This is a genomic window from Afipia sp. GW822-FHT03D08 (assembly GCF_058801645.1).
This window is the reverse complement of the sequence record NZ_JBXANK010000002.1, coordinates 288358-346028: the sequence shown is the minus strand read 5'-3', so window position 1 is coordinate 346028 and position 57671 is coordinate 288358. Positions and strand designations below refer to the sequence as shown.

The window sequence follows — 57671 nt, the reverse complement described above, 5'->3', positions numbered from 1 at the left end:
AGTGGCAGCGTGTCGTCGAGCATGGTGTTCAGTACATCCACAAACGGGACTTCGGCGACGATGCCCGCGAACAGTTCGCCCGAACGGTTCGCGACCGCACCCATCAGCATGCCGCCGGCGCTGCCGCCGTGGCCGACGATCTTTTTCGCCGAGGTGTATTTCGCGTCGATCAGCGCGCGGGCTGCGGCGGCGAAATCGTCGAAGGTGTTGGTCTTCTTCTCGCGCTTGCCGTCGAGATACCAGCCCCAGCCCTTGTCCGCGCCGCCGCGGATATGCGCGATGGCGTACACAAAGCCGCGGTCGACCAATGACAGCCGGTTGGCCGAGAACGATGCCGGCATCGCGCTGCCGTAGGAGCCGTAGCCATACAGCAGCAGCGGCGCACTGCCGTCGCGCTTGAGGTCCTTGCGATGAACGATCGAGACCGGCACCTGCGCGCCATCATGGGACGTCGCCGTGATGCGGGTGGTGACGTAGTCGGCAGGATTGTGGCCGGAGGGAATTTCCTGGCGCTTGCGCAGGGTGCGCGCGCGGCTGACCATATCGTAGTCGAACACTTCCGACGGCGTGGTCATCGACGAATAGGAAAACCGGATCTGCGTGGTGTCGAACTCGTAGCCGCCGATAGTGCCGAGCGAATAGGCTGCCTCGTCAAAAGCGATGGCATGTTCCTGCAAGGTCGCGAGATCCCGGATGACGATGGAGGGCAGCGCATTGGTTCGCTCCATCCGCACCAGATGACCGGAATAAAGTTCGATGTCGATGATGTAGGTGCCGGGCCGATGCGGGATCAGGTCGCGCCAGTTCTTGCGCGCGGGCGATGCCAGCGGCGCGGTGACGATCTTGAAGTCGATGGCCTCATCCGCATTGGTCAGGATGAAGAGCTGATCGCCGCGGTCGGCAATCGAATACTGCACGCCTTCCTCGCGCTTCGCGATCAGGCGCGGCGGGGCCTCGGGTGCGCTCAGATCGATCAGCCGCTGTTCTGACGTTTCATGATCGCCGCCCGCGATCACGCAGAAACGGCCGCTGGCGCTTTCATGGATATGCGTGAACCAGCCGGAATCCTGTTCCTCATAGACCAGGGTGTCCTCCGCCTGCGAGGTGCCGAGAACATGACGATAGACCTGCATCGGGCGGTGGTTGTCGTCGAGCTTGACATAGAAGAACGACTTCGAATCCGCCGCCCAGACCATGCCGCCGTCGGTTTCCTCGACAACGTCGGCGGAATCCGTGGCCGTTTCCCAGTCGCGCACGCGGATAGTGAAATATTCCGAGCCGCGAACGTCCGCGCTCCATGCTTCCAGCTTGTGATCGGGCGAGTGACGCGCGCCGCCGAACCGGAAATATTCGGTCTGCTTGGCGAGTTCATCGCCGTCGATGATGAAACGGGCTTCGCCGCTGCCATCGCGCGCGGTTCGGCCGATCTGCTCGTGTTGACCGCCTTCATTATACTTCTGGAAGTAGGCGAACGGCCCGTCGGGCGAGGGAACGCTGGAATCGTCTTCCTTGATGCGGCCGCGCATTTCCGCGACCAGCTTCTTCTGCAACGGTTCGGTGTGGCCCATCACTGTGTCGGCGTAGGCATTCTCGGCTTCGAGATAGGCGCGGATGTCCGGCTTGAGCGCCGACGGGTCGCGCAGGACTTCCTGCCAGTTGTCGTCCTTCAGCCACGCATAGTCGTCGGTCACGGTGATGCCGTGATGCGTGAAACTGTGGGGGCGGCGCGGCGCGACGGGAGGAGTGGCAACTTTTGAAGTCATGCGGTGCGGGCTTTCAATCGACGGAAAATTCCGGGTCGTCCCCGCGAAAGCGAGGACCCATACTCCCTGTCGCGGAATATTATGCGGGATGTATGACGTGTCTTCTTGAGGGTCTAGGGGTTATGGGTCCCCGCTTTCGCGGGGACGACGATAAATCGTGCAATGTGACGCATTATCAGGAGTCTGCCCTCGACTCCGTCGCAACGCCTGCCAGCAAGAGCACCGTATGCAGCAGCACGTTTGCGCCCGCGGTGCAGTCGGCCTGCGTCGCATCCTCCAGTTCGTTGTGGCTGACACCGTCCTTGCAGGGCACGAAGATCATCGCTGCCGGAACCACGGCTGCGAGGTTGCAGGCGTCGTGTCCCGCGCCGGACGTGATGCGGCGGTGGCTGTAGCCCATCTCTTTGGTTGCGGTTTCGACAGCATCGACCAGTTTTGTGTCGAACACCGTCGGCTCCTTGCGCCAGATCTGCTCGACCGTGATCTTGACGTTGCGGCGTGCGATGATTTCCGCGACGGCGCGTTGCAGCGCGTCGTGCAACTTGTCCAGCGTGGCTGACTCTGAACTGCGAATATCCACGGTGAAGGTGAGGTCGCCGGGGATGACGTTGCGCGAGGGATTGTCGATCCTGATTTCGCCGACGGTGCCGACCGCATTCGGACCGAGATCGCGCGCGATCCTTTCCACCGCAAGCACGACTTCGGATAACGCTGCAAGTGCATCCTTGCGCAGCGGCATCGGGGTGGTCCCGGCGTGGCTGGCGAAACCGGCGATCGAGCCGTTGTACCACATGATGCCCTGGCCGCGATCGACCACGCCGATGGTCTTGTTCTCGGCTTCCAGCAGCGGGCCCTGCTCGATGTGCAGTTCGACGAAGGCGCTGAACTTCTGCTTTCCGACAGCATCTGCGCCGCGATAGCCGATGGTGTCGAGTGCTTCCGCGACCGTGATGCCGTCGGCGTCCTTGCGGCCCAGAATATCGTCGGTGGTGTAGTCGCCGGCGTAAGCCGCGGACGCCATCATCGCCGGTGCGTAGCGCGAGCCTTCTTCGTTGGTCCAGTTGCACACGCAGACGGGATACTCGGTTTCGATCCCGGCGTCGTTCATGGCGCGGACGACTTCGAGCGCGGCGAGGGTGCCGAGGATGCCGTCGTACTTCCCGCCGGTGGGCTGAGTGTCGAGATGGGAGCCGATGCCGATCGGCGGCTTCGACATGTCGCGGCCGGGCCGGATCGCGAACATGGTGCCGAGTGCATCGACACTGACTTCGCAGCCGGCGGCTTCGCAGGCGGTGCGGAACCAGTCGCGTACCTGCTTGTCCTCGGGCCCGAGCGTCAGCCGCTTGACGCCGCCCTTGGGCGTTGCGCCGAATTTCGCGGTTTCGTGAATGTCGCCCCAGAGGCGCGCGGAATCGATCTGAAGATTGGATCTGGCTTTTGTCATGATGGACCGATACCGCAGGTTCGCGCCGGAAACATCTCCGGAAAAGGAGGGTCAGGTGTGCCGATGGACGTGCTTTTTGCGCGCGCCCGAAGTCTTGGCGCCGGCTTCGGTGGGGATCATCACCACGCGGCCGTAGCGCACGCCGCGCTCGGCGATGACATGGTCCGCCAGATGCTGCACATCTGCTGTCCGGCCCTTGAGCGCGGTGATCTCCATGCAGTTATCGTTGTCCAGATGCACGTGAAGCGTCGCCAGCGACAGGTCGTGATGGTCATGGAAATTGTTGACAAGGCGGCTGGAGAGATCGCGCGCGGCATGATCGTAGACATAGACCAGCGCGGCGACGCAATCGCCGCCGCTTTTTCCGGCATCCTGCGCCGCCTGCTGCATGCCGGCGCGGGCGAAATCCCGGATCGCCTCGGAGCGGTTCTGGTAGCCGTGCTCCTCGATCATGCGATCCAGTTCGGCCATGAGATCGTCGTCGAGGGTGATGGTCACGCGCTGCATTGAGAGGGCTCCGTTCCGGCCGCGGCTGATGGTTCCCTGAGCATAACCGATCCATCCAGACTGTTGGGCTGATTTGATGCGTTCAAAACCGGCAGATTTCCCGATGGGTAAGGGCAGGGCTTGTTCATTCACAACTCGCCGTTTCGCAGGGCGAACGCAAGGCCGCCGTGAGACGGGAATATTTGGGACCTAATGACGCATCTGCCGGATGCGTCGCAATAACTGCGTCCCGCACGCGTCTCCTTGCTTTTCTTTCGCGCTGATTTCGGGGATCATCGTGTCATAAAAATAGAACAAGACAGGTTCGGACATCGTCACGAACCGCCAAGGGAGAGATGTTCAATGGCCTATCGATCCGGATTCAAAAGCGTTTTCGCGGCGGCTGCGCTGGCCGTGCTGTCCAGTGTTGCAGTGGCGCAGGATTATCCCACCAAACCGATCACGCTGATCGTGCCGTGGCCTGCAGGCGGCTCGACCGATATCTCGATGCGCGCGATCGCCGAAAGCGCGTCCAAGGTGCTCGGCCAGCCCATTGTAGTGGATAACAAGGCGGGCGGCGGCGGCACCGTCGGGCCGGCAACCATGGCGGCGACGGCGAAGCCCGACGGCTACACGATTTCGCAGATACCGATCACGGTGTTTCGTCTGCCGCTGATGCAGGACGTGTCCTGGAACGCCGACAAGGATTTCACCTACATTGTACACCTGACGGGGTACACCTTCGGCGTGACCACGAACGCGGACTCGCGGTTCAAGACCTGGAAGGACGTGGTCGACTTCGCCAAGGCAAATCCCGGCAAGGTGACCTATGCGACGCCGGGCGCGGGCACCTCGCTGCATATCGGCATGGAGCAGATCGCTGCCAAGGCGGGCATCAAGCTCACGCAGGTGCCGTTCAAGGGCGGCGCCGAAACCAATGCGGCCGTGCTCGGCAATCACACCATGCTTCAGGCGGACTCCACCGGATGGCGGCCGCTGGTCGATGCCGGCAAGCTGCGCCTGCTGATGGTGTGGACCTCGAAGCGCTCGCCGAACTTCCCGGACGCGCCGACCCTCAACGAACTCGGCTATTCGATGGTGTATGACTCGCCGTTTGGCATCGCCGGCCCGAAAGGCATGGACCCCAAGATCGTTGCCAAACTTCACGACGCCTTCAAGAAGGCGATCGAGGACCCGGCGGTGATCGCGACGCTGGCGAAGTTCGACATGGTGGCGAACTACAAGAACACCGAGGACTACAAGAAATTCGTCGCCGAGGTCACCGAGTCCGAGCGCAAGGTCATCGATACGCTGGGGCTGGCGAAGAAAACCAACTGAGTGGGCTTTTCGCAAAGAACGTCATCCTGAGGTGCGAGCCGCGTTTGCGGCGAGCCTCGAAGGATGAGTGCGATATCCGCTGTCGTCCTTCGAGGGCTACGCTTCGCTCCGCCACCTCAGGGTGACGGCGGGATCACATCAGGGACATGAAAGAACAGTCCATGGGCAATGATGCTAGCGAGAAATTCAGACTGGGCAATTCCGAGCTGTGGGGCGGGCTCGTCGGCCTTGCCCTCGGCGTCTTCGTGATCTGGGCCGGCCAGAAGCTCAAGATCGGTAGCATCAACGATCCGGGTTCAGGCTTCGTGCTGTTCTACACGGGCATCCTGATGTGCCTGTTCGCAGGCACGATCCTCCTCGCGGCGATCACTGAAGGCGGCCCGAGTGTTGCGTCGCTGTGGGCCGGAACGCGCTGGACCAAGCCGGTGGTCGTCATTGCGTGCCTCGCGGGATTTTCCTTCCTGCTTCAGCCGCTCGGCTTTCTGCTGGCGTCGATTCCGCTGCTGTTGCTGCTGCTGCGGGTGATCGATCCGGTGCGCTGGACGCTGGCGATCCCGCTTGCGGTGCTGGCGCCGATCGGCGTCTGGTGGGTGCTGAAACGTGCGCTGCTCATCCAGTTGCCTGCGGGCATGTTCAACATCGGCTGATCGGGCAGGCTCATGGATGTTCTCGTCAACGTCTCGCACGGTCTCGGCGTCGCTCTTCAGCCGGTCAACCTGCTGTACTGTTTCATCGGCGTGTTCATCGGCACGCTGGTCGGCGTGCTGCCGGGCATCGGCCCGATCTCGGCGATGTCGCTGCTGCTGCCGGTGACACTGTCGGGCACCCCGGAGTCCGGCATCATCATGATGGCGGGTATCTACTACGGATCGATGTATGGCGGCTCGACCACGTCGATCCTTGTCAACATTCCGGGCGAGGCGGCATCGGTCGTCACCTGTCTCGACGGGCATCAGATGGCGAAGCAGGGGCGCGCAGGACCTGCGCTCGGCATCTCCGCCCTCGGTTCGTTCATTGCAGGCACCTTCTCGCTGATCGCGCTGATGCTGATAGCTCCGTCGCTGGCGAACGTGGCGGTTGCGTTCGGGCCGGCGGAATATTTCAGCCTGATGGTGCTCGGCCTCGTGGTGCTGACGTTCCTGACCCAGGGCTCGATGGCAAAGGCGCTGCTGATGGCCTGCATCGGCGTCGTGCTCGGACTGATCGGCCTCGACAGCATCACCGCGCAGCCGCGGCTGACATTCGGCCGTCTCGAACTGATCGACGGCATCGGCCTGGTGCCGGTGGTGATGGGCCTGTTTGGCGTCGCCGAAGTGCTCATCAACATCGAGCAGGTGATCAAGCGGGATGTGATCGAAGCCAAGATCACGCAGCTTCTGCCCAACAAGGAAGACTGGAAGGCCAGCGCCGGCCCTGTCGGACGCGGCACCTTGCTCGGATTCTTTCTCGGCATTCTGCCGGGCGGCGGCGCGGTGGTGGCGTCCTTTGCGTCCTATGCATTGGAGAAGCGGCTGTCGAAGACGCCGGAACGTTTCGGCAAGGGCGCCATCGAAGGTGTCGCGGGGCCGGAAGCGGCCAACAACGCAGCCGCGGGCGGTGCCTTCATTCCGCTGATGACTCTCGGCATTCCGCCGAATGTCGTGATGGCGCTGCTGCTCGGTGCGTTCGTCATTCACGGCCTTCAGCCGGGCCCGCTGATGATCACGCAGAATCCCGGATTGTTCTGGGGCATCATCGCCAGCATGTATATCGGCAACATCATGTTGCTGATTTTGAACCTGCCGCTGATCGGCATGTGGGTGCAGCTCTTGAAGCTGCCCTACAACGTGCTGTTCCCGCTGATCCTGCTCTTCACCATCGTCGGCGTCTACTGCAGCAGCAACAATGTCTTCGATGTCTACGTCATGGTCGGGTTCGGCGTGATCGGCTACCTGATGCGCAAATTCGGCTACGAGCCGGCGCCGCTGGTGCTCGCCTTCGTGCTCGGGCCGCTGCTCGAGAACAATCTGCGCAAGTCGCTGATCCTGTCGCAGGGCGACTTGATGACTTTCGTGCAGCGCCCGATCTCCGCGATCTGTCTCGTGATCGCCGCGATCCTGTTGATCGGGCCGCTGCTCCCGTCGCTGCGCAAGAAGCGCGAACTCGTCGCGCTGGACGAGGGGGCCTAGGTGTGGCGGTTCGCAAGTCCGCATGATCATTACCGCAACCCTTGTCTGCGGACTTGCGAACCGAAGCCACACCAGAATCATATTTGCCAGTGTCCTTTCGAATCCGAAGTTCGCTACGGAAGTTGCGGTTGAATGAAGCGAACTTCGGATTCGGGACACGCGCGTGGGAACTTTTGCGACGTTTGGGCGTCATCATGGTTGCGGTACGGGGACCGTTTCCAGCCATGATTGAAGCCAATGATGTTCGATCCTGAAAGAGTCCGGCAAAACGACTTGCGCGGAGGCACGTCACCGTGGAGCCAGCGGCTCGTGCGGCCCGGACGGTCGTCAGTCGATCAGGATTTCCGCTGCGAGATTCTGGTGGTCGGTGCGGGCGTCACCGGTTCGCTGGTGGCCGAACATCTCGCCGCCGAGGGCCATGAGGTTTGCGTTATCGACCGGCAGCGTCCCGGCTTCGGCAGCACGGCGGCGAGTACCGCGATGCTGCTCTGGGAGATCGACCGCTCGCTGAACGATCTCACCGCGATGTACGGATTCGATCGCGCCGCCAGCATCTATCGGCGCAGTTTCGGCGCGGTCAGCGGATTGGCGGAGCTTGTGAACACGCGTGGGCTGGCATGTGGCCTGCGCCACAAACGCTCGCTGTATCTGGCGGCGGGGAACATGGGTGCGCGCGAATTGAAAGCGGAGCACGATCTCCGAATGCGCGCCGGGCTGCCCGGCGAGTATCTGGATCATCTGACATTGCTGGAGGAATTTGGTCTCTACCGCGAGGCCGCGCTCCATTCGATCGGTTCGGCTGACGCCGATCCGCTATTGTTGTGTCAGGCGTTATTGGCGGCAGCGGCAATGCAGGGCGTCAGGATATTCGATGCGAGCGCTGAAAACTACGACAACAGCGGGCAGGCCGTGATTGTCGAACTCGACAATGGTCATATCATTGAGGCCAAGCAGGTCGTTCTTGCGACCGGTTATGTGATGCCGGATTTTGTCAGCTCAAGTCTGCACAAGATTTCGTCGAGCTGGGCCATCGCGACACCTCCGCAGCCGGCGGGCGGGTTGTGGCGCGACGGCGCGCTGATCTGGGAAGCCTCGGAGAATTACAGCTACGCGCGCACGACGACCGACAACCGGATCATCATGGGCGGGGAGGACGACGATCAGGTGATCGAACCCGAAGCACGCGACCGGCTGATGCCGGCGAAGTCGGAAGCTCTCTTGCATCGGCTCAACGGGCTGTGGTCGCATGCGGAGCCTGTCGCGGAGTTTGTCTGGTCGGGCGCGTTCGGAACCACGACCGACGGTCTGCCGCTGATCGGGCGCGTGCCCGGTCATCCGCGCATTCACGCCGCCTACGGTTACGGCGGCAACGGCATCACCTACAGTTATCTGGCGTCCCGGATCATCGCGGCGTCGATTGCCGGCAACTACCAGCCGTGGTTCGACGATTTCGCCATCGATCGCGACGCACCGAAGACAACTCCATAACCAAAACGAAAAATCCCGGCACGAGGCCGGGATTCATTCAGGTTATGCGGCTTGGGCCTAGCCGCCTTTGCCCTTTTCCTTGAAGTACTTCATCGCGCCGGGATGGAACGGCACCGGGGAGCGATCCTGCACCTGGTTATCCAGCGAGAAGCTCTCGGCTTCCTTGTGCACGGCGACGATGTCGGCCTTCTTCTCCACCAGCGTCTTGACGATGTTGTAGGCTTCGTCGTCGGTCATCTTGTTGCCAGTGACGATGATGTTCCAGACTTCGGCCATCTTGTTGTCGACGTCATAGCCCGGATAAGATCCGGCCTTGATGACGCCCGCGCTGTAGAGCTTTCCATACTTGGCGTTCATTTTCTCGACGACGTCGGCGTGGTCGATCAGCCTGAGCTTGACGCCGGGTGTGGCGGCGAGGTCCGTAACCGATGCGGTCGGAATGCCGCCGACCCAGAAGAATGCGTCGATCTTGCCGTCCTTGATGGCGTTGACCGACTCGGCGACGCCGAGGCGCTCGCGCTTCATGTCCTTGTCCTTGTCGAGACCGGCAGCCTCGATCACACGGAAAGCCATGACTTCGGTCGCGCCGCCGGGCGAGCCGGTGGAGACGCGCTTGCCCTTGAGATCGGCCATCGTTTTGATGCCGGTGCTCTCAACGGTCACGACATGCATCCGGTTCGGATAGACCACGAGCAGTGCTTGCAGCGGGATCTTTCCGCTCTTGAACTTGTCCTCGCCCTTATAGGCATCGAGCGCGGCGTCGGCCATGGTGAAGCCCATCTCGCTCTGGCCCGTGCCGATCAGCTTGAGGTTGTCGACCGAGCCGCCGGTGACTTCGGCGGTGGCCTGCACGTTCGGCAGGTTCTTCGACAGCACGTTCGCGATGGCGCCGCCAAGCGGATAATACACGCCTCCGGTGCCGCCCGTTCCGATCGCCATGGTCTTCTGCTGGGCGTGCGCCGTTATCAATCCGGCTGACAGTGCGAGAGCCAGCACCGCAGTCATTTTCGTGATTTTCTTCATTATCGATTGTCCTCCCATTTGAGTTCTCAGGCCGGTCGTTGAAGCGCCGGTCCTTTTGCCTGCCATAACACTACCCCCAATCCGATCAGGACGCCGGGTACATAGGTATAAGAAATGTCGCGACCAATCGCCGCTTCGATCACCGCCTCGATCAGGCTCGGAAACACCAGCAGGAGACCGGACAGCACCAGCAGTCCGCGCTCGATCAGCGTGGTAGCCCGCAGTGCCCAGCCCTGTGCCGCCGCCGCCAGCGCCATCAGCCCGAGCGTCGTCTTGAGGGTGATTTCAAAGATATCCACCCATGAGCCGCCCTTCGGAATGTTGAGCAGCAGGCCGACACCTTGCGGGTCGAGCACGAACACGAACGGCACCAGGAAGGCGGGCAGGGTGTATTTCCACGATTGCAGCGTGGTCTTGTAGGGATCGCCGCCGGTGATGGCGGCTGCCGCGAACGGCGAGAGCGCAGTCGGCGGCGAGACTTCCGACAACACCGCGTAATAGAAGATGAACATGTGCGCGGCATAGTCCGGCACTCCTAACTTGATCAGGGCAGGGGCCGCGATCACCGCGCAGATGATGTAGGACGCGGTGACGGGGACGGCGAGGCCAATGATCCAGACGATCAACGACGTGTAGATCGCCGTCAGCAGCAGGCTGCCGCCGGCGTAAGAGATCACAATCGACGAGAACTTCAGGCCAAGGCCGGTGAGGGTCACAATGCCGACGACGATGCCCGCGCATGCGCAGGTGGTCGCAGCATTCAACGCGCCGATCGAACCGTCAGCCAACGCGCGCTTCAGCTTCGGCGGCATCAACGCAGTGTCCTTGCGCAGGAAGCTGAGCAGGAACGTCGTGATGATCGCATAGAACACCGACAAGGCCGGCGAATAGCCGATCACCATGAAGATGACGACGGCGACCAGCGAGATAAAGTGGAAGCCGTAGCGCCTGGTCATCGTGCCGAGCGACATCTCCGGCTTGAAGTTGACGTCGCGCGCATGGAAGCGCTTGGCGTCGAGTTCGACCATGATCAGCAACGAGAGATAATAAAGACAGGTCGGGATGGTGGCCATCCAGATCACGTCGAGATAGCTGATCTTGAGAAACTCCGCGATCAGGAATGCCGCCGCGCCCAGCACCGGCGGCGACAGGATCGCGCCAAGGCCGCCAGCGGCGAGAAGGCCGCCGGCCGCGTTCTTCTCGAAGCCGGCCTTCTTCATCATCGGGTAGGCGACGGTGCCGATCATCACGGTCGTGGCGACGCCAGATCCTGACGGGCCGCCGAGCAGGAACGACGACAGCACCACGGTGCGTCCGGCGCTGTTCGGCTTGCCGCCCATCAGCGCTAGCGAGAAGTCGATGAAGAATTTTCCGGCGCCTGATTGCTGAAGGAAGGCGCCGAAAATCGTGAACAGGATGATCAGTGTCGCGGATACATCGACCGCGACACCGAAGATGCCTTCGAGCGTAATGAAGAGGTGACCGACCAGCCGTGACAGATCATAGCCCCGGTGGGTCCAGGGAGCAGGGAGGTGCGGACCGAGCATCGCATAGGCGATGAAGAAGACGGCGACCACTGGCATGATCGCGCCGGTGGTGCGGCGCGTTGCTTCAAGCACGAGAACAATGAAGATCACGCCGACGATGACGTCCCAGCGATCGGGTGTTGTGGCTCGGTCGGTAAAATCGTCGCCGCCCGACAGCGCGTAAGCAATAGTCGCGACTGCGAGAATGCCGGGAATGATATCCCACCAGCGCACGCGGTTGCGAAAACGCGCGGCGAGCGGAAACAGCAGGAAGCTCAGGACCAGCGTAAAGGCGACGTGGGTGTAGCGAAGCTCCTGCGTCGGAACGATCGCGTAGGCTGCATAAAGATGAAACAGGCTCATCGCGATGGCGATGGTGGTGACGGCTTGGCCTGCCAGCCCGCCCAGCCTGTTGGCCGCGCCTTCATCGGCTTCGATGAATTCCTCGGCTTTGCGCAAAGCCTCGTCGGAAATGACCGTCGGGTCATTGCCCGGCGGTGTATTTACCGTCGTCATGCTGCCTCCCCCTGGTCCCGATTTATTCCGGGCCTTAGCGGTCTTCCCGCCTGAGGCGGGGACCATTCGTTGATGCGCATTGAGGCGGGTTTGCCCGATTTAGGCAAGACTTCGTTCTGGGCGCGACGAGAGATCAACAACCGGAATGAACGCCGGCTTTGGCGCGCGGATGATGCACGACGCGAAACCGTTCGCCTCGCGCGAGGCGATGATGCGATCCTCACGCGACCGGCTTGCGTCCGCCGCCTTGATAAGGGCGTGGCATGATCCTCGGACTTGAGAGGAAGGGCGCGCTCATGCCGCGATTGTGGCCGAAATGCGCGCTGCGCCGCAGCAAATCCCAGTTGACTTTGGGCTAAGTGAGTGCTTACTCACGTCTCATGAGCACCCTCAGACTCACGGGCGATCTCCGCCGGGAGCAGATCCTGGAGGCGGCCAAACGTTGCTTCGCCCTGTACGGTTTTGCGGGGACGACGACGCGAAGTGTCGCGCGGGCTGCGGGCATCTCGGAGGGACTGCTGTTCAAGCATTTCCCTACTAAAGCCGCACTCTATGCAGAAATACTCGCGGAGGCCTGCGAGGCTGATCCGGAATTGCTTCGGCTGCGCGAACTGAAGCCATCGACGGAGACGCTGGTCATTCTGATCCGCGAGATGGTCGCACACTTCATGCGTGCGACCGAAGAACCGGATCAGGAAGATGCGCAGCGGGTCAGGCTTTTGATCTCCAGCCAATTGACTGACGGCGAATTCGCAAGGGTGCTCTATGACAAAATCGGAGACCTGATCGGTCCCATCTTCAGCGCATCGCTTGAAAGCGCCATCGCTACAGGTGACGCGGAGCGCGTGGAAGGTGAACCGCTCAATCTTTTCTGGTTCGCGCATCAAGTCGTTCACATGATCGCCCTGACAAGGCTTCCCGCGACTCCATCGCTGGATTATCCAAACGCGCCGGACTTCGAACGGCAGATTTGCCAGTTCATTCTTCGGGGTATCGGAATGAACGGCCGGGCTATCGCTTCTTATTTGGATACCGTTCCATCGCTCTCTGAAGCGTCGGTCCGGATTGCTGAAAGTGCATAAACATGGACGCCAAGAGCTCACCTCAGCCTCAGCACACTCCTTCACCGGCCGAAAAGCCTCGTCCGCCGGTACGCATGCGCCGCTGGATGATCATCATCGGCGGGGTTCTCGTGCTGCTCGTCGGTATCATCTGGGGCTTCAACGCCTTCCGCAGTCACATGATTGCGGAGTTCTTCAAGAACAATAAGCCGCCTCCAACCGTGGTGGCTGTGGCAGAAGCCAAGTCGGAAGTGTTGCCGAATCTCCTGACTGCCGTCGGCGATCTCGCCGCGATCAATCAGGTCAACGTCACCACCGACGTCAACGGCCGGGTCACCGAGATTCTCTTCCAGCCAGGCTCGGAAGTGAAGGCAGGCGATCCGCTGCTCCAGATCTATGACGCCCCGGAACAGAGCGATCTCGCCAGCTTCAAGGCACAGACGCTGGCGGCGCAGCTCGCGCTCGACCGCGCCAAGACGCTGCTCGCCAAGTCGTTCGGCCCGCAGGCGACGGTCGATCAGGCGCAGGCGGCTTACGATCAGGGCGCGGCTGCGGTCGCGAAGACCGAAGCCATCATTTCACAGAAGCGCATCACCGCGCCATTTAGCGGCGTGCTCGGCGTGCGTCTGGTCCAGCTTGGTCAGTATCTCAGCGCCGGAACACAGATCGTCTCGCTGACCGATCTTTCTCGCCTGTATCTCAACTTCACGGTGACCGAAAAGGACCGCGCCGTTCTGAACGTCGGCCAGACCGTTCGCATCAAGGTGGACGCCTATCCGGATCGCACCTTCGAAGGCAAGATCACCACCATCGAGCCGCAGATCAGCGCCGACACCCGAAACGTGCGGGTCCAGGCGACGCTGGATAATCCGAACCGTATCCTGCAGCCGGGCATGTTCGCATCGACCACGGTCGAACTGCCGCCGAAGCCTGCGGTGATTACCGTGCCGGAGACTGCCGTGGACTATACCCTCTACGGCGATTCCGTCTGGCTCATCACCGAGACCAAGGGCACGGACGGCAAGGAGTCGCTGAAAACCGACCGGACCTTCGTGAAGACCGGACAGCGTGTCAACGGACGGGTCGTCATCGCCAGCGGCATAAAGCCCGGGGATCGCGTGGTTGCTGTCGGACAGCTCAAGCTGCAATCCGGCTCTGCTGTTACGATCTCGCCTGACCAGCCACCGCAGATTCCCGCGCAGCCGCCGCGCTACTGATTTTTGAACGGAGCGCCGCTCATGGCCTTCACTGATATCTTCATCAAGCGGCCCGTTCTGTCGCTTGTCGTCAGCCTGCTGATACTGCTGATCGGCTTCCAGGCGGCGACGCATCTTGGAATTCGTCAGTATCCCAAGCTGTCGAACACCGTCGTCACCGTCACGACGTCGTATCCCGGCGCGTCGCCCGACTTGATGCAAGGCTTCATCACCCAGCCGATCGAGCAGGCGGTGGCGTCGGCGGAAGGCGTCGACTACATCACGTCGTCGTCGGTGCAGGGCACCAGCACGATCTCGGTCTACATCAAGCTCAATGTGGATCCGAACTCCGCGCTGACCGAAGTCAGTTCGAAAGTCAGTTCGGTCAGATACCTGATCCCGCGTGAATCGAACGACCCGGTCATCACCAAATCGACCGGCCAGACCACGGCCGTGATGTATCTCGGTTTCGCCAGCGACGAGTTGAGCGGGCCGCAGATTTCGGACTACCTGGCCCGCGTGGTGCAGCCGATCCTTTCGACGGTGGATGGCGTCGCATCGGCGGATATTCTCGGCGCGCAGACGCTGGCAACCCGCATCTGGCTGGACCCGGCGCGTATGGCCGGCCGCAACGTGTCGCCCGACGACATCGCCGCGGCGATCAGGGCGAATAACTTCCAGGCCGCCGCAGGTCAGTCGAAGGGATACTTCACCGTATCGAACGTGACGACCAATACCGACCTGACCAGCATCGAGCAGTTCAAGCGGATGACGGTGAAGGCCAAGGATGGCGGCTTCGTCAGGCTTGAAGACGTCGCGACGGTCGAACTCGGCGCCCAGAGCACGGACTCGAGCGTTGCGATGAGCGGCCAGCAGGCCATCTTCATCGGCGTCCAGTCGACCCCGCAGGGCAATCCCCTGAACATCGTCAAGGGTGTGCGCGGGCTGTTCCCGGAAATCGAGCGCAATCTGCCGCCGTCGCTGAAAATGCGCGTGGCTTACGATTCAACCAAGTTCATTCAGTCGTCGATCAACGAAGTGCGGGACACCTTGCTTGAAGCGGTGGTGATCGTGGTCGTCGTGATCTTCCTGTTCCTGGCGTCGTTCCGGTCGGTGATTATTCCTGTCGTCACCATTCCGCTGTCGCTGGTGGGCGCCTGCATTCTCATGCTGGCGATGGGCTTTACGCTCAACCTGCTGACGCTGCTGGCGATGGTGCTTGCCATCGGACTCGTGGTCGACGACGCCATTGTCGTGGTCGAAAACATCCATCGGCATCTGGAGGAGGGTAAATCGCCCGTTGAAGCGTCGCTGATCGGCGCGCGCGAAATTGTCGGTCCGGTCATTTCCATGACCATCACGCTGGCCGCGGTGTATGCGCCGATCGGATTCCTCGGCGGTCTGACCGGCGCCCTGTTCCGTGAATTCGCATTCACGCTGGCAGGCTCGGTGATCATCTCGGGTATCGTCGCGCTGACGCTATCCCCGATGATGTGCTCCGTGCTGCTCAAGGGTGGGCACGATCAGGGCCGTTTCGCCAAGCTGGTCGATCGCGTGTTTACCCGCGTGACCGACTGGTACGGCCGCAAGCTGGATCGCTCGCTCGACTATCGCCCCATTACGGGTCTCTTCGCTCTGACGATTCTGTTTCTCGTTGGTTTCATGTTCGTCAACACCAACAAGGAACTGGCGCCCGAGGAAGACCAGGGCATTCTGTTCTCGGTGACCAAGGCGCCGCAATACGCCAACATCGACTACAGCAAGTTCTACGGCGAGAAGCTCGACAAGGTCTTTGCGAGTTTCCCGGAAACCGATCTGCGTTTCATCATCAACGGCACCAATGGCCCCGCCAACGGTATTGCCGGTATGATCCTGAAGCCATGGGATGAGCGCAAGCGGTCCTCGCTGGCACTGAAGCCCCTGGTGCAGAACGAACTGAGCAAGGTCGAAGGCGTCAATGCGTTTGCCTTCAACCTGCCGGCGCTGCCGGGCGGCCCGGGCGGTCTGCCGATCCAGATGGTCATCAGCAGCACGAGCGGCTTCCAGGCCGTGTTCGAGCAGATGGAAAACCTGAAGAAGGCCGCGCGCGCCAGCGGACTATTCATCGTGGCGGACAGCGATCTCGCGTTTAACCAGCCGGTGGTCCGCGTGGTTGTCGATCGTTCCAAGGCGAATGACCTCGGCATCAACATGGCTGCGCTGGGCAATACGCTATCGACGCTGCTCGGCGGCAACTACGTCAACCGGTTCAATCTTGAAGGACGTTCGTATCAGGTAATTCCGCAGGTGCCGCGGGACCTTCGCCTGACGCCGGAATCGATCGGCAATTATTACGTGGCGACGAATACCGGCCGGCAGGTGCCGCTCTCGACAGTCGTTACGATCGAGACGATGACCAACCCGAACGCACTGACCCATTTCAACCAGCTCAACTCCGCAACATTCCAGGCCGTGGCCATGCCGGGCGTGACGATGGGCAAGGCGGTGGAGTTCCTCGAGACGCAGGCGAAGCAACTGCCTGCGGGCTTCACGCGCGACTATCTCGCTGACTCGCGTCAGTATGTGCAGGAAGGCAATCAGCTCACCGTGACTTTCATATTCGCGCTCATCATCATCTACCTGGTGCTGGCCGCGCAGTTTGAAAGTCTGCGCGATCCGCTGGTCATCCTGATCTCGGTGCCGATGGCGATTTCGGGTGCATTGATCCCGCTGTTCTTCGGCCTTGCGACCATCAATATCTATACGCAGGTGGGTCTGGTGACGCTGGTCGGCCTGATCAGCAAGCACGGCATCCTGATGGTGGAGTTCGCCAACGAGATGCAGGTCAACGAGGGTGTGGACCGGCGCACCGCCATCGAGCACTCGGCGCGCGTCCGCCTGCGGCCGATCCTGATGACGACCGCGGCGATGGTCGCCGGCCTGCTGCCGCTGCTCACCGCGAGCGGCGCCGGCGCAGCGAGCCGGTTCTCCATCGGCATCGTGGTGGTTGCGGGCATGTCGGTCGGCACGCTGTTTACGCTGTTCGTGCTGCCGGCGGTTTACACCTGGCTCGCGACCGATCACAGGGCGGCGGCGCAGAATCAGCGCGCCAAGGACATCGAGAAATACGAACTCAGTATGACCTGACAGGGTGAATAGGGTTTGGTGTGGCGATTGTACGCCCGGTTCGCCGGAGTGTATGATCGCCACAATGATGTTGACCGTTCGCAATCTCACCAAATCCTATCGGACGTCGGAAGAGCAGCTTGCGGTTTTGCGCGGCGTCGATCTTGCGCTGGCCGCAGGCGAGAGCGTGGCGCTCACCGGTGAATCCGGCAGCGGCAAGAGCACCCTTCTTCATCTGATCGCAGGCCTCGATAAGGCGGATAGCGGCGAGGTCTGGCTCGACGGCGCGCTGGTGTCCGACTTGTCCGATAGCGACCGCGCGGCCATGCGGCGCGACCGGCTCGGCCTCGTGTTCCAGCAGTTCAACCTCATTCCGAGCCTTCAGGTCTGTGACAATCTCGCGTTTCAGGCGCGGATCGCCGGCCGGCACGATCCGGCATGGCAGGACGAACTTGTGAAGCGGCTTGGCCTGCGTACGCTGCTCGACCGCTATCCCGAGCAATTGTCCGGCGGCCAGCAACAGCGTGTCGCGATCGGACGCGCGCTGGCGATCAAGCCGCTTGTGCTGCTGGCTGACGAGCCGACCGGAAATCTTGACGAAGCTACCGCCGACGATGTGTTGGCGCTGGCGCGCGATCTGGTCGCGCGGACAGGCTGCGGCTTCCTGATGGTGACGCACAGCGAGCGGCTTGCCGCGACGCTCGACCGGCGGGTGCATCTCAGCGCAGGGCGGATCACATGACGCGTACGTTCTGGATTCTCGTGGGTCTGTTGAGCCACTGGAAACGGCACCGGATGCAGCTTGCGACCTTGCTAGTCGGATTGATCTCCGCCACGGCGCTGTGGAGCGGAGTGCAGGCGCTCAATCAGCAGGCGCGCAACAGCTACGATCGGGCGGCCGCGACATTCGGCGGCGGCAACACCGCGATGCTGGTCGGGCGCGACAGCCCGGTATTCCCGCAACAGCTCTTTGTCGATCTGCGCCGTGCCAACTGGCCGGTGTCTCCTGTCGTCGAGGGCCGTGTTCTTATCGGCGGCCGCTCGTTCCGGCTGCTCGGGATCGAGCCTCTCTCGCTGCCCGCGGGTGCGGGATCGGCGCCGGAGCTCGGGCAGGCGGACTTGCAGAAATTTATCGCCCCACCTGGGCAAACGCTGGTCGCGCCGGAAACGCTTGCGGACCTGAAACTGTCCGAGGGCGCATCGCCGCAGATGAGCGGCATCTCGCTGCCGCCACTTGCAGTCCAGGACAGTCTCGCGCCGGGTGTGCTGGTGGTCGATATCGGTGTCGCACAGCGCAGTCTCAAAATGCCGGATCAGATTTCGCGGCTTCTGGTCGGCGACATGCGCAGTAGCAAACGTCCCCCGCTTGAGCAGGTCACCGGCAATAAACTGTTGCTGGTCGAAGCAGGCGCGCCGAGCGACCTCGAACGCCTCACCAGCAGCTTCCATCTCAATCTGACGGCGTTCGGCTTGCTGTCGTTCGTGGTCGGTCTCTTCATCGTTCATTCCGCGATCGGGCTCGCGTTCGAGCAGCGGCTGCCGATGCTGCGCACGATGCGCGCCTGTGGCGTCTCGGCGAGGGCGCTGACCATTGTGCTCATCACCGAACTGGTGTCGCTTGCGCTGCTGTCCGGCGTTATCGGACTGATCTGCGGGTATGTCGTCGCGGCGTTTCTGCTGCCGGATGTCGCGGTCAGTTTGCGCGGACTTTATGGCGCGCAAATTCCAGGCCACCTGTCGCTGCGGCCAAGCTGGTGGCTGTCGGGCCTCGGCATGAGCGTGCTCGGTGCGCTGCTTGCGGCAGCGGCGGGGCTCTATCGTGTTTATCGTCTGCCGGTTCTCGCCGCGGCGCAGCCTTATGCTTGGCAACAGGCGCAGCAGAGATGGCTGATGCGGCAGGGCGCAATGGCCGTGGCGGTCGCTTTCGTCGCTGCAGCCTGTCTTTATTTCGGTGACTCGCTCACGTCGGGATTTCTGGTGCTTGCGGGGATGCTGCTCTCGGCGGCGCTGGTGCTGCCGGTGTTGCTTGGCGCGGTGCTGAGTTTCGGTCAGCGCGGCACCGTTCAGCCTGTCGTGAAATGGTTCTGGGCAGACAGCCGGCAGCAACTGCCCGGACTGTCTCTGGCGCTGATGGCTTTGCTGCTCGCGCTCGCGGTGAATGTCGGCGTCGGCACCATGGTGCAGAGCTTCTCGCGAACCTTCACCACCTGGCTCGATGACCGGCTTGCGGCGGAGGTCTATCTGAACGCAAACAATGACGCGCAGGCTGCAGAGATCGTAACGTGGCTGCGGCAGCGGCCCGAGGTTGAGGCGATCCTCCCGGCCTGGCGTACCGATGTGACGCTGGACACGCTGCCGGTCGAGGTTCTTGGCTTCGCTGATCATGCGACCTATCGCGAACGCTGGCCATTGCTGGAGTCCGTGCCGGGCGTTTGGGACAAGGTGCGGGCAGGCAAGGGCCTGCTGGTCAGCGAACAACTCGCGCGGCGGCTGAAGGCCGGTCTCGGCGATCACATCGTGCTTCCGGCGGTGACAGGACAATGGTCTGTCGCGGTTGCGGGGATTTATCCCGACTATGGCAACCCCAAGGGGCAGATCGGCATCGACATCGATGCGCTCGTCGCGCACTGGCCGGACATTGCGCGGACGCGGTTCGGCCTGCGCGTGATGCCGGCAAACGTGCCTGAACTCGTCGCGGCGATGCGCGCAAAATTCGGTCTCGATACCAGCCGCCTGCTGGATCAGGCGACACTCAAGGCCGAGTCGACGCGCATCTTCAACCGCACATTCTCGGTCACGACCGCGCTGAACGCATTCACCCTCGGTGTTGCCGGCGTCGCGCTGCTGACCAGCCTGCTGACGCTGAGCAACAGCCGGCTCCCTCAGTTGGCGCCGCTGTGGGCGCTCGGGCTGACGCGGCGGCGGCTCGCAGCGATCGAACTTTTGAAAACCATGTCGGTCGCGTTCATCACGGCGCTGCTGGCGCTGCCGCTCGGTTTGCTGGTGGCGTGGTGTCTGGTGGCGGTGGTGAACGTCAAGGCGTTCGGATGGCGATTGCCGTTCCATGTCTTCCCGGCGCAACTGGCGCAACTGCTTGTCATCGCCATGCTGGCCGCACTGCTTGCGACGTGTTTGCCGATCCTGCGTCTGATGCGCCTGCAACCTGCAACTCTTGCGAAGATATTCGCCAATGAGCGCTGATCTCCGCACCAGCCGCCGGGCATTCCTCGGCGGCGGCCTGTTCGCCACCCTTGGTGGATCGCTCGCGCGTGCGCAGGGGTTTGCAGGACTGGGCGGTGAGAGCGAAGGCTTTGCAGCCGTCGTGCCCGGCAAGGTGCTGGAGTTTCCGCGCGAACACGGTCCGCATCCGGATTACCGGATCGAGTGGTGGTATCTTACGGCGAATCTGAAGGACACAAACGGCGCGCAGTGGGGCGCGCAATGGACACTGTTCCGGCAGTCAACGGCGCCGGGCGCACAGCGAGATGGCTGGGCCAATCAGCAGATCTGGATGGGGCACGCGGCGATCACCAGCGCGGAGGTCCACCGCTACACCGAGAAATTCGCGCGTGGCGGCGTTGGGCAGGCGGGCGCCGACGCATCGCCGTTTCATGCCTGGATCGATTCATGGGAGATGCGCGGGCTAGATGGTTTCAACGCGCGGACTGTTGCGCCGCTCGCGGTCTCGGCATCAGGTGCGGATTTCAGTTACGCCCTGAATCTGGCGGCGGATCGTCCACTGGTGCTGCAAGGCGAGGGCGGCTACAGCAAGAAATCAGAGCGCGGTCAGGCCTCGTATTATTTCAGCCAGCCATATTTCAATGTATCCGGCGCAATCACGCTTGGCGGGAAACAGATCGCCGTCACCGGCGGCGCGTGGATGGACCGTGAATGGAGCAGTCAGCCGCTGGCGTCCGATCAGACCGGCTGGGACTGGTTCTCGCTGCATCTCAATTCAGGCGAGAAAGTCATGCTGTTTCGTCTGCGTCAGAAAGACGGACGGAACTATTTCGCCGGCAACTGGATTGAACGTGAGGGACGGTCGGTGCCGCTGGCGCCGGATTCGATCATCATGACACCGGCCGGATTCACCACCATCGAGAGCCGCAAGCTGCCGACGTCATGGACAGTTGCGATCGCGGATCGCGGACTGAAGATCGAGAGCGTGCCGCTCAATGCCAAAAGCTGGATGGGAACGCGCTTCGCCTATTGGGAAGGCCCGATCAATTTCAAAGGCAGCCATGCAGGTGTCGGCTATCTTGAAATGACGGGTTACTGAGAAAGAACACAGAATGAAGCAGAAGCCATTCGGCCAGACGGGACAGCAAACCTCAGTCATCGGGCAGGGCACCTGGTACATCGATCATGGTGACCGCAAATCGGCGGTGACGGCGCTGCGCTGCGGCCTCGATCTCGGCATGACCCATATCGACACCGCAGAGATGTACGGCGATGCCGAACTTGTGGTCGCGGAGGCGATCGACGGCCGGCGCGACGAGGTGTTTCTGGTCTCAAAAGTGCTGCCCAGCAATGCTTCGCGCAAGGGGACGATCCAGGCGTGCGACCGTTCGCTGAAGCGGCTCAAGACCGACCGTCTGGATTGCTATCTGCTGCATTGGCGCGGATCGTATCCGCTGGAAGACACGGTCGCTGCCTTCGAAGAACTGGTCAGTGCGGGAAAGATCGGCTCATGGGGTGTCAGCAATTTCGATGCGGGCGACCTTGCGGAGCTGGCCGATGTCGCGGGCGAGGGACGTATCGCCTGCAATCAGGTGCTCTATCATCTGAACGAACGCGCCATCGAACATTCGGTGATCCCGTGGTGCGAGGCGCATGGCGTGGCCGTGGTGGCGTATTCGCCGTTCGGACACGATGATTTTCCCGCTCCGCAGTCGGCCGGCGGCAAGGTCCTGCAACAGATCGCTGCAAGGTACAATGCAACGCCGCGTCAGGTGGCGCTGAGTTTCCTGACGCGGCAGCCGTCGATGTTCGCGATCCCCAAGGCATCGTCGTCAAGCCATGCGGCCGAGAATGCCGGCGCGGGGAGCATCACTTTGACGGAAAGCGATATCGCGGCGCTCGACAAGGCGTTTCCCCTGGGTCGTGAACCGCGCAGCCTGCCGATGCTCTAATGCTCTAGATCACTGCCGCGACGCCCTGCCAGAGCAGCAGGAGCGAGATGATGAACAGCAGCACATAGGCGATGTTGTAGAACAGGCCGGTCGGCGTCTTGCGGACCAGCCAGATGCCCGCGAAATTCGCGAGAACCGCAATCGGCAGCAGCAACAGCGACGTCGCGAAGTTCTTCGTGGTGAACTGGTCGAGCATGAAATAGGGGCCGATCTTCAGGACATTGACGACCGCGAAAAAGATCGTGGTCGTGCCCACCAGCGTCAACTTTGGGAGACGCTGGGGCAGAACGTGCACCTGAAACGGAGGGCCGCCGCCCTGCGTCATGAATGAGGTGAACCCCGAAACCCCGCCCCAGAAAACGCCGCTGGCCGCCGTTGCCGGATGCGGTTCGATCCGGCCGCGGCGCAGCCAGGTGTTGGCAACAAAGGCGAGCCCGATGAGGCCGATGATGATGCGGACAAGGGCGTCGGACAAATGTGAGGCCAGCAACCAGCCGAGCGCCATGCCGGCGATCGCGCCAGGCAGCATGACTTTCAGATTCCATCCATCCCAATCGCGCCGGTAGACGTAAATCGAGATCACGTCCTGCGTGATCAAAATCGGCAGGATCAGCGCAGCGGCTTCCAGCGGCGGAAGATAAAGAGCCAGCAGCGGCGTCGACGCGATGCCAAGCCCCGAGAAACCGCCTTTGGCCAGCCCCAGCAGGATCACCGCCGGAACCGCCACGAAATAGAACAACGGCTCGGTGATGATGGTATGCACGTCATGATTCCGTCAGATAGCTTTCACTTAGGCCTCAAAAAGCCCGTCCAGATCAACTGCTATCGCCGCGCAGAAATGCAGGACGCCCTTGTGGGTTTGCCATGGCGACAATACATCTCGGCCATGCCCCGCTATTTCTTCAACACCCGTATTGGCGAGACGCTTATTCCGGACCCCGAGGGCGAGGAACTGCGCGACCCGGATCACGCCTGGGAGGTCGCGCGTGCGACCATCCGGCAGATCCTTCAGGAAGAGGGCAAGGAGCCGGGCCTGCTGTCGGCGTCGCTCGAAGTCACCGACAAAGCCGGCGAAATCGTGCTCGAGTTTCCGTTCAGCGAAGCGCTTGAGATTCCGGACGAGCCAAAGTCGCGGCACTGATACCGCGCTGGGACGCCGCAGGGTCGTCTTCGCCCTGCGCCAGCTTGGCGGCAAAATCGGCGACCAGCTCAGCCGCAAATGTGTCCGGTGATGCCAGCCAGCTTGCCGCGAATGTCAGCGTCGGCACATGCAGATCGGTGGACAGGAGACGAAGCTGGCCTTCCGCCAGTTCACGCTCGACGATCGCTGTCGGGATCACTGCGACTCCCAGACCATCGGTCGCCATGCGGATCACTGTTCCCAGTGAGGCGCTGGCGTGCAGCCTTGTGTGCGGCAGATCGGGCCGATTGAACAGGGATCTCACGATTTCATATGGCTGCGTCTTGCGTGCGAATGTGATGATCGCGAACCGCGCCAGATCATGCACCGTCAGCACGCGGTCGCCGAGACCAAGCATGGGGCTGGCGACAAACGAAATCGGATAATCGCACAGCACGCGGTTGCGCACGTTCGAGAACGACAACGGCCCGAGACAAAAGGCGAGATCGATCTCCTGCGCCAGCAGCCGCGCGCGAAGATTCGGCGTGATGTCGACTTCGACTTCGAGCGATAGATTTGGATGTGTGCTTGCGACGCGTTCGATCAGTTGCGGCAGCCAGGTGTGAACGATCGTCTCGGAAACGCCGAGACGCAGGATGCCGCGCATCGCGGATCGATCCATCACCGCGGCCAGCATCTCGGAGCGCAGCGCGATGAGCTTCTCGGCATACTGCATCATCTGCCGTCCGCTCGGCGTCGGCATCACGGTGCGGCTGTCGCGTTGCAGAAGCTTCACGCCAATCTCGCTTTCAAGCTGGGCGATGCGCTGAGAGATTGCGGGCTGGGTGGTATTGAGCTTTCGCGCTGCGCCGCCGAAGCTTCCAAGCGTCACCACCCAGAGAAACGTCTCGATTGACTTGAAATCGATCATGCCCGTTTATCTCGCTACCTATTAGTTCAGCTTATCGTTTCTTATAAGAAAACACGACTAGACTTTATCGAACGGCAATGATCCACTCTTTTCTGCGATAAATGGAGTGGTCTTATGCTTTCGGCAGCCCAGCAGATGTCTCCAACCGGTCAGCGCTCGGGCGCTGATCTCCCGAGCCGGGACGCGCGGCTGGCCTATCGGTCCGGCAAGGTGGGGGTGACGGCCGGCGTTGCGCCGGGCTTCGTTCAGGGCAATCTCGCCATCCTCCCGGAAAAACTCGCTTCGTCGTTCCACCGGTTCTGCCAGCTCAATCCCAAGCCATGCCCGATCATCGGTATGTCGGAAGTCGGCGATCCCCGCATTCCGGCGCTCGGCGTCGACCTTGATCTGCGGACCGATCTGCCGCGTTACCGGATCTGGCGCGACGGGAAGCTGGTTGAAGAGCCGACTGACATCATGGCGCACTGGCGCGACGATCTCGTCGCCTTCGTTCTCGGCTGCTCGTTTTCGTTCGAGGAAGCGCTGATCGCCGACGGGCTGAAAATCCGCCACATCGAGGAGAAGCGGAACGTCCCGATGTATCGCACCAACGTTCCCTGCGCCTCCGCGGGTCCGTTCGCGGGACAACTGGTCGTCTCGATGCGGCCGTTCAAGCCTGCGGAAGCGATCCGCGCGATTCAGATCACCACGCGTTTTCCGGCTGTGCACGGTGCGCCGGTGCATTTCGACAAGCCGGAGATGATCGGCATCAAGGATATTTCCAAGCCTGACTATGGCGACGCAGTGAGCATTCAGCCCGACGAGGTGCCGGTATTTTGGGCGTGCGGAGTGACGCCGCAATCGGTCATTCTGCAATCGCGGCCTGACTTCGCGATCACTCATGCACCGGGCCATATGCTGGTGACGGACGTCCGCAATTCGGAATTTTCGATTCAGTGAAATTTGCCCAACCAACCACAAAGTCTTTGCCTGACATAAGGCATCGTCACACACAGGAGTAATGTCGATGAATCGTCGCGAAGTATTGTTGTCCGGTGTTGCCCTGTCTCTGGCCGGTACCGTCGGAACGCGCGCCTTCGCGCAGGGCGGCGAAGTCCTGATCGGCTGCATCTGGCCGCTCACGGGGCCGACGGCGCAGATCGGCGCCGATGCGCGCCATGCCCTGGAAACCGCGGTGGACATCGTCAACGGATCGCACGATCTCGACCTGCCGACGGCGAAGAATGCGGGCCTTGCCGGCCTCGGCAACGCCAAGATCAAGCTTGTTTTCGCCGACCATCAGGGGGATCCGCAGAAGGGCCGCGCCGAGGCCGAGCGCCTGATCACCCAGGACAAAGTGGTTGCCATCTGCGGCGCTTTTCATTCATCGGTGTCGGCGACGGTCAGCGCATCCTGCGAGCGCTACGGCATTCCCTATCTAGCGGCCGACTCGTCGTCGCCCAGCCTGCATCGCCGCGGCCTCAAGTTTTTCTTCCGGGCTGCCGCGCATGACGAGATGTTCTCGCTTGCGATGTTCCAGTTCATGGATGCGCTGAAGAAGAAGGGCAAGAAGATCGACAGCGTGGGGTTGTTCTACGAAGATACCATCTTCGGAACCGACTCCTCGAACGTGCAGCGCAAGCTCGCCGCCGACCGTGGCTACAAGGTCGCCGTCGACATCAAGTATCGCGCTTCTTCGCCATCGCTGACCGCCGAGGTGCAACAGATCAAGAGCGCCAATCCGGATGTGCTGCTGCCGTCGAGCTACACGACCGACACGATCCTCCTGATGAAGACCATGGACGAACTCGGCTACAAGCCGAACAACATTCTCGCGCAGGCGGCGGGCTTCTCGGACAAGGCGACCTTCGACGCGGTGGGCGACAAGCTCAACGGCATGATCTCGCGCGCCAGCTTCTCGCTGGACCTCGCGGCCAAGCGCCCGTCGGTCGGCAAGGTCAACGACATGTTCAAGGCGCGCGCCAACCGCGATCTCAACGACAATACCTCGCGGCAGTTGACCGCAATTCTCGTTCTGGCCGACGCCATCGATCGTGCAAAGTCCACCGACGGCGAAAAGATCCGCGCGGCGCTGGCGGCCACCGATACGCCCGGCGAGAAGACGATCATGCCGTGGAAGCGCATCAAGTTCACCGCCGAAGGCCAGAACGACGATGCCGATCCGGTACTGCTGCAATATCTCGGCGGCAACTTCGTCACCGTGTTTCCGGGACAGGCCGCGATCGCCGAGCCGAAATGGCCGATGAACGGCTAAGGTGCGACAAGGCGCTGGCTTCATGCCGGCGCCTTTTTCATGAATGCTGCGACCGTAGTTCCCGGCGGCGAGGCCGCCTTGCACCTTTCCCGTGATGGATTGCTTCCGGTGACAACACAGGCCTTTCTTCAGGTAATCGCGAGCGGCCTTCTGATGGGGCTGATCTACGCGTTGATTGCGGTCGGCCTGTGGCTGATCTTCGGTCTGATGGACGTGGTCAACTTCGCCCACGGCGAATTCCTGATGCTCGCGATGTACGCGACCTTCGGGCTGGTTTTCATGACGGCACTCGATCCCGTCGTGCTGGCGCCATTGGTGGTGGCGCTGATGTTCGTGCTGGGTGTGTCGGTCTATGCCGGCATCATTCGCTATGCGATGCGCGCCAAGGCCAATCCCGGCATGGTGCAGATTTTCGCGACCTTCGGTCTCGCGCTGCTGATCCAGGGCCTGGCGCAGTATTTCTTCACGCCGGACTATCGCAACATCGCCAACACCTGGCTCGGCGGAAAGACCCTCAACGTGGGCGGAGTGTTTCTGCCGTGGCCGCAGATTTTCGGCGGGGCGGTCTCATTGGCAGTGTTCGCCGGACTGTACTGGCTGATTACCCGCACCGACTTTGGCAAAGCGCTGGAAGCGACGCGCGAAGACCAGGGGGCGGTGGCGCTGGTCGGCATCGATCGCAACCGCGTGTTCGCGCTTGGCTGGGGGCTTGGCGCCGCGCTGGTCGGAATTGCGGGCGCGGTGCTGGCGATCTTTTATTACATCCATCCGCAGGTCGGCGGCACCTTTGCGCTGATCGCTTATGTCACCGTTGCGCTCGGCGGCTTCGGAAGTATCTTCGGCGCGCTGGTCGCGGGCGTGATCGTCGGGCTGGTCGAGGCGCTGACGACTCTGATCCTGCCGGCATCGCTGAAGTCGGTCGGCGTCTATTCACTCTACCTGCTGGTCCTGTTCGTCAGGCCGAGCGGCCTGTTCGGGAGGCTGTGATGACCCAGAACACCATCACCACATCCTCAATGTCCTCGTTCATCGGGGGCCGGCGGCGGCAGCTTCTGACAGCGCTCGCCGTATTTGTGGTCATCGCGCTGGTGCCGCGTCTGGTCACCGACGTTTATATGATGAATGTGCTGATCCTGACGCTCCTGTTCGCAGCGCTGTCGCAGAGCTGGAACCTGCTCGGTGGTTATTGCGGACAGGTGTCGCTGGGACACGCGTTGTATTTCGGGATCGGCGCTTACGCGACCAGCATCCTCTATGTGAAGTTCGGCATCACGCCATGGGGCGGGCTTCTCGCGGGCGGGATCATCGCCGCGCTGATCGCGCTGGCGCTCGGCTATCCGTGTTTCCGGCTCAAGGGGCACTATTTCTCGATCGCGACCATCGTCATCGCCGAAATTGGCCTGCTGCTGTTTCATAACTGGGATTATGCCGGCGCCGCGCTCGGCATCCAGTGGCCGTTCACTCCAGACTCATGGTGGACGTTGCAGTTCGCGCGCGACAAGGCGCCTTACTTCTATTTCGCGCTCGCACTGTTCGCGATCACATGGCTGGTGACATTCGCCATCGTCGAGTCGAAGTGGGGTTACTGGTGGCGCGCCGTGAAAGACAACGCGGAGGCGGCGGAAAGCCTCGGCGTTACGATCTTCCACTCCAAGATGGCGGCCGCCGCGATCTCGGCATTTTTTACCGCAGTCGGCGGCGGCTTCTATGCCGCGTTCGTATCCTATATCGATCCAGACAGCGTGATGCATTTCCGTTTCTCGCTGCTCATGGCGCTGCCTGCCGTGCTCGGCGGTGTCGGATCGCTGTGGGGGCCGGCGATCGGCGCGCTGATCCTGATCCCGCTGGCCGAGCTGACGCGCTCCTATCTTGGCGGTTCGGGCTCCGGTCTTGACCTCGTGATCTATGGCGGGCTGGTCATGATCGTGTCGCTTACGCGGCCCGAGGGCATTCTCAGCATCATCAAGCCTGCAAAGCGCGAGGCGACAGCATGACCGAAAAGCCCCTTGTCACTTGCCGTAGCGTGACACGCCGCTTCGACGGATTGGTGGCCAATGATTCCATCGATCTCGATGTCAGGCGCGGCGAAATCCTCGGGCTGATCGGTCCGAACGGCGCAGGCAAGTCCACGCTGTTCAACCTGATCGCGGGGGCGTTTCCGGTGTCCTTCGGCGTGATCGAATTTGACGGGCGGGACATTACACCGCTGCCTGCGGCCGACCGCTGCGATCTCGGCATTGCGCGCACCTATCAGGTGCCGCGCTCGTTCGATTCCATGTCGGTGGTCGAGAATGTCACTGTCGGTGCGTTCGTGCGCTATCCGGGCGTGTTGCAGGCCCGCGCCAAGGCGCTCGATGTCCTGGATTACGTTGGCCTTGCCGCGCATGCCGACGCGTCCGCAGGAGACCTGACCCCGCCGCAGAAGCGTCGGCTTGAAGTCGCGCGTGCGCTGGCGACCGAACCAAAGCTGTTGCTGCTCGATGAAGTGCTGACCGGTCTCACGCCCAGCGAAGCTGCGGCGGGCGTCGACCTGATCCGCAAGGTGAGGGACACCGGGGTCACCGTCGTGATGGTCGAGCACGTCATGGAGGTTGTGATGCCGCTGGTGGACCGCGCCGTGGTGCTGCATCTCGGCAAGGTACTGGCGGAGGGATTGCCGAAAGAAGTCGTGCGCGACGAGAAGGTGATCGCGGCCTATCTGGGGGATCGTCACCGTGTTGCTTGATGTCGCGAACCTCACCACGGCTTATCGCGGCCTGATCGCGATCTCCGACATCTCGATCAATGTCGATTCCGGCGAGATTGTCACCGTCGCGGGGGCGAACGGCGCGGGTAAATCGACCTTGCTGAAATCCATCGCCGGGATGGAAAAGCCGAAGTCAGGATCGGTGAATTTCGTCGGTGAACGGATCGATACCATTCCGGCGCATCTGATCACCGCGCGGGGGCTGGCCTTCGTGCCGGAGAACAAACGGCTGTTCCCGCGCCTCAGCGTCGCCGATAATCTGCGGCTCGGCAGCTATCTGCATCGTGGCAGCCCGGATCGCGACAGTCCGCTCGAGTTTGTGTTCAGGCTGTTTCCCCGTCTCGAAGAGCGGCTGTCGCAGCGAGCGGCGACGCTGTCCGGCGGCGAGCAGCAGATGCTGGCGATCGCCCGTGCGCTGATGACGCGGCCGCGACTCTTGATGCTCGATGAGCCGTCGCAGGGCATCATGCCGAAACTGGTCGATGAGATTTTCCAGGCGGTGCAGCAGATCCGCAATAACGGCGTCACCGTTCTGCTGGTCGAGCAACGGCTGTCGGAGAGTCTTGAAATCTCCGACCGCGCTTATGTGTTGCAAACCGGCAAGGTGGTGATGAGCGGCCCCGCGGCCGACATCAAGTCCAATCCGGAAGTGCGGCGCATCTATCTAGGCATGTGACGCGATCAGCGCCTTGAGCACATCGTCAGGTCGCTCCGCCGTCATCATGTGACCTGCGCGGGGCAGCACGACCGGGTTCGATCCCGCAATCGCGGCAGCGAGTTGCTTGCCCGATTTGAGCGGCGTCATCATATCGCGCTCGCCGAGAATGAGTGTGGTGGGGGCGGTGACCTTTGCGGCTGCCTCCATCGCGGTCTTGTAATCGTTGCAGGCCGCAAGATCGTTGTGAAGCACGCCGGGCGCATCGCGCTCCAGCACGCGCATGCCGCCGCCAAGCATCCACAGGCCCGGAGCCTGCGAGCCGCCGAGGCCCGCGGCGAAACCAAAACCCCAGATCGACACCATGTCGATGGCGTCGTGGTTGTTATCCTTCGCCGCGTTGAGCAGGTCAGGGGACACCGGCATCGCGCCGCCGACTCCGATCAGCGAGAGAGAGGAGACCTTGTCCGGGTAGCGCGCCGCGGCATCGAGCGCGATCAGCGACCCCATCGAATGACCGACAAGACCGGCCTTCTTCCCACCGGCCGCTTCGATCAGCTTGATTGTCCAGTCCGCCATTCCGCCGATAGACGAAATGAGTTGTCCCTCGGAGCGTCCATGTCCCGGAAGATCCGGCGCCAGCACACTGTAACCGTGATGGGAAAACCACCGGCTGAACAGCGCCCACATCGAATGATCGAAACCGGCGCCGTGCAGGAAAACCACCAGCGGCAGTTCCGGATTGAAGGGCTTGCCGCCCGTTGTCGCGAAAACCTTGGCGCCGTCCACCGTCAGAATCATGTCTCAAGCTTTCTGCGAAAAGCGAAGCGCCTGGCTGAGATCGCCAATGATGTCCTCGGCGGCTTCGATGCCGATGGACAGGCGGATCAGTTCTTCGCCGATGCCCGCGACTTTCAACTGTTCGGCGTTCATCTGCTGATGCGTGGTGCTGGCGGGATGAATGACCAGCGTCTTGGCGTCGCCGACGTTTGCCAGATGGCTGGCGAGTTTCAGCGCCTCGATGAACTTGCGGCCGGCGTCGCGCCCGCCCTTGATGCCGAAGGTGATGATCGAGCCCGCGCCGCGCGGCAGCAGTTTTTTGGCAAGCTCATGATCAGGATGATTGTCGAGCGACGGATGCAGCACCCACTCGACGGCCTTGTTCGATTTCAGGAATTCCAGAACGGCGACGGCATTCTCCACATGGCGCTGCATGCGGACGTGAAGGGTCTCGACGCCTTGCAAAATCTGGAACGCGTTGGTCGGCGACAGGCACGCGCCGAAATCGCGCAAACCTTCGGCGCGGGCGCGCATGATGAAGGCCTGCGGTCCGAATTCCTCGCTGAAGACAATGCCGTGATAGCCGGCATAGGGCGTCGTCAGGGTCGGGAACTTGCCGGACTTCTCCCAGTCGAAGTGTCCGCCGTCGACGATCACGCCCCCGATGGCGATGCCATGACCACCGATCCACTTGGTGATCGAGTTCATGACAATGTCTGCACCAAGCTCGATCGGGCGGGAGAGGTAAGGCGTCGCGAATGTATTGTCGATCAGCAGCGGAATGCCGGCATCGTGCGCGATCTTCGCGACGGCGGGAATGTCCAACACTTCGAGGCCGGGATTGCCGATGGTCTCGCCGATCACAAGCTTGGTGTTCGGCTTGATAGCGGCCTTGATGCCGTCGAGGTCGCGTGGCTTGACGAAGGTCGTGGTAATGCCGAAGCGCGGCAACGTATGGGTCAACAGGTTGATCGTTCCGCCATAGAGCGATGCGGACGCGACGATGTGGTCGCCGGCGTTGAGAAGCGTGGCGATGGCCAGATGCAGCGCCGCCATGCCGCTGGCGGTGCAGACCGCGCCGACGCCGTTTTCCAGCGCCGCGAGCCGTTCCTCAAGCACCGCGATGGTGGGGTTGGAAATGCGGGTATAGATGTGGCCCGCGCGCTCCAGATTGAAAAGCGCAGCGGCATGATCGGCGTCCTGAAACACATAGGATGTGGTCTGATAGATCGGCACGGCGCGCGAGCCGGTGACGGGATCGGGATGCTGGCCCGCATGCAGGCTGAGCGTGTCGAACGCAGGAGGTTTGGGCGCTGCCATTTATCTTCTCTGGTTGCCGGGTGCCGTATCTTTCACGCAGAGCCGTTGATTGCAAGGCCGCTCCGCAATCACTTGCCCGGCCGCGGATCGATCGGGGTGATGGCGCCTAATCCGAGGATATTCTCCAGAATCTTGCCGCCAGCAAGTGCGCGGGCCTCGCCGCGCGGCGGCGCGACGATCTGCAATCCCACCGGCAGATTCTCGCGGGTGAACCCGCAGGGAATCGAAAGACCGGGGCAGCAGGCAATCGTGACGGCGGACACAATGGCGAGCCAGCCGACATAGTTGTCGAACTTCACGCCGTTGCACTCGGCGAGATAGCGTTGCTCGACCGGGAATGGTGCGACGATGGTGGTCGGACAGAGCAGCAGGTCGTAAGTCTCGAAGAAGGCGAGGGCGCGATTCATCAGGGTCACCCGCTGCGCCTCGGCCCGCTCGATGTCTGCGAGAGTGAGTTTTAGACCTTCCTCGATGTTCCAGATCACTTCCGGCTTCAACTGGTCGCGATGCGACTTGAGCAATTTGCCTTTGGTCAGCACATAGTCATAGGCGCGCAGCACATGGGCGCATTCCACGGCTTCCCTGAAATCAGGATGCGCTTCCTCGACGATCACGCCAGCTTCCGCAAAGCGGTGCGCGGCCTTTCGCGTGATCTCGGCGACCTCCGGGTCAACCGGCGAGATGCCGAGTGTGGCGGAGTAGGCGATGCGTTTCGGTTTCGCGCCCGAACGTGCGGCAGAGAGAAAGGAGGTCGGCAAGCGTGGCAATGACAACGCGTCGCCGATGTGTTCGCCGGACATGGCATCCAGCAGCAGCGCCAGATCTTCGACATTGCGGGCCATCGGCCCGTCGGCGCTGAGCGTGCGATCGACTTTTGCCGCTTGCGAATGCGCAACCCGGCCGATGCTGGGACGCATGCCGACCACGCCGCAGAAGCTGGCGGGATTGCGCAGCGAGCCGCCGACGTCGGTGCCGTGCGCCAGCCATGCCGTGCCGCTGGCGAGCGCGGCCGCCGCGCCGCCTGATGAGCCGGAGGCGGAGCGGGAGAGATTCCACGGGTTTCGCGTCGCGCCGAACACTTCATTGAAGGTTTGGGCACCGGCGCCGAATTCCGGTGTGTTGGATTTGGCGTAAACGATCGCGCCGTTGGTCTCGAGGTTTTCGACCACGATGTTGGATTTGCTGGCGACGACGTCCTTGAAGATTGGCGACCCCTGCGTGGTCCGCACGCCGGCAACGTCGGTGAGGTCCTTGATCGGGACGGGCATACCGGCAAGCAGGCCGCGTTCGGCGACCGGCTTTTTCATCAGCTCGTCGGCGTGGTCGCGGGCGCGATCGAAACAGAGAATGGGGAGAGCATTGACCTCGCCGTCTACTTTCCGAATTCTGGTTTCCAGCGCGTCGAGCAGGTCGTGGGGTGTAATCTCGTTCTTGCGCAGCCGCTCGACGATATCGCAGGCCGTTGCCTGCACGAGTTCTTCACTGGATCCCACGAAATTACCTCCCGTTTGTTGGCTGCTTTGATGCCAATATAACGGGAGGCGTCTGAATGGCGAGGCGAAATTAAACGGATTCCGCCTCGCCTGATCAGATCACGTCAGCGCGGAGCGTAGATCAGCGCTTGACGCTGGAGGCTTCGCCGTCCTGAACCTCACCGAACAATTCCCAGCGCTCGCCCTTGAAGCGCATCAGTTGCAATTGCTCGATGGGGGCAAAATCGGCCTCGCCGGTCTTGATCAGGACGCCCGGCAGCAAGCCGCCTTGCTGAATTCCGCCGATGCTGGCCGCCTGCTTCATGACGTTCTCACGGGTGAGATTGTCGCCGCATTGCTTCAGTACAACGGCCATGGTCTGCGCCATGTTATAGCCGGTGAGGGCCGAACTGTCCGCGACGTTGGCTTCGGGGACATACTTGGCGAGAAATGCCTTGTATTCCTTCATGCCGGGATCGTTGTCCCACTGCGGATCTGACGTATCCTTGGCGTAGGCGGCGGAAATCACGCCCTGCGCGTTATCGAATCCGGCAGGCTTCATCACCGTGGCGGTCGAAGCGCTGACGTTCGAAATGATCATCACCGGCTTCCAGGCAAGCTCGCCGACCTTCTTGATGGTCTGCGCGCCGAACTTCGGCGTGGTGAAGATCAGCAGTACATCAGGATTCAGGGTCTTGAGTTTCACGATGTGCGAATCGATCGTCGGCTCGGATAGTTCGTAGCTTTCCTCGGCGATGATCATGGACTTCTTGTCGCCAAGGCCGTCCTGCACGCCCTTGAGGTAGTCCTTGCCGAAGTCGTCGTTCTGATAGAGCACGGCGACCTTTGCGTTCGGCTTCTCCTTCAGGAGATACTTCGCGTAGATGCGCGCTTCGCTCTGGTAGCTTGGCAGCCAGCCCATGGTCCACGGGAACGATTTCGGATCGTTCCATTTGGTCGCGCCGGTGGCGAGAAACAGGTGCGGCGTCTTCTTTGCGTTCATGTATTTGTGGATCGCCGAGTTCGACGGCGTTCCGAGCGCACCGAACACCAGCAGCACTTCGTCGCTTTCGACCAGCTTGCGCGTTTGCTCGACAGCCTTGGGCGGGCTGTAGGCGTCGTCATAGGAAATGAATTTGACCTTGCGGCCATTAATACCGCCGTCATCATTGACCTTCTTGAAGTAGCCTTCCATCGCCTTGCCAACGACGCCGTAAGCCGAGGCCGGGCCGCTATAGGGAATGATGTTGCCGATCTTGATTTCCGTATCGGTCGCGCCGGTATCGTATTTTTTCTGCGCCATGGCGCTTCCGGTCGCGGCAACCAGAAATCCTGCGGTAACAACAGCGCATAGCGGTTTCGTCAAACGCATTCGGTGTCTCCCTGTTTCTATTATTTTTGTAGACGCGGCGGAGCTTAAGCGCGCTTCGCCTTGTCCTTTTCGTTTTGCGCCATGATGGCGTCACGTGCGGCTTTCCAGTCCGCATCACTCCAGTCGCGCAACTGGTAGAAGTTGCCGCCCATGGCCAGCGCCTGGGCGCCGTCCATCGCGATGGTCTCGCCGTTGATCCAGTCGCAGCCCCCGGAAATCAGGAAAGTCGCGAGGTTTTGCAGTTCTTCCATGGAGCCGACACGGCCCATCGGATTCATGGCGATGGTGCGCGCGCCGGCTTCATCGCCGGGCTTGATGCGCTTGCTCATACCTTCGGTCGGGATTTCGCCCGGCGCGATGGTGTTGAGACGAATGCCATAGCGGCCCCATTCGGCGGCAAGCGACATGGTCATGGCATGGATCGCGGACTTGCTCATGGCCGAGGGAACCACGTAGGGGCTGCCGTTGCGCACCCATGTCACTGTAATCGACACGACATTGCCGCGGTGACCGCCAGCGATCCAGCGCTTGCCCACCGCATGGGTGACATAGAATGTGCCGTGCATCACGATATTGGCGACCGCATCGAAACCGCGCGGCGTCAGATCCTGCGTGCGCGAGATGAAATTGCCGGCGGCATTGTTGATCAGGTCGGTGAGGGGGCCGTCCTTGAACGCCTCCTCGATCATCGCGTCGACGGCGGCGGCGTCGCGGATATCGACGCCATGGGCCGTAACCTTGCCGCCATGCAGCTTCATCAGTTCGGCGGCGGTTTCCTCGCAGACGCCCTTGCGGCGACCGCAAATGTGGATTTCAGCGCCAAGGCTGAGGAATTTGGCCGCCATGGCCTTGCCGAGGCCGGTGCCGCCACCGGTCACCAGGATTTTGCGGCCCGCAAGAAGACGATCTGTGAACATGGTGCAATCCTGCCCTGAACAATATTGTTTGATTAGTTAGTTGATTAATTAAAACAGGGTGGGCTAACCCTGTAAAGAGAAGAGATCAAAAACTGAGGGAGAACGCCATGACAGCCACCAGCGAGCGCATCACGGTTTCGATGTCGGAGGGGGTTGCCGATGTCCGGCTGGTCCGCGTGGACAAGATGAATGCGCTGGATGCGCCGATGTTCAATGCGTTGGTGGACACGGCCGAGCGGCTCAGGACCGAGAAAGGTCTGCGTGCGGTTGTGCTGTCCGGCGAGGGGCGCGCGTTCTGCGCCGGCCTCGATATGGGGCGTTTTGCCGCAATGAACGACGGCACCAGCGATCTGCGCGATCTTGCCAAGCGGACGCACGGTCTGGCCAATCACTCGCAGCAGGCGGTGTGGGGCTGGCGGCAGTTGCCCGTGCCGGTGATCGCGGCCGTGCACGGCGTTGCATTCGGTGGCGGTTTCCAGTTGGCGATCGGCGCAGATATGCGTTTCCTCGCGCCTGACACCCGAATGTCTGTGACGGAAATCAAATGGGGCCTGGTGCCTGATATGGCGGGAACGCCGATCCTCGCCCGTCTCGTGCGCGACGACATCCTGCGCGACCTTGCCTTCACCGGCCGGATTTTCTCCGCGCAAGAGGCAATGAGTTATGGCCTTGCGACACGGATTTGCGACGACCCGCGCACGGAGGCTCTGGCGGCCGCGCGCGAGATCGCCGGCAAAAATCCGGACGCCATTCGCGGCATCAAGCGGATGCTCAATGGTCTTGGCGGCGATCCCGGTCCGGCATTGCTGGCGGAATCCGTTGAGCAGATGAAGGTGATGGGAACGCCTAACCAGATCGAGGCGGTGCGCGCCAATATCGAGAAGCGTGCGCCGAAATTTGCCGATGGCTCGAACTGAACGGACGCGGCATGTCAGCGCCGGCGTTAGCGACGGGGATCGTCAGCGGCGATCGCCGCAAGTCCCGTGATGAGGTCAATGAGCGCGCCCGCCTGATCGCGGGCGGGCTTGAGCGGCTCGGCATCAGGCAAGGCGACAGCGTCGGCATCCTGATGCGGAACGATATCGTGTTCCTTGAAGCGGCTTATGCGGTGATGACGCTCGGGGCGTATGCCGTACCGATCAACTGGCACTTCAAAGCGGACGAGATCGCTTATGTCATGGACGATTCCGGTGCGCGCGTTCTGATCGGTCACAGCGATCTGTTGCATGGGCTCGATGGTGTGGTTCCTGCGGGTGTCACGATGCTCAGCGTACCGCCGCCGCCGGAAATCGTTGCCACCTACCGGATCGATCCTGCGCTCCGTGCATCGGCGCGCGGAGCGGTCGGTTTCGATACGTGGCTCGCGCAGCAAACGCCTTACGACGGTCCCGCGCTGCCCCAGCCGCAGAACATGATCTACACGTCCGGCACCACCGGGCACCCCAAGGGCGTGAAGCGCGATGCGCCGACGCCAGAGCAGAGCGCATCGATGGAAGCGATGCGCGCGTTGATCTACGGATTGAAGCCGGGCGTGCGGGCACTGCTGCCCGGGCCGCTGTATCATTCGGCGCCGAACGCATTCGGCCTGCGCGCCGGGCGGCTCGGTGATGTGACGATCCTGATGCCGCGCTTCGAGGCCGAGGAGTTTCTGCGGATCATCGACCAGCAGAAGATCGACAACGTCTTCATGGTGCCGACGATGTTCACCCGGCTTCTGAAGCTGCCCGAGCAGGTCCGCAAATCCTATGACGTCTCGTCGCTGCGCCACGTCATCCATGCAGCAGCGCCATGCCCCGCGGACGTCAAACGGGCCATGATTGAATGGTTCGGTCCGGTGATCTACGAATTCTACGGCAGCACCGAATCCGGCGCGGTAACGTTCGCGAGTTCGGAAGACGCGCTGAAGAAGCCGGGCACGGTGGGCAGGATTTCCCCGGGCGCTGAATTGCGCTTCCTCGGCGAGGATGGCCGGATTCTGCCGCAGGGCGAGATCGGCGAGATCTACTCGCGCATCGCTGCGAACCCGGACTTCACCTATCACAACCGGCCCGAGAAGCGGTCCGAGATCGAGCGCGACGGTTTCATCACCAGCGGCGATGTTGGCTATATCGACGCCGACGGCTACGTTTTTATCTGTGACCGCAAGCGCGACATGGTGATTTCCGGCGGCGTCAATATCTATCCGGCGGAGATCGAAGCGGTGCTGCACGGAATTTCCGGCGTTCACGACTGCGCCGTGTTCGGGATTCCCGATGAGGAATTCGGCGAGGCGCCGATGGCGGTGGTCGAGCCGCAACCGGGTGCCACGCTCGACGTCGCGGCGATCCGTGAGCAACTCAAGGTTTCGCTGGCGGGTTACAAGGTGCCCAAGCACATCGAAGTTCAGGCCAGCCTGCCGCGCGAGGACTCCGGCAAGATCTTCAAACGGCGGCTACGCGATCCGTATTGGGAGCGGGCGGGGCGCAAAATCTAGGCCGTTTCAGGCGGGTCTTGGGCGGCGTGAAGAAAACACGACAAAATCAAAAGCCGGGCGCAAAATCGTTGCGCGGAATGCACCCGACATGAGCATTCCGGCGCTTGCGCCCGCGAGGAAAAATTGCGACTTGAGAAGGATCGGAACACCTCTCACGGGATGGCGTCATGTCGTACGAAGCGAAACAGTCCGATCTCCGGGACGCAAAGTTTCGCGGCGGCGATCCGGCCGCTTCCGACGACGACGCGCTGCTGCGCGCGGACATCCGGCGGCTGGGGCGTATTCTTGGCGACACCGTCCGAGACCAGGAAGGGGCGGACGTTTTCGATCTGGTCGAGCGCATCCGGCAGACCTCGATCCGCTTCCACCGTGACGACGACAAGCCGGCCCGCCGCGAGCTTGAGGCCATTCTCGACGGCATGTCGATCGCCGACACCGTCCGCATCGTTCGCGCGTTCAGCTATTTTTCGCATCTGGCCAATATCGCGGAAGACCAGAACAACATCCGTCAGCGCCGCGCACAGGACATGGCGGGCACTGCCGCGCGCCCGGGCACCCTGACGCGGGCGCTCGTGCGCGCGCGGGACGCGGGCATCGATGCCGATGCATTGCGGGGGTTCTTTGCCAAGGCGCAGGTCAGCCCGGTTCTCACCGCGCATCCGACCGAAGTCCGCCGCAAGAGCACGATCGACCGCGAAATGGAGATCGCGTCCGTCCTCAATATCCGCGACCGGACCCAGATGACTGCGGACGAGATCGCGGCCAGCGACGAGCAGTTGCGCCGCGCCGTGGTGACGCTGTGGCAGACCAATCTTTTGAGGCGCACCAAGCTGACGGTGCTGGACGAGGTTTCCAACGGTCTTTCGTTCTATGACTACACGTTCCTGCGTGAGGTGCCTCGGCTGCACTGTTCTCTGGAGGATCGTCTGGCCGAAGAGGGCGGCACGGCCGTCGATGCGCACGATGTCCCGGAGCTTGCGACATTCCTGAAAATGGGAAGCTGGATCGGCGGCGACCGGGACGGCAATCCGTTCGTAACGGCGGAGGTCATGCGCGGTGCGCTGAATCTGCATGCCACGCGCATCCTTCGCTTCTATCTTGCGGAACTGCATGAACTCGGCGCGGAACTGTCGCTCGCGGCCCATCTTGCCGATGTGTCGCCCGAACTGCGTGCCCTTGCGGGGCAATCCCCGGACCCGTCGCCCCATCGCAGCGGCGAGCCTTACCGGCTCGCGGTCTCCGGCATCTACGCACGGCTGGCGGCAACGGCGCTGAAACTCAAGATCGAAACCAGCCGGCCGCCGGTTGGTGCCGCGATGGCCTATGCCGGTCCGGATGAACTTGCTCGCGATCTCGACGTGCTGCATGCGTCGCTGGTCGCCAACAACTCGCTGGTGATCGCGCGCGGACGTCTGCGGCATCTGCGCCGGGCGGTGGACTGTTTCGGCTTTCACCTTGCCACGCTCGACATGCGGCAAAATTCTGCCGTACACGAGCGGACCATCGCCGAATTGTTTGAGGCCGCAGCACCGGGCACCAGCTACGGAGAGATGCCGGAAGACGCGCGCATCGCGTTGCTGGCGCGCGAGTTGAACACCGCGCGTCCGCTGGCTTCGCCGTTCGTTGCTTACGGTGAGGAAACGATCAAGGAACTCGCTGTGCTGCGCGCGGCGGCGGAAGCGCATGCGACATTCGGCAGCGGGGTCATTCCCCAATGCATCATCTCGATGACGGAGGGCGTGTCGGACCTGCTTGAGGTCGCGGTTCTCCTGAAGGAAGCGGGATTGGTCGCGCCGGACGGCACCAGCCGTCTCAACATCGTGCCGCTGTTCGAAACCATCGACGATCTGCGGCAGTGCGCGCAGATCATGGACAGCCTTTTCTCGCTGCCGGAATATCGCCGTCTCGTTGACAGTCGCGGCGGCCTTCAGGAGGTCATGCTCGGCTATTCCGACAGCAACAAGGACGGCGGCTTCGTCACCTCGGGCTGGGAGCTTTACAAAGCCGAGATCAGCCTTGTCGAGGTGTTCGAGCGTCATGGCGTGCGCCTGCGGCTGTTTCACGGGCGCGGCGGCTCGGTCGGTCGCGGCGGCGGTCCAAGCTACGACGCGATCCTGGCGCAGCCGGGCGGAGCGGTGAACGGGCAGATCCGCATCACCGAGCAGGGCGAAATCATTTCGAGCAAGTACTCGAACGCCGATGTCGGGCGCCACAACCTCGAAATTCTCGCCGCTGCGACGCTGGAGGCGAGCCTGTTGCAGCCGAAGCATTCCGCTCCGCGTGACGAATACATCGCCGCGATGGAGGAACTCTCCAATCTCGCTTATGCGGCCTATCGCAATCTCGTCTATGAAACCGAAGGCTTTGAGGATTACTTCTGGGCCTCCACCGTTATCAGCGAGATTTCGACGCTCAATATCGGCAGCCGTCCGGCCTCGCGCACCAAAACGCGCAGGATCGAGGATCTGCGCGCGATTCCCTGGGTCTTCAGTTGGGCGCAATGCCGCCTAATGCTGCCGGGCTGGTATGGCTTCGGCAGCGCGGTGGATGCATGGGTCAAGCAGCATCCGGACAAGGGCATCGCGTTTCTTCAGGAACTCTATCGCGAGTGGCCGTTCTTCCAGACGCTGCTGTCGAACATGGACATGGTGCTCTCAAAGAGCAGCATCGCCATCGCATCGCGCTATGCTGACCTGGTGCCGGACGAAAAGCTGCGCACCATGATCTTCGGTCGTATCCGCGCCGAGTGGCATGGTTCGATCGAGACGCTGCTGACCATCATGGGCCACGACCGGCTGTTGCAGGGAAACCCGTTGCTTGAGCGTTCGATCCGCAATCGTTTCCCGTATCTCGATCCGCTGAACCATGTGCAGGTCGAACTGTTACAGGCGCACCGGTCGCAAAGCACCGACGAACAGGTGCTTCGCGGCATCCAGCTCACCATCAACGGAATTTCCGCGGGGCTGCGCAACAGCGGCTAAAATCAATAACAACGGGAGGTATCGATGACCGAGACTGACACCATTCTTGTCGAGCACGAGGGACCCGTTACCATCGTTTCCATCAATCGGCCGGACCGCAAGAATGCTGTCGATGGCGCCACGGCGCGCCGACTGTTCGATGCCTTTCGCGCTTTCGATGCCGATCCGAATTCGTCAGTCGCGGTGTTCACGGGCACTGGCGGCGCGTTCTGCGCCGGCGCGGACCTTAAAGCTGTGGCGATCGGTGATCGCGAGAAGAAGCGGGAGCTCGGCGGCCACGATACCATCGCGCCGATGGGGCCGAGCCGTCTGCGTCTCAGCAAGCCGGTGATTGCGGCGGTCGAGGGTCACGCCGTCGCAGGCGGCATGGAACTGGCGCTGTGGGCCGACATGCGCGTGGTGGGCGAGGGCGCGACTTTCGGTATTTTCTGCCGCCGCTTCGGCGTGCCGCTGATCGATCTCGGCACCATCCGGTTGCCGCGTTTGATCGGCCATTCACGCGCGATGGATTTGATACTCACGGGACGGCCGGTTGACGCAAAGGAAGCGTTCGACATCGGGATCGCCAATCGGCTTGTGCCGAAAGGCGAGGCGCGGGCGCATGCTATCGCTTTGGCGCAGGAACTGGCGCGCTTTCCCCAGGCCTGCTTGCGCAACGACAAGCGTTCGGCGCTGCGTCAATGGGATCTCGAAGAAGAGGATGCGATCAACGACGAGATGCAGGGTGGTCTCGGTGTGATCGGCTCCGGCGAAACGCTGGAAGGCGCCAAACGTTTCGCCAGCGGACAGGGGCGGCACGGGTCCTTCAGGTAAGGCCGGCCGCCCGTTCTCCTAGATCGCGTCCCACGAGAAGATATCGGCGGAGCGGTCAAGCTTGTAGAACGACGACTTCAGCGCGGGCATGCCGTGTTCGGCAATGGTCTGCGGCGTCCAGCCGCCATCGCGGTGGATCGAGCGCAGCGGGCGCGACTGACCCATCAGGAAGATTTCGTTCATGCGGACCGCGAAAATCTGCCCGGTGACGTCCTTGGCGGCATCGCTAAGCAGGAACACCGACAATGGCGCGATCTTCTCCGGCCCCATCTGCTGCATGCGCGCGACACGGGCCTTTTCCTCCTCGGTTTCGGTCGGAATGGTGCCGATCAGACGGCTCCATGCGAACGGCGACACGCAGTTCGAGCGCACATTGAAGCGCTCCATGTCGAGCGCGATCGACTTCGAGAGGCCGACGATGCCGAGCTTGGCGGCGGAATAATTCGCCTGGCCGAAATTGCCGATCAGGCCCGATGTCGACGTGAAGTGCACGAACGCGCCGCTCTCCTGCTCGCGGAAAATGCGGGCGGCAGCGTGCGAGGTGTAGAATGAGCCGAGCAGGTGGACCTTGATGACGGATTCGAACGCCTCGACGCTCATGCGATGGAAGATTGCGTCGCGCAGGATGCCAGCGTTGTTCACCACGCCGTCCAGCTTGCCGTAGGTATCGACGGCCTGCTTGATGATCTTGCTGGCGGGGATCGCTTCGGCAACCGACTCGAAGTTGGCGACAGCGGTACCGCCGCGTTTCTTGATTTCCTCAACGACTTCCTCTGCGGGTGCCGCGTTGGTGCCCGATCCGTCGGCGGCGACGCCGGGATCGTTGACCACGACCTTGGCGCCCTCGGCGGCGGCGAGCAGCGCGATCTCACGGCCGATGCCACGGCCTGCGCCGGTGACGACGATGACCTTGCCGTCCAGCGATTTCTTGTTCGACATGATGTTGGCTCCTGTTTTCGCTGTCAGCGTTCGTTGGTGAAAATGATGGCGCCGCTGGCGGCGAACATGCCGCCGACGCCATGGCAGACCGAAATCTTCGCGCCCGGCACCTGTGCCGGTGCAATGCCGCGCATCTGCCGCACGCTTTCCTGCAAGGCGTACATTCCATACATGCCCGAATGCATGTAGCTGAGGCCTCCGCCATTGGTGTTCATCGGCAGCGTGCCGCCGATGGCGGTGTTGCGGTCGGCGATGAACTTGCCGGTTTCCTCATGCGGCATGAAGCCGAGATCGCCGAGGCCGAACAGCGGCAGATGCGCAAAGGCATCGTAGATCATCAGGTGATCGACGTCCTTGTGGGCGATGCCGGCCTCGCGGAACGCCGTCGGGCCCGCCACCTTGAACGCGCGGGACGAGTTGAAGGTTTCCATCTGGCTGACCATCGGCGTCTCGACGCTCTCGCCGGTGCCGAGGATGTAGACCGGCTTTTGCGGGAAATCCTTGGCGCGGTCGGCGCTGGTCAGGATCAGCGCGCCGCCGCCATCGGTGACGAGGCAGCACTGAAGAATGCGGAACGGGTAGGCGATCATCCGCGAGTTGAGTACATCCTCGACCGTGATCGGGTCTTTCATCATCGCGCGCGGGTTCTTCGCGGCCCATTCACGCTGAACCACCGACACCATCGCGATCTGCTCGTGGGTGATGCCGTAGGTCTTCATGTAGCGCAACACGGGAATCGGGAACATGCTGGGCGGACCGTAGACGCCGAAGGGGGCTTCGAACTGGCCCTGCAGGCTGTCGGCGGGAATCGAGCGCGGCAGTTTGCCGATCATCGACTTGCCGCTTTCTGCGTGGGTGATGAGGACCGTCTTGCACAGGCCGGCCTCGATCGCCGCCGCGGCGTGGCGGACATGCAGCATGAACGAACAGCCGCCGACCGACGTGCCGTCAACCCATGTCGGTGTGATGCCGAGGTAGTGTGCGAGCTGTTGCGGCGTTTCGACCGCAGTGGCGATACCGTCGATGTCCGACAGCTTCAGGCCGGCATCCGCCAGCGCATTGAGCGCGGCGTCCGCATGCAACTGGATTTGCGACATGTCGGGGATGACGCCAAGTTTGGTGGTTTCGGCCGCACCGACGACGGCAACCTGATTTCTGCGCATGGTCTTAACCCTTCGCCGGGCGGAACTGGGGAAGGGTGATCTTGTCGCTGACTTTCTCGAATGCGACTTCGAGTTTCATGTCGAGCACGAGCGCTTCGGGCGTCTGCGGGCAATCGAGAATATTGCTCATCATCCGCGGACCTTCATCGAGTTCAACCACGGCGATGGCGTAAGGCGGGGTAAATCCCGGCGCGGCGGGGCGATGATTGATCACGTAGCTGTAGAGCTTGCCTTTGCCGCTGGCCTTGAAGACGCTGACCCTGCGCGACGCACATGACGGGCAGAACGGGCGGGGCGGGAAATAGACGTTGGAGCAATCGTCGCAGCGCTGCAGACGAAGTTCCCCTGACTGTGTGCCGTCCCAGAAATGCTGGGTTTCGGGCGTTGGCACCGGCAAGGCGCGCGAAGGTGCAGCCATCTGCAGTCTCTCCCTGATCGTTCGCTTTTGTTAATTGGTCGATTAACTTTATGCAGGTATTCCCCGCCGAGGCAAGTGGCCTTCCTGCGCCGGAAAATAGGGGCGGGCATGCAGGGTTGCTGAGCGGCGCTCAGCTATTGCCGAGAAGTCTCAAGGCCGCGGCTTCAAATGTTTCCAGCGGCTTCATTGTTTTCAGCATGTCGCGATGTTCGTGCCCGGCCTGCGCTGTCTGCTGTCGGATATGATCGTCAGTAAGGATCGCTTCCAGCGGCTTCGAGATGTCGACCTGCGGCATGAAACTGTCGATGACTTTTCCGAGGCCTGCCTTCTCGAGCTGAAGTCCGTTCAGAAGCTGTTCGATATGGGTCGCGACGACCAGCTGAGGAACGCCGGCGGCGATGGCATGCGCCGCCAGTCCGCCACCACCGAAGTGAATCGCAAGCCGCGCCGATGCCAGTGTTTCGCTGAGCGGCAGGTGCTGCGCGAAGACCCGTGCTCCGCGACGCGACAGATTTTCGGACTGCTCGCTCGCGAGGTCCGGAGCGGAAATGACTAGACGTTCGGCAACTGGGAGCAATGCCGAAACAAGATCGAAGGGTAGCGCGGATAACACGGCTCGCGACAGGTAGACGAAGATGTCATCTGCATTCTTCTGGGGTTCAAGCGGCGGACTGTCGATGATCGGGCCGGCGAGTGGTTCCGATCTTTGCAGATCGTAGGGGTCGAGCACCGGAAACGTCAGAACAATCTGTACGTCGCCGGCGAACATCTGCGGCAGCCGCTCGAGCGGTGGCCGGGCCAGGGATTGCAGCACCCGATTGACCGTTACCAGCGTTTCGTCTTCGCTCCAGCGCGGTGGGTGGACACGATGGAGCGGCGGAAAGCGTTTCATTTCGCCGGGAGGGGCTGTGTATCCGTTTCCGACCACGATCAGCGGAATCCGGTCGCGCGCCATCAGGCTCACAGCGGGTGCATAGTCCGCGACGACAAGATCCGGAGAGACGGCTTTCAGGATGTTGTCCCACGATTGCAGCAGCGATCGCAGGCCATGCTCATCACTCAAACCGGCCGAGGCCAGTTGATCGTGCATCGTGGCAGTTGAGCGGAATGATTGTGCCGTCGGCCACGGCGGAGCCTGAAGAACCTCTGCGTTTGCATCCAGCAGATATGCTGCTTCCGGATTTTTGAGCGCAAAGACCGCGCGCACATCGGGCCGCTTCAGCAGCGCAGCGAAGCGTCCCAGATTAGCGATATGGCCAAAGCCGCCGCCGTGCTCCCAGGCAAACAGAACGGTCTTCATAGCGGCGCTTTGCTTTCCACTTTGCGTTGACAACGCAGGCCGGAATACTGGCTATAATGACTGAGCATCAAAAGGCAATCTCATGCGGCCATCTTCTCCCGTGAAGCTCCGCCAGGACGTGCATACTTTCTGGACGGGCCCGGATCTCAGCTATTACGAGGATTTGTCATTGCGCAGCGCGGTCTCCGCCGGCGCGCGCGTTCTGCTGTACACTTACAACAAGACTCTCAACGTGCCCGAAGGCGTCGAGCTTGCAGACGCGCGCGAGGTTCTGTCCGGCCCGCTCTATCAATTCCATCACAAGGACGGGGATCTTTCGCTCGCTTTGCATTCCGATCTGTTCAGGTATCTCGCCATCCAGAAATTTGGCGGCTGGTATATGGATCTCGACATCGTGGTGATGAAAGCAGCATTGCCCGACGACAAAGTCTATCTCGCTTATCAGGAGGACGGCATCGTCAACGCCGCTGTCATGAAGTTTCCCGCAGGGTCACCGATCATGACGGCTGCGATCGATGAGGCGATGAGGTTGCTGCCGGCGGCAGGTACGGCCGCACCGGGAGCCGATCACGGCATTGTCGGACCGAAGCTCATCACGCGCCTCTCGACCGAGTATGCGATCGATCATCTGGTTCGCCCGAAAGTCAGCGCGTACGAGATTCATCCCAACGAAGTCCTGATGTTCTTCGATCCCGCTCAATGCGAGGCGGCTCTGGCACGATTGGCTTCAAGCGACTTCGTGCATCTCTGGAATGATCTGTGGCGTGCGCTGCGCATCCCCAAAAATCTGGGGCCGCCCGAAGGCAGTTTCCTGGATTTGCTGTTCAAACGCTTTGAAATCGATGTTCCGCAGGGCGCACGGCTATCATATGAGGCCGTTGAAGGATGGTTTCGCGAGTTCTGGGTGATGAAGGAGCTCAAGCAAAAGCTTTCTACCCAAAGCGTACCCTATGATGCGCTGGATGAACTGGCCCGATCCATCCAGATCAACGGCTGGCAACCGGGCCAGCGCCCCTTCGGTCATACTCGGATTTCGCAGCAGGCGGATCATCCGTGTGCCGCCGATCCTCAAACGGTCAGAACTTTCTGGCATGGCGCCGCGATCGGTCCCTATCAGTTGATGTGTTTGAAAAGCTTCGCGGCGAGTGGACATCGCGTTGAGGTGTTTTCCTACAATCGAGACCTGAACGCCCCAAGCTGGATATCCGTGGAGGATGCGGCGGAAATTCTCCCGGGCGAGCTCGTCCTGAGGCCCTTAGGCGATGAGGGCGCCTTCGCCATTCACGCGAATCTCTTCCGGTATGCGCTGCTTCAGAAGATGGGCGGATGGTGGATTGATCCTGATGTTCTTCTTCTCAAGGCAGATCTTCCAGCGGGCGATGTCTTCTTCGCCGGGCCGGATGTTTTCGGGCGCGTGCCGACAGGTGTTCTGAAATTTCCTGCGGGACATGGATTGCTCACCGAAGCGCTCGCGGAAACTGAAAGCCTTTCGAATTCATGGGACGGCTGGGAAGAATCAGGTTCGGCGTTGCTCACGGCGCTCATCGAGCGGCATAAGCTGAACGGTAAAATTTTAGGCAGGATACCTCTCGGTCCTGTGTCGTGGTTCGACGTGCCGGATTTGTTCAATCCGGACAGGGCCGAGAAATTGAGTCGATTGTGCAACGATTTTCAGTTCCTGCATCTTCACGATGACGCATGGCGGCGTGCCGGAATACCGCACGATCTTGCTCCGCCCGATGACTCTTTCCTCGATAGCCAAATCCGTAAATACGGCCTAGGCGCTGATTTCCCGGCGAAAATTTCTTTCCGCGAATTGAACCGATGGACGGCGCACATGTACCAATGCGTACGTCAGAGGCAGTATTAACCTAGTTCCATACGGCCTGTTTTTCTTCCGGCTGTATCAATTCGGCCACTGGATACGGGCCGTACAGCGTTGATCAAAGACTGCTTTTATGGTTTTTCCGTAGTCATTGACGGCGGGAATTTTTGAGATGTGGTTTCGAGTATTTCCTCTTTTGACAGCTTCGCGGATGCACGCCGTGCCGGCCCGCAGCATCTGGGCTGTTTGCGCATTAGTCTTTTTCGCCCATGCAGGAGTTGCACGCGCGCAGGATGCGTCTGAGCAGCAGAACCTGTTTCAGCAGATGGTCCGCAATCCGGGCAACCACGAAATTACGTTTGCCTATGTGAAGGTTGCGACCACGCGCGGGGATTACGAAGCCGCTATCGGCGCGCTCGAGCGGCTGCTGTTCTACAATCCCAAATTGACGCGCGTGAAATACGAACTTGGCGCGCTTTATTTCCGGCTCGGCTCCTATGAGATGGCGAAGCGCTATTTCAAGGAAGCTCTCGCGAGCCCGGACATCGATGCGATCACCAAGGAGCGCATCGAAACTTATCTGCCCGACACCGAGAAGCAGCTTCAACCGAGCCGGTTTTCCGGATTTGCGCAGACCGGCATCCGCTCGCAGAGCAATGCGAGCTTCGCGCCTGGCGGCGGTATCCTGCGCCTCGGCGGTCAGGATCTGGCGCTGCTGCCGACCGCGCAGCGGAAGGCCGACATCAACTGGTTCGGGCTGGTCGGCCTGAGCCATGACTATGATTTGCAAAACCAGCGCGGCGACATTCTCGAAACGCGCGCCATTGGATATCTCACCGAGCAATCGCGCCTGAAGGATCTGAATGTCGGCTTCGTCGATGTCAGCTTCGGTCCGCGGCTCGCGCTCGCGCCGGAACTGCTGCCGGGCGTAACCATCAAGCCTTATGTTGTCGGCGGAAACACCTGGGTTGGCGGGGCCTCGTACTTTTCAACGGCCGGCGCCGGCGTCGGCCTGAAAATTCCGGTGAACGACAAATTCACGTTGGCCCCCGATTTCGAATGGCGCCGTGCCGATTTCAGGACCATTGATCCTGTCGCGGGCTTCAACTCCGGCGACTGGTATACGACCAGCCTTTCGGCGAGCTGGAACATCGCGCAACAGATCAAGCTCGACGCGCGCGGACTCTACCGGCGCGGCGACTCTCTATTGGTGTATCAGTCATTCGATCAGTGGGCGATTGAAGCGGCCTTGACGCTGGAGTTCGCGCCGCCGTTCGTCTGGATGTCGCGCAACTGGAGCATTGCGCCGTTCGCACGATGGATCGACACACGGTTCGATGCGGCAAATCCGTTCATCGACCCGCTGGTCGCGCGCGCCGATCATCAGTGGTCTGTCGGTGCGCTGTTCAACGCGCCAGTGACGAAGAATTTCGGCATCTCGGCCGCGGTTCAGTACGACAAGACCAATTCCTCGCTGCCGAACTATCGCCTGGATAATTTCTCCGTGATGTTCGGTCCGACCGCTCGTTTCTGAGGGTAGCAGCAGATGTTATTTTCCAAAGAGACATATCTGACGTCGTTTCTGACGGTGCTGCTCTCCACGACGGCGCTTATTCCGGCTGCTGACGCACAAAACTCGGGACGCGTCGGTGCCGTCAATCTCGATGCAACCGGGACGCCGCCGGGCGCCGGAACGCGCACGCTCACCATCGGCACCAACATCATCTACAAGGAGCGGGTGCAGACGTCGGCACAGGGATCGACGCAGATCATGTTTCCCGACACCTCGACCCTGAATGTCGGCCGCAACAGCAACATCGTGATCGACGAGTACGTCTACGATCCGGCTGCCGGGACCGGCAAGATGGTGGCGACGGTGTCGAAGGGCGTGATGCGCTTCGTCGGCGGGCAGATCAGCCACACCGCAGGCGTCACGGTGAAGACTCCCGTGGCGACGCTGGGCATCCGCGGCGGCGTGGCGACGGTGGTTTATCCGATCCCGCCGGGGTTCGCCGGCTCCGATCCGAAGCTCGCACAGGCGAAGGGCGAGATCGTCATCGGCCACGTCGGCTCGGTGGTTATCAAGAACAATGTCGGCTCAGTGATCGTTCGCCCCGGATACATGACGTGGGTATCAGGTCCGAACGATCCGATTCCGGAGCCGTTCCCGATTCCGGATTTCCTACTGCAGAAGATCATGGCCGCTCTGACCAGCGGGGCCGGCCAGACCGGCGGCGTGTCCGATTTGCCGACCGACCAGATGGCCGCGCGGCTCGGCTTCGGCAAGACCATTGTCACTGACCCTGCGAAGCCGCCCGGCACGGATCCGCTCGGATATTTCTCGATCTTCGACGGCGGCAACGCCATCGCGAAGAACAAGTCGCAGTCGAACCAGACCAATCAGGTCAACCCGCCGCCGAATACAAATCCGGGCGGCTGTTACGGATATTGCTATTAGACCGCAGGCCGAACGCCGGCCGGTTTACTTCTGCCCGTTCGGCATGAACAGCGCCTGAGCCTTGCTCGCCTGTTCGGCGATGAAATCCGCGGTGACCCGCACGCGCGCGATATTGCGCAGGTCGCTGTGCAGCAACAGCCAGAATGTCCTGATCAGACGAAAATTGGGCAGCACCCGCACAAGTGCGGGCTCTATTTGCGCGATGAAGCACGGCAGCACGCACAGCCCTGCGCCGGCGAGGGTGGAGTTGAGCTGTGCGATAAGGTTCGAGCTCTTGATCGCCGGGCGCAAATCCGGCGATACGAAATGCGCGTATTCCAGTTCGGGCGAGAAGATCAGATCGTCGATGTATGAAATGAATCGATGAGTCGGCACGTCTGCCGCCGTCTCCACGGCAGGATGGTTAGCCAGATAGTCGTGCGACGCGTAGAGACCGAGTTCGTAATCCGTCAGCTTGCGCCCATGCAGCCGTCCTTCGGTCGGTTGCGTCAGGCTCACTGCGATGTCGGCTTCGCGGCGGGAGAGATTAAATTCGCGCGGCATCGCCACGAGTTCGATGGTGAGATCCGGGTGGCGATCGCTGAGTTCGCCGAGCCGTGGCGCAAGGAATTTGGTTCCGAAACCATCGGGCGTGCCGATGCGTACCGCGCCTGTGGCTTGCGCTTTCGAGTCGCCGATCGATTGTGCGGCCGAGGTCGCAAGCTGATCCATCTGCTCGGCCATTTCGAGCAGCCGCTCACCGGCCTCGGTCAGCGACGAGCCGCTGGTGCGGCGGTCGAACAATTGCGAGCCCAGCGATGTTTCCAGTGCGGCGATACGCCGGCTGAGTGTCGAATAATCGATCTTCAGCCGCTTCGCCGCCGCCGTCATGCTGCCGGTGCGCGTGATGGCCAGAAACGATCGAACAAGATTCCAGTCAAACTGGTCGGTCATTGCAGCTACTCTCGGTCGCCGCCGGCGAGACTAAAGCGTTGTGCCGGCCGGTCTTGGGTAATCCATAAGGAGCCTGCGGCCAAGGTTCATCTGGCAGTGGGACGGACAGGGTGCCGCGCCATATTGACAGGGTTACCTTGGCTCGCCTCTACTCGCGCCCGAACAGCATCCGCGCCGCAGACGGCTGTATAAGAAAAGGGAGAGACGCGATGAAGAGTTTCAAGGTCACTGAATTTAACGCACCGTTGACGGAAGTGGACATCGCGACCCCGAAGCCTGAAGGCACGCAGGTTCTGCTGAAGGTAAAAGCCGCGGGCGTCTGTCACAGCGACCTGCATATCTGGGAGGGCGGCTATGATCTGGGGCATGGCCGCAAGCCGCTGTCCCTGAAGGATCGCGGAGTATCGCTGCCGTTGACCATGGGACATGAGACGGTCGGCGAAGTCGTTGCGTTCGGGCCCGACGCGAAGGGCGTGGCTGTCGGCGACGTGCGGCTGGTGTATCCCTGGCTCGGCTGCGGCGAATGCGCGACCTGCAAGGCAGGCGATGAAAACATGTGCATCGTCAAGCCGAATTCGATCGGCGTGTATTGCGACGGCGGCTATGCGGATCACATCACGGTACGGCATCCGCGTTATCTGCTCGATCTCAAGGGGCTCGATCCGGTAACGGCTGCGCCGTATGCATGCTCGGGCGTGACGACATACAGCGCGATCAGGAAGCTTGAATCGATTCTGGACCAGCCCATCGTGATCTTCGGTGCGGGCGGGCTGGGTCTGATGGCGCTGTCGATCCTGAAAGCCATGGGCGGCAAAGGCGCTATCGTTGTCGATATCGATGAGAGCAAGCGGAAGCCTGCCGAGGACGCCGGTGCGCTCGGATTCGTCAACGGCGCTGCACCGGATGCCTTGCAGCAGATTGCAGCGAAGGCAGGCAGGCCCGTTCTTGGCGCAATCGATCTGGTCGGCAACGCCGCGACGGCTCAGCTTGGTTTCGATTGTCTCAGCAAGGGCGGCAAGCTTGTCATGGTCGGGCTGTTCGGCGGCGGCGCGCCGTGGGCCTTGCCGCTGATTCCGATCAAGGCAATCACGATTCAGGGCAGTTACGTCGGCAACCTGCGTGAGACGCAGGAGCTGATCGATCTGGTGCAAGAGAAGAAGATCGCACCGATTCCGGTTACCAGGATGCCGCTGACGAAGGCCGATGCCGCGCTCAACGACCTGAAGAAGGGCAAGCTTGTCGGCCGCGCTGTGCTCGTTCCCTGACGCAAACTACTTGGCCCGTTCCGCCAGCGGCAGAACGACAAGCGAGATGTCCGAGTTTTGCGGATCGGGCCCGATCTGAAACCCGAGCCGCCGGCACATATCGAGCATTCTGGTGTTCCGGCTCAGGACCTGGCCGCGGATCGCGCGCACGCCTTCCGCGTTCCCGTATTCAATAATCATTTTCATGAATAGCAGGCCAAGCCCCACGCCCTTGAGGTCGGACCGGACCAGCACGGCGAACTCGGCGCTGGAAAAGTCAGCCTCGGTGTGAAGCCGCACCACCCCGAGCATCTTTCCGGTGGTTTCTTCGATCGCGATGAAGGCCATTGCGCGAGCGTAGTCGAGCTGCGTCAGGCGCGCGATAAACGGGTGAGAGAGTTCTTTCATCGCGGAGAAGAACCGCAGCCGGATGTCTTCCTGGCTGACATGCGAAAAGAATTCTGGATAAAGATGCTCATCCTCGGGCCGGACCGGACGCACGAAGATGTGCCGGCCATCCTTGAGCGTGGTGTGCCGTTCCCATTCTTTTGGATATGGCCGGATCGCGAAGCGGTAGTGACCCGAGCCGCGGAGCGCTTCGCTCAGCGGCGCGATCGACACCTGTGCGTCCGCAGCGATGACGCCATCCTTGTCGGCCAGCAGCGGATTGATGTCGAGCTCGCGGATTTCCGGCAGGTCTGCTGCCATTTGCGCGATCTTGACGAGGATCAGCGCGACCGCGCCTTCATCCGCTGCAGGAACGTCGCGGTAGCTCTTGAGGATCCGCGAGACACGGGTGCGGGCAATCAGGCTCTTTGCCAAATTGAGGTCCAGCGGCGGAAGCGCCAGCGCCTTGTCGTTGATGACCTCCACCGCCGTACCGCCGCGTCCGAACACGACCACCGGTCCGAAGGTCGGGTCGTCGGCGAGACCCGCGATCAGCTCTCGCGCACGCGGACGCAAGATCATTGGATGGATCGTCACGCCGTCGATGCGGGCTTTCGGCCGCATCTTGCGGGCCCGTTGCAGGATATCGTCGGTTGCGTCGTGAACCGCGCGCTCGCTGGTCAGGTTCAGGCGCACGCCGCCGACATCGGACTTGTTCAGAATGTCCGGCGAGCTGATCTTGACGACAACTGTATTGCCTTCCGCCAGGATAGGTGTCGCTGCACGCGCCGCCTGATCCGGATCCTGCGCGAGCACTGCTGATGCGATGGGGATCGAATAGGCTGCGAACAGGTCATTGATTTCGATCGGATTGAGCCAACTGCGCCGGTCTCGCAACGCGTTCTGAATGATCTCACGCCCCGCGGCCACATCCGGCACGAAGTCTTCCGGCAGGCTGGGCGGCGTCTGCATCGCGACGTCGAGAGCTTCGCGATAGCGCACGATGTGCATGAAGCCGCGCACGGCATCGGCTTCGCTGGGAAAATGCGGAATTCCCGCTTCCCCGAACACTGCGGAGGCGGCTCCGTTGTCACCGACCCAGGCGGCGAAGACCGGTTTGCGGGAATAGGTCTCGGCGCGGAACTTCTTCACGGCAGCGACCACGCCCTTCGCGCACTCAACCGGTGAGGCCAACGTGTTTGGCGAGTTCATGATCAGGACCGCATTGTTCGCCGTATCCCCAAGCACAAGCTCGCAGGCGTTCGCATAGCGTTCGCCATCCGCATCACCCAGAATGTCGACAGGATTTGCGCCGGACCATCGCTCAGGCAGAACCTTGTCGAGGCTTTTCTTGACGTCTTCGGACAAGCCCGCAAGCTCACCGCCGAGGTCGATCAGCCGATCGACCGCGAGCACGCCAAGGCCTCCACCATTGGTGACGATCGCAAGGCGGTGTCCATGGGACGATTGCAGATGTCCCAGTGTTTCAGCGGCGGAGAACAGCTCGTCGAGGTCAAGCACGCGCAGCAGGCCGGCGCGGCGAAACGCGGCATCGTAGACGGCATCCGACCCGGCCAGCGCGCCGGTATGGGTTGCAGCCGCGCGCGCGCCTTGCGAATGACGCCCCGACTTGATGGCGACCACGGGTTTGACGCGCGCGGCGGCGCGCGCCGCCGACATGAATTTTCGCACGTCGCTGATCGACTCCACGTAGAGCAGGATGGCGCGCGTGTCGGAGTCGAGTGCGAAATAGTCGAGCAGATCGCCGAAATCCACGTCGAGATTTTCACTCGTCGAAACGATGGCGGAGAAACCGACATTACGGTTCGCGGCCCATTCGACCAGTGCGGTCGAAATCGCGCCGGACTGCGAAATCAGAGCGAGATCGCCGTTTTGCGGCAAACGCGATCCAAAACTGGCGTTCAGCTTCACGCGAGGCACCAGAACGCCGAGCGATGGTCCGATCAGGCGCAAGCCGGTTTTTCGAGCCGCCTGTGCGATCGCCTCCGTGTAAGATCCTGTGCCGACGCCGAGGCCGGCGGAGAGCACCATCGCGGCCGGGTGTCCGCGGGCGCCTGCGGTTTTCACGATATCCGGAATGGCAGAGGGCGGCGTCGAGATGATTGTGAGATCGGGTATCTCGGGAATATCCTTGATGTCGCGGAACGTCTTGATGCCTTCGATTTCGGAATGCTTGCGGTTGACGATGTAGATCGGTCCGCTGAAACCGCCAGCGAGCAGGTTGCGCAACGTTGCGCCGCCAACGGACGCGGGCTTCGAGCTTCCGCCGACGATTGCGATCGAACGTGGCGAAAACAGGTGGTCGAGGCGGTACGTGCTCATGGAAGGTCTCGGGCCATCGTCGTCACAGGCTATCGCAATTGGGCGGCAAATGCGCCGGTGCCGGTCCAAGGGCATGAGGTCGCATGCCGCGATTCCTCAGGCCGCCGCCGCGTCCACCTTGTTACGGAACATGGTGCAGAGCAATAAAATTCACCACGCAGCCGTTTTCACCGAAACCCGATTGGCATGAGGCCCGACATGCTTCTAGACTATGCGGACTGCCTCAGTGCGAAGCAGTAAGAGCGTTGTGTGATGAAGCTGTTTGCCCGGGCAGGTCGCAATGACAGTTAACGAGAGCCACCTCGCTACAAAGGGCCGATTACGGCCGCCAAATCTCGGTCTGTTTCTTGCCGAGGGGCGAGGGGTGTTCGAACTGAACGCCACGTTGTTGATGGCGCCCGCGCTTTTGACGGCTCCCCGCGGCGACGGGCATCCCGTGTTGGTCCTGCCAGGCCTGCTGGCAAGCGATGTCTCGACACTCATCCTGCGGCGCTATCTCGATCTGCTCGGGTTCTCGACCCATCCCTGGGGATTCGGCCGGAACACCGGGGGCGTCTACAGCATGCGCGACAAGCTCGGCAAGCTGCTCGCCAGCGTTCACAACGCAACCGGCCGCAAGGTCAGCTTGGTCGGCTGGAGCCTTGGCGGCGTTTACGCGCGTGATCTCGCGCTCCGAATGCCACAGATGGTTCGTTATGTCGTGACGCTGGGCAGTCCCTTCGCTGGTGACATCTCCGCGACCAATGCCAAGCGCGTCTACGAGATGGTGTCGGGCGAAACCATTGAAGACGCTGACATCAAGGATATTCAGGCGCTATCCGGCGATTTGCCGGTGCCGACGTCATCGCTCTATACCCGCACCGACGGGATCGTGAACTGGCGGACTTGCCTCGTGCGTGAAGCCGATACAGCGGAAAACATCGAGATCACTCTCGCGAGCCATATCGGCATCGGCGTGAATGCTGCTGCGCTGTGGGCGGTTGCTGATCGTCTCGCGCAGAAAGAAGGGGAATTTCATCCGTTCGATCGCTCGGGGCCGTTCGCGCTGGCCTATGCACGACCGGAGAAAGAGAATACTGCCGGATGAGATCGCCGGAAAGGCGACAGCGGCTGTCGGAGCACGGTGCAGGAGAACGGAAAACGAATTTCCGGGGCGTCGTGATCTCGCCTGAAACGGGAGGGTACTATGAGTCACGCCAGGAAGCTGTCCTCGATGGACGCGTCGTTCCTTTATCTCGAGACGCCCGAGATGCCGATGCATGTCGGAAGCATGGCGATCTTCAAGCTGAAGGACGGTTATCACGGCGATTTCTTCGAAGACTTCAAGAAGATGATCGCGGACCGGATTCATGTTGCCCCGATCCTCAAAGCGCGGCTGGAGAAAGCTCCGCTAGACATCGACAATCCGAGCTGGGTCGAGGACGATCAGTTCGACATCGACCGTCATATTTTCCGGGCGAGTTTGCCAGCACCGCATAACCGGGCGATGCTGGAACGAACGGTGGGCTGGATACATGCCAAGCTGCTCAACAGGGCGCGTCCGCTCTGGGAGTTTTACGTGTTCGAGGGCATGGAGAACAACGAGATCGGGCTTTATTCCAAGATGCACCATGCCTGCATCGATGGCGGCGCCGGCGCTGCGCTCACCAACATGATCTATGACATCACGCCGGTGCCGCGTGAATTTCCGAAGGTCGTTCCGAACAAGCCTGCCAACGAGCCGCGGGATATCGCGGCCAACATGCTGGATTCCTATACCCAGCTCTGGCGTCAGCCGCTCGATGCGTCAAAGGCCAAAAGCTTCGACCTGCCGCGCAGCGGCAAAAGCGATCTCGGGTCTGTCCTGTTCGACAACGCGATGTTCCAGATCGAGAGCGGCATCAGGATGCTTGGCGGAGTTCCGGAAACCGTCAAGAGCATCCGCGACATGATCGCGAAGGTTTCCGACCCGAAATCGCGGGACAGTCTGGCGAGCATGGTCTCGCCATCGACAATGCTGAACAAGACGATTTCGTCGGAACGCAGCTTCGCCGGCGTCTCGGTCTCGCTGCCTGAAGCCAAGGCGATCGCAAAGCAGGCCGGCGGCAAACTCAATGACGTTGTGATGGCGCTGTCGAGCGGCGTGCTGCGAAGGTATCTGCTCGAGCATGGCGGATTGCCGAGCCGGTCACTGACGGCAGCGGTGCCGATCTCGCTGCGCGAGGAGGGCAACACCGAAGCCAACAATCAGGTGTTCGGGATGATCTGCTCGCTGGCGACCAATATCGAGGACCCGAAGGAGCGCCTTCAGGCGATCATCGCCCAGTCGGCCAAATCGAAGGAAATGTCGCATCCGCTGCGGGCGCTGATGCCCTCAATTTCCAACATTTCGATGTTGGGCGCGCCGATCCTGATTCAGGTGCTGGCCTTGCTCTACAGCCGCTCGAATCTGTCCGATGTGCTTCCGCCGAGCGCAAACGTCACGATCTCGAATGTGCCGGGTCCGCGGCAGACGCTTTATGCGGTGGGCGCGGAATTGCTTCATATTTTCCCGGTCTCGATCGCGACCCATGGCCTCGCATTGAACATTACCGTGCAAAGC

46 protein-coding genes (2 of these 46 only partly in view) are annotated in these 57671 nt (G+C 61.6%); 28 read left to right on the top strand and 18 right to left on the bottom strand.

Annotated elements, in window-relative coordinates:
• The 3 genes from AC1RM7_RS16615 to nikR form a co-directional block, all read right to left on the bottom strand.
• Positions 1-1763: the 5' portion of a S9 family peptidase gene (locus AC1RM7_RS16615; protein ID WP_024920659.1), read on the bottom strand. 340 nt of this gene lie to the left of the window's left edge; the window shows 1763 of its 2103 coding nt (coding positions 1-1763); the start codon lies at positions 1761-1763; its stop codon lies beyond the left edge, outside the window.
• Positions 1764-1938: 175 nt separating this feature from the next.
• The gene (locus tag AC1RM7_RS16610) at positions 1939-3207 is read right to left on the bottom strand and encodes a Zn-dependent hydrolase (RefSeq protein ID WP_024920658.1); all 1269 of its coding nucleotides are present in this window, start codon (positions 3205-3207) and stop codon (positions 1939-1941) included.
• A gap of 51 nt (positions 3208-3258) precedes the next feature.
• On the bottom strand, positions 3259-3714 hold the full coding sequence (gene nikR / locus AC1RM7_RS16605) for a nickel-responsive transcriptional regulator NikR (RefSeq protein ID WP_024920657.1): 456 nt from the start codon (positions 3712-3714) through the stop codon (positions 3259-3261).
• Between the two features lie 342 nt (positions 3715-4056).
• Here nikR and AC1RM7_RS16600 point away from each other — a divergent pair, with 342 nt between their 5' ends.
• From AC1RM7_RS16600 to AC1RM7_RS16585, 4 genes are all read left to right on the top strand, one after another.
• The gene (locus AC1RM7_RS16600) at positions 4057-5031 is read left to right on the top strand and encodes a tripartite tricarboxylate transporter substrate binding protein (protein ID WP_024920656.1); all 975 of its coding nucleotides are present in this window, start codon (positions 4057-4059) and stop codon (positions 5029-5031) included.
• 161 nt (positions 5032-5192) lie between these two features.
• Positions 5193-5678 (top strand): tripartite tricarboxylate transporter TctB family protein, encoded by a 486-nt coding sequence (locus AC1RM7_RS16595; protein ID WP_024920655.1) that lies wholly within the window; start codon positions 5193-5195, stop codon positions 5676-5678.
• A gap of 12 nt (positions 5679-5690) precedes the next feature.
• Positions 5691-7199 carry a tripartite tricarboxylate transporter permease gene (locus AC1RM7_RS16590; protein WP_024920654.1) on the top strand — a complete coding sequence of 503 codons (1509 nt, stop codon included), beginning with the start codon at positions 5691-5693 and terminating at the stop codon, positions 7197-7199.
• Positions 7200-7439: 240 nt separating this feature from the next.
• Positions 7440-8687, top strand: a complete 1248-nt coding sequence (locus AC1RM7_RS16585; RefSeq protein WP_034460721.1) for an NAD(P)/FAD-dependent oxidoreductase — start codon at positions 7440-7442, stop codon at positions 8685-8687.
• Positions 8688-8744: 57 nt separating this feature from the next.
• Here the strand turns inward: AC1RM7_RS16585 and AC1RM7_RS16580 are convergent, their stop codons facing one another.
• Both AC1RM7_RS16580 and AC1RM7_RS16575 read right to left on the bottom strand, forming a co-directional pair.
• Positions 8745-9710 carry a TAXI family TRAP transporter solute-binding subunit gene (locus tag AC1RM7_RS16580; RefSeq protein ID WP_024920652.1) on the bottom strand — a complete coding sequence of 322 codons (966 nt, stop codon included), beginning with the start codon at positions 9708-9710 and terminating at the stop codon, positions 8745-8747.
• Between the two features lie 26 nt (positions 9711-9736).
• On the bottom strand, positions 9737-11752 hold the full coding sequence (locus AC1RM7_RS16575; RefSeq protein ID WP_024920651.1) for a TRAP transporter permease: 2016 nt from the start codon (positions 11750-11752) through the stop codon (positions 9737-9739).
• 380 nt (positions 11753-12132) lie between these two features.
• Between AC1RM7_RS16575 and AC1RM7_RS16570 the strand changes: the two genes are divergently transcribed.
• From AC1RM7_RS16570 to AC1RM7_RS16540, 7 genes are all read left to right on the top strand, one after another.
• Complete coding sequence (locus tag AC1RM7_RS16570) at positions 12133-12834, top strand: TetR/AcrR family transcriptional regulator (RefSeq protein WP_006019673.1); 702 nt, start codon at positions 12133-12135, stop codon at positions 12832-12834.
• A gap of 74 nt (positions 12835-12908) precedes the next feature.
• Positions 12909-14030, top strand: coding sequence for an efflux RND transporter periplasmic adaptor subunit (locus tag AC1RM7_RS16565; RefSeq protein WP_006019674.1), 1122 nt, complete (start codon positions 12909-12911; stop codon positions 14028-14030).
• 21 nt (positions 14031-14051) lie between these two features.
• Positions 14052-17135 (top strand): MexW/MexI family multidrug efflux RND transporter permease subunit, encoded by a 3084-nt coding sequence (locus AC1RM7_RS16560; protein WP_024920649.1) that lies wholly within the window; start codon positions 14052-14054, stop codon positions 17133-17135.
• A gap of 67 nt (positions 17136-17202) precedes the next feature.
• Positions 17203-17856, top strand: a complete 654-nt coding sequence (locus tag AC1RM7_RS16555; protein WP_024920648.1) for an ABC transporter ATP-binding protein — start codon at positions 17203-17205, stop codon at positions 17854-17856.
• A complete protein-coding gene (locus tag AC1RM7_RS16550; protein ID WP_024920647.1) occupies positions 17853-20315 on the top strand; it encodes an ABC transporter permease in 2463 nt (820 codons plus the stop codon). The genes AC1RM7_RS16555 and AC1RM7_RS16550 overlap by 4 nt, the downstream gene beginning before the upstream one ends.
• Entirely contained in the window at positions 20305-21393 is a 1089-nt protein-coding gene (locus AC1RM7_RS16545; protein WP_024920646.1) for a lipocalin-like domain-containing protein, read from the top strand. The genes AC1RM7_RS16550 and AC1RM7_RS16545 overlap by 11 nt, the downstream gene beginning before the upstream one ends.
• Before the next feature lie 13 nt (positions 21394-21406).
• Positions 21407-22246, top strand: coding sequence for an aldo/keto reductase (locus AC1RM7_RS16540; RefSeq protein WP_024920645.1), 840 nt, complete (start codon positions 21407-21409; stop codon positions 22244-22246).
• Between the two features lie 4 nt (positions 22247-22250).
• On the opposite strand, the gene AC1RM7_RS16535 is transcribed toward AC1RM7_RS16540, so the two are convergent.
• Positions 22251-23009 carry a sulfite exporter TauE/SafE family protein gene (locus AC1RM7_RS16535; RefSeq protein WP_024920644.1) on the bottom strand — a complete coding sequence of 253 codons (759 nt, stop codon included), beginning with the start codon at positions 23007-23009 and terminating at the stop codon, positions 22251-22253.
• A 123-nt stretch (positions 23010-23132) separates the two neighbouring features.
• Between AC1RM7_RS16535 and AC1RM7_RS16530 the strand changes: the two genes are divergently transcribed.
• Positions 23133-23387 (top strand): DUF6894 family protein, encoded by a 255-nt coding sequence (locus tag AC1RM7_RS16530; protein ID WP_024920643.1) that lies wholly within the window; start codon positions 23133-23135, stop codon positions 23385-23387.
• Here the strand turns inward: AC1RM7_RS16530 and AC1RM7_RS16525 are convergent.
• Positions 23341-24297 (bottom strand): LysR family transcriptional regulator, encoded by a 957-nt coding sequence (locus AC1RM7_RS16525; RefSeq protein WP_024920642.1) that lies wholly within the window; start codon positions 24295-24297, stop codon positions 23341-23343. The two genes, AC1RM7_RS16530 and AC1RM7_RS16525, sit on opposite strands and share 47 nt — an antisense overlap.
• 114 nt (positions 24298-24411) lie before the next feature.
• Here AC1RM7_RS16525 and AC1RM7_RS16520 point away from each other — a divergent pair, with 114 nt between their 5' ends.
• From AC1RM7_RS16520 to AC1RM7_RS16495, 6 genes are all read left to right on the top strand, one after another.
• Positions 24412-25236, top strand: coding sequence for a putative hydro-lyase (locus AC1RM7_RS16520; RefSeq protein WP_006019683.1), 825 nt, complete (start codon positions 24412-24414; stop codon positions 25234-25236).
• Between the two features lie 61 nt (positions 25237-25297).
• Complete coding sequence (locus AC1RM7_RS16515) at positions 25298-26551, top strand: ABC transporter substrate-binding protein (protein ID WP_024920641.1); 1254 nt, start codon at positions 25298-25300, stop codon at positions 26549-26551.
• A gap of 108 nt (positions 26552-26659) precedes the next feature.
• Positions 26660-27538, top strand: a complete 879-nt coding sequence (locus AC1RM7_RS16510; protein WP_492839197.1) for a branched-chain amino acid ABC transporter permease — start codon at positions 26660-26662, stop codon at positions 27536-27538.
• The gene (locus AC1RM7_RS16505; protein WP_024920639.1) at positions 27538-28545 is read left to right on the top strand and encodes a branched-chain amino acid ABC transporter permease; all 1008 of its coding nucleotides are present in this window, start codon (positions 27538-27540) and stop codon (positions 28543-28545) included. The genes AC1RM7_RS16510 and AC1RM7_RS16505 overlap by 1 nt, the downstream gene beginning before the upstream one ends.
• Positions 28542-29276 (top strand): ABC transporter ATP-binding protein, encoded by a 735-nt coding sequence (locus tag AC1RM7_RS16500; protein ID WP_006019687.1) that lies wholly within the window; start codon positions 28542-28544, stop codon positions 29274-29276. Before AC1RM7_RS16505 ends, AC1RM7_RS16500 begins: the two co-directional genes overlap by 4 nt.
• Positions 29266-29973 (top strand): ABC transporter ATP-binding protein, encoded by a 708-nt coding sequence (locus AC1RM7_RS16495; protein ID WP_152544163.1) that lies wholly within the window; start codon positions 29266-29268, stop codon positions 29971-29973. The genes AC1RM7_RS16500 and AC1RM7_RS16495 overlap by 11 nt, the downstream gene beginning before the upstream one ends.
• On the opposite strand, the gene AC1RM7_RS16490 is transcribed toward AC1RM7_RS16495, so the two are convergent.
• The 5 genes from AC1RM7_RS16490 to AC1RM7_RS16470 form a co-directional block, all read right to left on the bottom strand.
• Positions 29962-30753 (bottom strand): alpha/beta fold hydrolase, encoded by a 792-nt coding sequence (locus tag AC1RM7_RS16490; RefSeq protein ID WP_024920637.1) that lies wholly within the window; start codon positions 30751-30753, stop codon positions 29962-29964. The genes AC1RM7_RS16495 and AC1RM7_RS16490 overlap by 12 nt on opposite strands.
• Positions 30754-30756: 3 nt before the next feature.
• Entirely contained in the window at positions 30757-32052 is a 1296-nt protein-coding gene (locus AC1RM7_RS16485) for an O-acetylhomoserine aminocarboxypropyltransferase (RefSeq protein ID WP_492839201.1), read from the bottom strand.
• Positions 32053-32120: 68 nt separating this feature from the next.
• Positions 32121-33545, bottom strand: coding sequence for an amidase (locus tag AC1RM7_RS16480; RefSeq protein WP_024920635.1), 1425 nt, complete (start codon positions 33543-33545; stop codon positions 32121-32123).
• Between the two features lie 121 nt (positions 33546-33666).
• A complete protein-coding gene (locus AC1RM7_RS16475) occupies positions 33667-34896 on the bottom strand; it encodes an ABC transporter substrate-binding protein (RefSeq protein ID WP_006019692.1) in 1230 nt (409 codons plus the stop codon).
• Between the two features lie 44 nt (positions 34897-34940).
• Positions 34941-35813 carry an SDR family oxidoreductase gene (locus AC1RM7_RS16470; RefSeq protein WP_006019693.1) on the bottom strand — a complete coding sequence of 291 codons (873 nt, stop codon included), beginning with the start codon at positions 35811-35813 and terminating at the stop codon, positions 34941-34943.
• A gap of 107 nt (positions 35814-35920) precedes the next feature.
• Between AC1RM7_RS16470 and AC1RM7_RS16465 the strand changes: the two genes are divergently transcribed.
• The 4 genes from AC1RM7_RS16465 to AC1RM7_RS16450 all read left to right on the top strand — a co-directional run bounded on the left by AC1RM7_RS16465 (position 35921) and on the right by AC1RM7_RS16450 (position 42080).
• Entirely contained in the window at positions 35921-36730 is an 810-nt protein-coding gene (locus tag AC1RM7_RS16465; protein ID WP_006019694.1) for a crotonase/enoyl-CoA hydratase family protein, read from the top strand.
• A gap of 11 nt (positions 36731-36741) precedes the next feature.
• Positions 36742-38286, top strand: coding sequence for an acyl-CoA synthetase (locus tag AC1RM7_RS16460; RefSeq protein ID WP_006019695.1), 1545 nt, complete (start codon positions 36742-36744; stop codon positions 38284-38286).
• A 167-nt stretch (positions 38287-38453) separates the two neighbouring features.
• The gene (gene ppc, locus AC1RM7_RS16455) at positions 38454-41267 is read left to right on the top strand and encodes a phosphoenolpyruvate carboxylase (protein WP_024920634.1); all 2814 of its coding nucleotides are present in this window, start codon (positions 38454-38456) and stop codon (positions 41265-41267) included.
• Positions 41268-41291: 24 nt separating this feature from the next.
• On the top strand, positions 41292-42080 hold the full coding sequence (locus AC1RM7_RS16450; RefSeq protein ID WP_024920633.1) for a crotonase/enoyl-CoA hydratase family protein: 789 nt from the start codon (positions 41292-41294) through the stop codon (positions 42078-42080).
• An 18-nt stretch (positions 42081-42098) separates the two neighbouring features.
• Here the strand turns inward: AC1RM7_RS16450 and AC1RM7_RS16445 are convergent, their stop codons facing one another.
• The 4 genes from AC1RM7_RS16445 to AC1RM7_RS16430 all read right to left on the bottom strand — a co-directional run bounded on the left by AC1RM7_RS16445 (position 42099) and on the right by AC1RM7_RS16430 (position 45900).
• Positions 42099-43019 (bottom strand): SDR family NAD(P)-dependent oxidoreductase, encoded by a 921-nt coding sequence (locus AC1RM7_RS16445; protein ID WP_006019698.1) that lies wholly within the window; start codon positions 43017-43019, stop codon positions 42099-42101.
• A gap of 23 nt (positions 43020-43042) precedes the next feature.
• Entirely contained in the window at positions 43043-44182 is a 1140-nt protein-coding gene (locus AC1RM7_RS16440; RefSeq protein ID WP_492839206.1) for a thiolase C-terminal domain-containing protein, read from the bottom strand.
• 4 nt (positions 44183-44186) lie between these two features.
• Positions 44187-44600 carry a Zn-ribbon domain-containing OB-fold protein gene (locus AC1RM7_RS16435; protein WP_024920631.1) on the bottom strand — a complete coding sequence of 138 codons (414 nt, stop codon included), beginning with the start codon at positions 44598-44600 and terminating at the stop codon, positions 44187-44189.
• A gap of 130 nt (positions 44601-44730) precedes the next feature.
• Positions 44731-45900, bottom strand: a complete 1170-nt coding sequence (locus AC1RM7_RS16430; protein WP_024920630.1) for a glycosyltransferase — start codon at positions 45898-45900, stop codon at positions 44731-44733.
• Positions 45901-46000: 100 nt separating this feature from the next.
• On the opposite strand from AC1RM7_RS16430, the gene AC1RM7_RS16425 reads away from it, so the two are divergent.
• The 3 genes from AC1RM7_RS16425 to AC1RM7_RS16415 all read left to right on the top strand — a co-directional run bounded on the left by AC1RM7_RS16425 (position 46001) and on the right by AC1RM7_RS16415 (position 50183).
• Positions 46001-47770, top strand: coding sequence for a glycosyltransferase (locus AC1RM7_RS16425; protein ID WP_492839209.1), 1770 nt, complete (start codon positions 46001-46003; stop codon positions 47768-47770).
• A 166-nt stretch (positions 47771-47936) separates the two neighbouring features.
• Positions 47937-49259 carry a tetratricopeptide repeat protein gene (locus AC1RM7_RS16420; protein ID WP_034460695.1) on the top strand — a complete coding sequence of 441 codons (1323 nt, stop codon included), beginning with the start codon at positions 47937-47939 and terminating at the stop codon, positions 49257-49259.
• 12 nt (positions 49260-49271) lie between these two features.
• Positions 49272-50183 carry a FecR family protein gene (locus AC1RM7_RS16415; protein WP_024920627.1) on the top strand — a complete coding sequence of 304 codons (912 nt, stop codon included), beginning with the start codon at positions 49272-49274 and terminating at the stop codon, positions 50181-50183.
• Positions 50184-50207: 24 nt separating this feature from the next.
• On the opposite strand, the gene AC1RM7_RS16410 is transcribed toward AC1RM7_RS16415, so the two are convergent.
• Positions 50208-51116 (bottom strand): LysR family transcriptional regulator, encoded by a 909-nt coding sequence (locus tag AC1RM7_RS16410; protein WP_024920626.1) that lies wholly within the window; start codon positions 51114-51116, stop codon positions 50208-50210.
• A 209-nt stretch (positions 51117-51325) separates the two neighbouring features.
• Here AC1RM7_RS16410 and AC1RM7_RS16405 point away from each other — a divergent pair, with 209 nt between their 5' ends.
• Complete coding sequence (locus AC1RM7_RS16405) at positions 51326-52381, top strand: alcohol dehydrogenase (protein ID WP_024920625.1); 1056 nt, start codon at positions 51326-51328, stop codon at positions 52379-52381.
• A 6-nt stretch (positions 52382-52387) separates the two neighbouring features.
• Here the strand turns inward: AC1RM7_RS16405 and AC1RM7_RS16400 are convergent, their stop codons facing one another.
• The gene (locus AC1RM7_RS16400) at positions 52388-55090 is read right to left on the bottom strand and encodes a bifunctional acetate--CoA ligase family protein/GNAT family N-acetyltransferase (RefSeq protein WP_024920624.1); all 2703 of its coding nucleotides are present in this window, start codon (positions 55088-55090) and stop codon (positions 52388-52390) included.
• Positions 55091-55370: 280 nt separating this feature from the next.
• On the opposite strand from AC1RM7_RS16400, the gene AC1RM7_RS16395 reads away from it, so the two are divergent.
• Both AC1RM7_RS16395 and AC1RM7_RS16390 read left to right on the top strand, forming a co-directional pair.
• The gene (locus AC1RM7_RS16395) at positions 55371-56177 is read left to right on the top strand and encodes an esterase/lipase family protein (protein ID WP_024920623.1); all 807 of its coding nucleotides are present in this window, start codon (positions 55371-55373) and stop codon (positions 56175-56177) included.
• 99 nt (positions 56178-56276) lie between these two features.
• A protein-coding gene (locus AC1RM7_RS16390; RefSeq protein WP_024920622.1) for a WS/DGAT/MGAT family O-acyltransferase crosses the window boundary here: on the top strand, positions 56277-57671 show its 5' portion. Its footprint extends 144 nt past the window's final position; 1395 of the gene's 1539 nt are visible here — the first part of the coding sequence; its start codon is at positions 56277-56279; the stop codon falls past the right edge of the window.

Excerpts from the sequence above, each read along its gene's own strand:
- AC1RM7_RS16610 (WP_024920658.1), bottom strand. The coding sequence starts at position 3,207 with ATGACAAAAGCCAGATCCAATCTTCAGATCGATTCCGCGCGCCTCTGG.
- nikR (WP_024920657.1), bottom strand. The coding sequence starts at position 3,714 with ATGCAGCGCGTGACCATCACCCTCGACGACGATCTCATGGCCGAACTG.
- AC1RM7_RS16600 (WP_024920656.1), top strand. The coding sequence starts at position 4,057 with ATGGCCTATCGATCCGGATTCAAAAGCGTTTTCGCGGCGGCTGCGCTG.
- AC1RM7_RS16595 (WP_024920655.1), top strand. The coding sequence starts at position 5,193 with ATGGGCAATGATGCTAGCGAGAAATTCAGACTGGGCAATTCCGAGCTG.
- AC1RM7_RS16590 (WP_024920654.1), top strand. The coding sequence starts at position 5,691 with ATGGATGTTCTCGTCAACGTCTCGCACGGTCTCGGCGTCGCTCTTCAG.
- AC1RM7_RS16585 (WP_034460721.1), top strand. The coding sequence starts at position 7,440 with ATGTTCGATCCTGAAAGAGTCCGGCAAAACGACTTGCGCGGAGGCACG.
- AC1RM7_RS16580 (WP_024920652.1), bottom strand. The coding sequence starts at position 9,710 with ATGAAGAAAATCACGAAAATGACTGCGGTGCTGGCTCTCGCACTGTCA.
- AC1RM7_RS16575 (WP_024920651.1), bottom strand. The coding sequence starts at position 11,752 with ATGACGACGGTAAATACACCGCCGGGCAATGACCCGACGGTCATTTCC.
- AC1RM7_RS16570 (WP_006019673.1), top strand. The coding sequence starts at position 12,133 with ATGAGCACCCTCAGACTCACGGGCGATCTCCGCCGGGAGCAGATCCTG.
- AC1RM7_RS16565 (WP_006019674.1), top strand. The coding sequence starts at position 12,909 with ATGCGCCGCTGGATGATCATCATCGGCGGGGTTCTCGTGCTGCTCGTC.
- AC1RM7_RS16560 (WP_024920649.1), top strand. The coding sequence starts at position 14,052 with ATGGCCTTCACTGATATCTTCATCAAGCGGCCCGTTCTGTCGCTTGTC.
- AC1RM7_RS16555 (WP_024920648.1), top strand. The coding sequence starts at position 17,203 with ATGTTGACCGTTCGCAATCTCACCAAATCCTATCGGACGTCGGAAGAG.
- AC1RM7_RS16550 (WP_024920647.1), top strand. The coding sequence starts at position 17,853 with ATGACGCGTACGTTCTGGATTCTCGTGGGTCTGTTGAGCCACTGGAAA.
- AC1RM7_RS16545 (WP_024920646.1), top strand. The coding sequence starts at position 20,305 with ATGAGCGCTGATCTCCGCACCAGCCGCCGGGCATTCCTCGGCGGCGGC.
- AC1RM7_RS16540 (WP_024920645.1), top strand. The coding sequence starts at position 21,407 with ATGAAGCAGAAGCCATTCGGCCAGACGGGACAGCAAACCTCAGTCATC.
- AC1RM7_RS16530 (WP_024920643.1), top strand. The coding sequence starts at position 23,133 with ATGCCCCGCTATTTCTTCAACACCCGTATTGGCGAGACGCTTATTCCG.
- AC1RM7_RS16525 (WP_024920642.1), bottom strand. The coding sequence starts at position 24,297 with ATGATCGATTTCAAGTCAATCGAGACGTTTCTCTGGGTGGTGACGCTT.
- AC1RM7_RS16520 (WP_006019683.1), top strand. The coding sequence starts at position 24,412 with ATGCTTTCGGCAGCCCAGCAGATGTCTCCAACCGGTCAGCGCTCGGGC.
- AC1RM7_RS16515 (WP_024920641.1), top strand. The coding sequence starts at position 25,298 with ATGTCGATGAATCGTCGCGAAGTATTGTTGTCCGGTGTTGCCCTGTCT.
- AC1RM7_RS16505 (WP_024920639.1), top strand. The coding sequence starts at position 27,538 with ATGACCCAGAACACCATCACCACATCCTCAATGTCCTCGTTCATCGGG.
- AC1RM7_RS16500 (WP_006019687.1), top strand. The coding sequence starts at position 28,542 with ATGACCGAAAAGCCCCTTGTCACTTGCCGTAGCGTGACACGCCGCTTC.
- AC1RM7_RS16490 (WP_024920637.1), bottom strand. The coding sequence starts at position 30,753 with ATGATTCTGACGGTGGACGGCGCCAAGGTTTTCGCGACAACGGGCGGC.
- AC1RM7_RS16485 (WP_492839201.1), bottom strand. The coding sequence starts at position 32,052 with ATGGCAGCGCCCAAACCTCCTGCGTTCGACACGCTCAGCCTGCATGCG.
- AC1RM7_RS16475 (WP_006019692.1), bottom strand. The coding sequence starts at position 34,896 with ATGCGTTTGACGAAACCGCTATGCGCTGTTGTTACCGCAGGATTTCTG.
- AC1RM7_RS16470 (WP_006019693.1), bottom strand. The coding sequence starts at position 35,813 with ATGTTCACAGATCGTCTTCTTGCGGGCCGCAAAATCCTGGTGACCGGT.
- AC1RM7_RS16465 (WP_006019694.1), top strand. The coding sequence starts at position 35,921 with ATGACAGCCACCAGCGAGCGCATCACGGTTTCGATGTCGGAGGGGGTT.
- AC1RM7_RS16460 (WP_006019695.1), top strand. The coding sequence starts at position 36,742 with ATGTCAGCGCCGGCGTTAGCGACGGGGATCGTCAGCGGCGATCGCCGC.
- ppc (WP_024920634.1), top strand. The coding sequence starts at position 38,454 with ATGTCGTACGAAGCGAAACAGTCCGATCTCCGGGACGCAAAGTTTCGC.
- AC1RM7_RS16450 (WP_024920633.1), top strand. The coding sequence starts at position 41,292 with ATGACCGAGACTGACACCATTCTTGTCGAGCACGAGGGACCCGTTACC.
- AC1RM7_RS16445 (WP_006019698.1), bottom strand. The coding sequence starts at position 43,019 with ATGTCGAACAAGAAATCGCTGGACGGCAAGGTCATCGTCGTCACCGGC.
- AC1RM7_RS16440 (WP_492839206.1), bottom strand. The coding sequence starts at position 44,182 with ATGCGCAGAAATCAGGTTGCCGTCGTCGGTGCGGCCGAAACCACCAAA.
- AC1RM7_RS16435 (WP_024920631.1), bottom strand. The coding sequence starts at position 44,600 with ATGGCTGCACCTTCGCGCGCCTTGCCGGTGCCAACGCCCGAAACCCAG.
- AC1RM7_RS16430 (WP_024920630.1), bottom strand. The coding sequence starts at position 45,900 with ATGAAGACCGTTCTGTTTGCCTGGGAGCACGGCGGCGGCTTTGGCCAT.
- AC1RM7_RS16420 (WP_034460695.1), top strand. The coding sequence starts at position 47,937 with ATGCACGCCGTGCCGGCCCGCAGCATCTGGGCTGTTTGCGCATTAGTC.
- AC1RM7_RS16415 (WP_024920627.1), top strand. The coding sequence starts at position 49,272 with ATGTTATTTTCCAAAGAGACATATCTGACGTCGTTTCTGACGGTGCTG.
- AC1RM7_RS16410 (WP_024920626.1), bottom strand. The coding sequence starts at position 51,116 with ATGACCGACCAGTTTGACTGGAATCTTGTTCGATCGTTTCTGGCCATC.
- AC1RM7_RS16405 (WP_024920625.1), top strand. The coding sequence starts at position 51,326 with ATGAAGAGTTTCAAGGTCACTGAATTTAACGCACCGTTGACGGAAGTG.
- AC1RM7_RS16400 (WP_024920624.1), bottom strand. The coding sequence starts at position 55,090 with ATGAGCACGTACCGCCTCGACCACCTGTTTTCGCCACGTTCGATCGCA.
- AC1RM7_RS16395 (WP_024920623.1), top strand. The coding sequence starts at position 55,371 with ATGACAGTTAACGAGAGCCACCTCGCTACAAAGGGCCGATTACGGCCG.